Source organism: Alkalimonas mucilaginosa (genome assembly GCF_036327005.1).
GTDB lineage: Bacteria > Pseudomonadota > Gammaproteobacteria > Enterobacterales > Alteromonadaceae > Alkalimonas > Alkalimonas mucilaginosa.
The window spans coordinates 1-57,158 of the sequence record NZ_JAUGZK010000008.1 but is presented as its reverse complement, the minus strand read 5'-3'; the positions used below and the strand labels follow the sequence as shown (position 1 = coordinate 57,158).

Here is a 57,158-nt window from a genome sequence, read left to right as displayed (position 1 = left end):
GTAGCGATTGGCTAAGACGTTTTGCAACCTCTATCAGGATATCATCGCCAGCAGCATGACCGTGTTGGTCGTTGATCTGTTTAAAGTGATCGATATCCAGCAGGATCAATGCATCACGCTCTTGACCATGATGGCGGTGTTCTTTGTGTTGCCAGCGCTTGGCCATGCGTTGCTGGAATGAACGCCGGTTAAACAAGCCTGTGAGGGGATCGCGTAACGATTGAAATTCAAGTTGCTTGTTGGCTTCTTTCAGCCTGCGATTGGTATGCCGGACCTTTCGATACAATTGCCACATCAGGACCCCAGCCAGAGCTGTGGCAAAAGCAGCCAGTAAAATCAACCGGTTTTGCAGTTGCTTGTTCTCTATGGTGCGTTCCTGCAACGCATTGGTTTGTTCCAGCCGTTGTATACGGTGCGCCTGCTCGCGGGCCAGAAAGCGCTGTTGCATTTCACTGAGTATTCTATGACGGTCGCTTTGAAACAGTTCATTGCTCAGAACGCGTTGCTCGCGCAAAATTGCGGCTTCTTCAAGATGGTAGCCCGCATGTTGCAGTGCATTGGCAAACTCGCCTAAAAAGCGCTCCAGATCACTGCGTCTGGCATGTTCACGAAAGTAGTTAATGCTTTCGCGCATTTGTGTCAAACCTTGCTCAGTCCTGCCTTGTTGTACGTCAATATAAGCCAGGTTCAATAAAACCAACTGGTAGGTGTTCTCGTCGTCCAACGCCTTGGCCAGTTTTTTAGCCTGGTGCAATGGCTCTATTGCAGCATCATACTGATGCAACAGGATATAGGATGCACCTATGTTGTTCAGGCTGAGCAGGATAATATCTTGCCGGTCGATAATTTCTGCTTGCACAATGGCTTGATGATGGGTGAGGGCAGACGCTTCATGGTTACCCTGTTCTCCTTCAATATATCCTTTGAGTAGCAGATAGTCGGCCAAAAACTCCGTGGAAGCTATCTGGTCGGCATAGCTTAGTGCTTGCTGCATCAGTTCTTCAGCCAGCTCCCAGTTTTTCATATCGGCATGCAGGCGGGTTAACTGTCCCAACAAAAAGGTAGAGCGAAGCAGAGTACGATCATCATTCGTCTCCTGAACGGCTTCAAGCGCCCGGTACAAATGCTCACTGGCCAGTTCAAAATGATTATCCTGCATGTAGATTCGCCCCAGCAGGTTGTTGGCGTAATAGCGGACCCTGGGTTGTTGCGCATGGGCAAGGTAAGGCTCCAGCTCGACTATGATCCGATAAGCCTCATTCAGACGTTGCTGAACAAAACATACTTCTACCTTTGTTGCCAGTGCTTCGACCATGCTATCGGTGCTGCCGTGTATCCTGGCGTAAGTCAGTAAACGCTCTAATGCCGGCTCAACCTGCTCCGTTTGACCTGTGTGCAGGTAGTGCAGTGTGAAGCTGGCGTAGAGGCGGGTTAATGAATCCGTGGCGGTTTGATCATTGACCTGAGCATGCAATGCATCCAACTGCAGATAGGCCTCTTCGGGTGAGGTATAAAGCAGCATAAGATAAGTATCAATGCCTTGTTCTAGCCAATCTGTGGTCTGTTCTTGAGCCGACAGGACGCATACAAGCAGCAGGGACATCAGCCATGCTTTGATAGGCAATGAGCCGCAACGAAATAGCGAGGTTAGGGCTGTTCTAGGCAAAGGTGCTCTCATGCTCGTACAAAGGCACTTCAAATGTAGCAAGGTTTGATTGGAAAACCAACAGCTTCATTTTATTTCAGTTTTGTGTTTTGAGTTTGCTCTTTCAGCAGCCCATGTTAGGACTACTCATCTATTCACACCTGGCAATTGCATTGTCGCAGCGAGCCGGCATACTAAGCGATAACACTTTGATGTAAGGATATCCATCGGTATGCGCTCTTGGTTTCGTCTTGGTCCGGCAACGCTGGTTGCTGCGGCCTTTATTGGCCCTGGAACAGTGGTAACGGCATCGCTGGCTGGTGCGAATTTCGGTTATGCTTTGCTTTGGGCACTGTTTTTTTCTGTACTGGCTACGATGATTTTGCAGGAAATGGCTGCCCGGCTTGGTATTGTGACAGGACAAGGGCTGGGCGAAAACCTGCGTTTGCTGGTAGCACAGCCCGTGCTACGATTCGTGTTATTTGTGCTAGTCATTGCTGCCATTGTGATTGGTAACAGTGCCTATCAAGGTGGCAACATTAGCGGTGCCAGTTTAGGGGCCGATGCCATCTGGGGAAATACCCGCTTCATCTCGGCGATTCGCCAGTACAGTGGCCTGAATCCATGGGCTCTGATGATTGGTATTGTTGCTGCAGCCGTTCTATGGCGTGGCAATTACCGGTTGATAGAACGTTGTCTGATTGCTTTGGTGCTGCTAATGAGCCTGGCTTTTATCAGCACCATGTTTTTAACCCGTCCTGATTATGCAGCCATGCTGCGTGGTGTATTTATACCAACAATTCCGAGTGGGGCCACGCTCACCGTGATAGCACTGATTGGTACGACTGTCGTGCCTTACTCGCTGTTTCTGCATGCAGCCAGTGCAGCCAGCAAATGGCAGAATACGGCAGATAAAGCACTGGCATTGCAAGCATCAAGTGCGGATTTGCGTACGTCCATCCCGTTAGGAGGGCTAATTTCGGTCGCTGTGGTATCGACGGCTGCGACGGCATACTTTGGGCATGGTTTGGCGATAGAAAATGCCGGGGATTTGGCTGTGTCGCTGGAGCCCCTGTTTGGCCGCTCAGCCACCTACCTGATGGCACTTGGTTTGTTAGCCGCCGGGCTGTCATCGGCGGTGACGGCTCCGCTAGCTGCTGCCTTTGCGCTTAAAGGGATACTCCAGCTTTCGAACGTTCAGTTCAAAGCCACCTGGCTTGGTATCATCGGCATTGGTGTGCTGGTTTCTTCGCTGGGTTTAAGGCCAGTGTCGGTGATCTGGTTTGCTCAGGTTGCCAATGGTATTTTGTTGCCGGTGTTGGTTTTCATCCTGTTGCTGGCAGCGAACTCTTCTATACTGGGTAAGTACCGCAATGGTTTGCGTCAGAATGTACTTGCATCTGTTGTTTTGGTTTCAACTTTGGTGTTGAGCGGGCGCAGTTTGTGGGTTGCTTTTAGTGGCTAGAGACCACAAATCGTAAGGAGACTTTGTAGTGTCAGGTCATTGCCGATTATTGCTTCTTATCATGGGATTTAGCCTGGGGTCTATGCCTGTGCTCTTTGCTGCACCCAAGGTGCTTTTTGTATCCCCTTCCCATGCCGGAGATCCTTTTTTTCAGTATGTAGAGCAATATGCTCGCATTGCATCTGAAGATCTGGGGCTGGAACTCGAGGTGATTTACGGTGATGGGAATCGTTTATTGCAATTACAACAGTTGGAGTCTTACCTTAAACAGCAGCAGCCCCATTACATAGTGGTTCAGCCATACTCTGGTGGAGCCAAGGCTTTGATGGACTTGCTGGCAGGCTATCCTCAATTGAAGGTTATCACCTTTGAGCGAATTTTGCTGGCGTCGGAGGAGATGAGCATTGGTGTTCCCGGTCAGCATTATTCAAACTGGATTGCTGAAATATATTTTGACAATGCCAGCGCCAGTTTGGCTCTGAGCAAAGCTCTGTTAGAGGCTTGCCGTTCACAAGCCAAAGCGGGGCGACATGATGTGATTGGATTGAATGGGGCTCATGGTTTCGAGTCTGAAGAGCGCGGACGCATGATTGTTGAGTTAAGCCGGCATGACCCGGATTATCGTTTTCAGCAATTGGTCTACTCACAATGGCAGCGTGATCTTGCAGCCAGACAAAGCCAGCAATTGCTAAGGCGTTATCCGAAAACCAGTGTGATCTGGGCTGCATCTGATTGGATAGCGCTTGGGGTTCTGGACATGCTAAATGAGCAGGCCACAGAGTCAGCCTCGTACTGCATCGGCGGTTTTGACTGGTTGCCGGAAGGCATTGCAGCCATTCAAAATGGTCAATTGAGTGCCAGTGTCGGAGGGCATTACATGATGGGAGCCTGGGCAATGGTGGCGGTTTATGATCATTGGCAAGGTGCCCTGCCAGCAGGTAAGTTAGCTGGTAGCCCCGCTTTCGCTCTAGAGGTGATATCCAGTGACAATGTGCAGCAATACCTCCCTTTACTGCAACCTGACTATTGGCAAAACTTTGATTTTCGAAGCTTAACTTTTCGGCATCAGCCGGAACAAAGCCACTACGCTTTTCAGCTTTTAGCAAAATAAATGACAGGTGATAGCCAATGAACTGGATCCACTGGGTGGGGATGATCCCTGCTATTATTTTTCCGGCAGCAACCATGATACAAATTATCCATTTGTTGCGGGTTAAAAACGCAGCCGGGGTGTCCGCTCTTAGTTGGAGTGCCTTTGCTGTAGGCAATCTGACACTCTATGTGTACACTGAAAAATACTTGGAATGGCAGGCTTTGCTTGGGTTGCTGGGTACTGCTTTATTGCAGTTCTATTTAATCGTTTTGATCCTATATTATCAGCGCCAGGCTACCCAAACCGAGGTTTAAGTCTGCTCGTCAGGTTCTTGCACGCCCCAGCCATCGTATTTGCCGGCGAACTTTTTTGCTAAAGTTTCCAGCTCAGTTTCAAAGGCTGTGACAGCTTCGTAGCAAAGAGGGAGCAACTGGCTTATCTTCAGCTCCCACTGACTTGCGGCATCTAATGCCAGTTGCAAACTGGCCTCAGGGAACTGCAGGCTAAGGGCGGTCTGGGCCGCTTCTGCCTTGTCCTGTCGTTTAAAAAACACGTAAAAATCTAGTTCGGTTGCTTGATGTAACACAAAGCCTGACTCAACAAGCAGTTGCAACATATCGCCATTGGCATCGTCTGGAAATTGCATAATGGATGGTTCCTGATAGTTTCTGTTGCAGAGTATATCAGTTTCATTCGCGCTAGGCTTGAAGGAACTGGCATGGTAGGATCTTTGCAGAAAACTCAGGAGAAGAAATGGTATGAAATTTAGCTACCCGGTGCTGTTGCTGGCTCTGTTGTGTTGTAGCGCTCCGCTCTCTGCGTATACCTCGCAGTCTGAGAGCCTGGAAGTGATTATGAAAACCTTTTCATTTCAATACCGACAAGCAGTTGAAGCAGAATCAGCTGCACAACGGCTAGAATATGTACAGCAGATGCAGCAGGGCATGGTTGCTGCGAAACAAGCCCCAATGCGTGATGATCTGGCTGAAAAATTTGTCGAAGGCTTTAAAAAAGTGGCAGCAAAGCTGGATGCTATTGAACAGGCCATACTGGCTGGTGAGCTGGCGCAGGCTGAGCAGCAGTTGCTACAAATTGACCAGTTGCGTATTGAGTACCATCGTTTGCGCAAACGCAGTTTCTGGCAATGGTTGTTTGGCAATCGTTAAGCGCGCGGGTGTCAACCAGATAATCGATGGGTTCAATTGAGAATGCGGATGCTGACACCTTTTTTACGTGCCAAGTTTGATGTGGTGGCCTTTGATTTGGATGGGACTCTGGTTGATAGTCCGTTGAATTTAGCCGCCATTCGTCAGGAACTGGGTTGGCAAGACGGCTGTGATTTATTGCAGTCACTGGCGATGTTGCCGGATGATGCCAGCCGGCAACATGCTGCTGAGGTTATTTATCGGCATGAGATACAAGCAGCAGAAAACTCTACATTATTCCCAGGCGTGCTGGATTGCTTGCTGCAGTTACAGCAGAGTGGCATCGCTACGGCCATACTGACCCGTAATATGCGTGCAGCAACTGAGTTGATGATTGATAAGCTTGGTATTCCAATCTCGCTGGTGTTGACGCGGGAAGATTGCGCGGCCAAGCCGGATCCTGAGGGGTTGCAACGCATTGCTGCTCATTATCAGGCCGCCATGCATCGCCTGTTGTATGTCGGAGACTTTCACTTTGATTTGTCTACAGCAGCCAATGCTGGCGCTCAATCTTGCCTGTTACTTAACGCGAGTAATCAGCAGTACGCTGTGAATGCGGACTGGGTGATGCAGGATTATGCGCAATTGAGCAGAGCTTTACGCTAACTGCATCAAGCAGCCTTAATCGGTATTGCTTGCTGTTAGTGTGCAATTGTTTTGAAGCAGGTGAGGTAACAACACCGGCTCCAGGCTCTTGAGAACTTGCACCGGCAAGGCCGAGGTAAAGCGCAACTGTTCAGACTGAGCTCCGGCCGCGTATGCGGTTAAGGTGCCGAAATAATCTGGTCCCAGATAAAACACAAAGGTTGCAGTGCGGTTTAGGCTGCGCTGATCTAAGCGGTTACCCCGGCTATCAACTGTAGTGATTCTGTTATCGCCCGTACCTGTTTTTCCGCCGCTGATACCAAGCTGCTGATACATACCCTGCAAGCGTCGTGCAGTCCCGTCCCGCACAACTTCACTTAATACCCAGCGCAGCGTGGCTGCAACTTCCGGTTCCATAACCCGGCTACCCTGATTGGTAGCTTGCTCCCAACGGGTGTGGTAAGGCGTATTCTCACCCAGGGTGGCGGCTCGCAGCACCTGACTGGGATAACGCAGACCATCATTCATAATAATGGCCATTAATTCGGCCAAGGCAGCCGGCCTGTCGCCAGAGCTGCCCAAAGCGGTAGCCAGCGAGGGAACCAGATAATCAAAAGGGTAACCAAGTTGCTGCCAGCGGTAATGCAGATCCCAGAAGGCTTCTACTTCCAGCATGATACTGATGCGATTATCGCGGGCGCTGCGATGACGGGTGCGAAACAGCCATTGATACACTTCTTGTCGCTCAGCTTTGCTCGTTGCCAGCAGTTCCGCCCAGCTCAGATCAGGTCTTTCTAGCAACTGCCCTACCAGCCAAAGCTCCAAAGGGTGAAGCCGGGCATGGTACGCTTGATCCGGTAAGCTAAGCTTGCGTGCGGCAAAGCTTTGATACCAGCGTTGCAATTGTTGGCTACTTACACCGCCTGCGGACTCTCTTTCCAAAAAGCGTGTCAGTTGCTCGGGGCTGGCATCCGGATACAACCATAAATAAATGGCCGCCATGCGATCCGGGCGTTGACGGGCCGTTTGCAATAACATCTCCAAGCGTTGTTCTGATGATTTCTGGCGATGCTTGCGCCAGAATTGCTGCAGGTAACTGGCTCCTTCACGCTCGGCAAAGCTACTGAGGTAAGCTGCCCGACGGGTGTCGTCATCGCTTTCAAGCAGTCGGTCACCCTGAGTGTCTTTATGGTAAGTGCTGTAATTAATGATATCGCGCAATAAACGGACAAATGGCAGATTGATGGATTCTCTGGTTGCTTCCAGTATGGTTGGATTTCGGCTGTTGTCTTCAGCCATAAAGTTGCCAAAGCTGTGCAATCCTCCTCCGGTAAAAAAGCTTTCTGCCGGGTTGGCGCTGTATCGACGTTGCAGGGACAGTTGCAGTAAATCGGTCAGCTCCATGTCAGGTTTCAGCAGTAATTGATCGATCACCCAACGACTGATGTGGTCCTGTGGTGCTATGGTTAACAGCTGCAGTTCCTGTACCGCTTCACCAGCGTAGCGTTGATACAGCTCGGCAATAATTTCCAGGTAAGTAACCAATACCCGCAGTTTGGCGGTAGATCCCAATTCCAGTTTACTCTGACTGTTTAAATCAAAAGCTGTGGCAGAAGTGTCTGTCTGGGCCCGCAACTGATAACCGTTTTCCTGGCGTTGAAACAGCACGAAGCTGTATTCGATGTGTGCACTGTCTTGGGCGGATAGTAACCTGTGTCCAATCAGGCCATGTTGAGCCGCTACGGCTGGATCTCTTAGCTGTTGCAGGAAGTAGCCTATTTGTTGTTGTAAAGGGAGGGACACGCTACTTTCTACCCGTAAATCGAGCCTGTCGGTATCGTATGGATGCAACTGGAGCATAGGTGACAGTTGCTGGCGCAGCAGTTGGCTGGCTTTAGCATCGTGATTTTGTTGCAGTGGCAGCCAGCCCTTAGGAGTAAATTCTAGTGGTGTTGTCAGAGCCAATTGCACCAGCTCGGGTGGCAGATAATGATCAGAACCAAGGAGTTGCAGATACAGATGAACAAGCTGTTCGAGCTGAGCCCGACCTTGCACTAAGTAAAAAGATGGGCGGCGTTGCGCAATCATCAATGCCAGCACTTGTTTTAGTGCGAGAGCGGTTTCCTGATTGATATCCAGCTCTGTGAGTAACTGATTGTTGTGCTGATAGTCAGCACCAAACCAGGCCCAAAGGCCATCCGGCAAGCCATGCACCTCGCCAAAGCCAGGCGCAGCAGCCAGTGGGACGGTATTGATGTAATGCAGCAGCAACTGCTGACGGTGAGTTTCGGTAGACGGTGATATCTGATAGGCACGAACACTGGCCGAGAGCATCTGTCGGAATTTTTCGCTCATGTTGCTGGTACGGCCTGATGCGGAATGGCGGTATTTTTCCAGTTGAGTAGCCAAAGTGCTACCACCACCTGCAGCAGCATCATTGTTACCCAACCATTGCTGGGCCTGGCTCAGTGCCGCCGCTCCTAATCGCGGCCATTCTATTGCTGGGTTATGATAAGTTGATTGCGCTGATAAGATGCTCTTATTTTCGATAAAAGCCAGTAACTGCGGCAAAATCGGTGCCATCTGCTGCATAGAGTCAAACTGACGTTGCGGATAATCAAAGCGGTAAATCGTCGTCAGCTGGCAATCCTGCATATGCAAACCCGTTTGTTGTTTTTCCTGGTAAGGCGGATAGAAACCAAACCGGGTATAACGCATCAAACTGGGGGAGAACTCACTTTGCTCTGTGATCATAAAACCATGTGCAGCCAGTGAGCGTTGCCACTCCGGAGCAAGGCTGTAGCCTCGCTGTTGATTGTAAGGGCCATCAGCAGGGTAGCGAATGGCCGTGGAACCGGTTTTTATCACCTTGCTTTCCAGTTGCTGCGCATAACGATGCAGGAAATGCGCCTGATAAAAGCTGGTTTGCACCTCCTGCCATAGTAGTACTGCAAGCAGGACAATAGTCACTGGCAATAACCAGGGCCACCAGCGGCGAGTGGCACGAACTGAGAGAGTAGTGCGAGCCTCAGCCGGACCACCGAAATCTTTGCGCTTTAGCAGGGGGGCTGAACCAAACTTAGGCTCTATCCGCGGCGACATAACGTTTCTCTGCCATCAGGTTAATTTTCAGCACCCAACTGGCGGGCTCTTTGTTGGCGCTCCGGATCGCTTTTTAACTGCCAATGAGCCAGGTTCTGTTCAATTAATTGGCACAAGGCATCAATATGCTCCGGGTTATCATTCAAGGCAGGAATGTATTGGTAGTGTTCACCTCCGGCATGCAGAAAGTATTCCTTGTTTTCTTCACCAATTTCTTCAATGGTTTCCAGGCAATCAGCAGAAAAACCGGGACAAAAAACCTGAACATGTTTCACGCCCTGTGCTGGCAGGCTTTTTAAAGTCTCGTCGGTGTATGGCTTTAGCCACTCTTCCCGCCCAAAGCGTGATTGAAAGCAAGTCAGGTAATCTGCATCGGTAAGGCCTAATTGCTCGGCAATTAACCGGGATGTTTTATAGCATTCGCAGTGATAGGGATCGCCATTTAGCAGATAGCGCTTTGGTATGCCATGGTAGGAAAACAGCAGTTTTTCCGGGCGGCCATGTTGTTGCCAGAACGACTTGATCTGTTGAGCAGCCGCAGCGATGTAAGGTTGAAAGTCATGGTAATGACTGATAAAACGAAAATCCGGTAACCAACGACGTTGTGTAAAATCGCGGGCAATGGCATCAAAGGTGGACGCACTGGTAGAGCCTGAATACTGCGGGTAGAGTGGCAACACCACCAGCTTCCTTACCCCCTTGTCAAACAGATCGTTCAGCACACTTTGCATGCTGGGATTACCGTAACGCATGGCAAAGGCAACCTCCAGGTTCTGATGTCCTTGTGCGAACAACTGGTTACGAATCGCTGTGCACTGCCGCTCTGTGTGGAACAGTAATGGTGAGCCTTGCTCAGTAAAAACAGTGGCATAGGCTTTCGCTGAACGCCGGGGGCGTATACGTAAGATCACTCCATGCAGTATGAGCCACCAGAGCAGCCGTGGTACTTCAACCACTCTCGGATCTGATAAAAACTCAGCAAGGTAACGCCTGAGTGCTTTCGGGGTAGGGGCATCGGGTGTGCCCAGGTTGGTTAGCAGGACGCCTACTTTATCTTGTTGTTGGTGTTGGAAGTTTTGGCTGTTGGTATAGCGCATTGGGTTTTCTGCCTAAAAGTCGTAAGGGTTGGCTGGTCAGTACGCAGAGAATCACGATTCAGATGTCTGTTCAGGTCCGTTTCATTTGCAGGAGTACTACTCCCAGATGATTGGACTGCCTTTAGTTCTTCAGTATACGCAGTCCATTGAGGGAATGCCAAACCTGCTGCATGGAGTTGCTTGAAAACTGTACAAAAAGCGCAGCTTGCATCTATTATTTCCTGCAGGGACATGATGATAAACGAATAAAACTATGATCCAACTTGATATAGGGTTGATTTTACTATGAAATGACAGGGTGCGTACGACAGATCCTGCCAGCAGGACGAATGGTCAGCTGTTTGTACACGAATCCGTTTCACATGTATTCAGGGTCTATGGCTTACTCAGGGACTTTAATGCCATTGGGAGCTCTGATACTGGTGCAGCATGATTAAATATTTTTTCCTCATTAGTTTATTCTTTCTCAGTGTCGACTGCCATGCTGTCCAGGTGATAGCACACCCGTCCGTCGAGTTGCAGCAGCTAAGCCCGGCACAGCTTCGGGCACTATTCAGTATGCGACAAACTCAGTGGCCGGACGGCACGGCTGTGCGTGTTTATGTGCTAAGCAATGATCACTTGGTGCATCAGAATTTTTGCAAGCAGCAACTGCGAATGTTTCCTTATCAGTTGGATAATATCTGGAATCGCTTAAGCTTTTCAGGGATTGGTACCAGGCCACAGTTGGTGAGTTCAGAGGCTGAGTTGGTACAGATGATTCAACAGACACCAGGCAGCATAGGCTACCGATCGATCAGTGCAGATGAAACAGGGGTTCGTATCATTGAAATACTTTAATCCACTCCGCCAGGCTGTTGCTTCCTTTCAGCCACTTCTGTATGGCTTTATTGCCGCATTGTTTGGTGGCATGGCCTTTTCAGGTCAGGCACAGGAATGGCAATGGCATGGCTTTATGGCGCAAGGCATGATCCAGGCGGATAAAAGTAATTTTATTAATCGAAGTGGTGATCCCTCGTTTGCATTAACCGAAGTAGGGCTGAATGCATCGTTGCAGTTACAACCAAGTTTCCGCCTGGCCGGTCAAGTGGTGTATTTGGATGGTGGTAACCGATATCCGGATGGCTTAAAGCTGGATTATCTGTTTGTAGACTGGTCACTGATGAGCCAACTGGATTGGCAAATCAATGCTTATGCCGGTCGTTTTAAGAACCAGCACTGGCTGTATTCAAGTACTCGCGATGTGCCGTTAACCCGGCCAAGTATCGTATTGCCGCAATCGGTGTATTTTGATGCGTTTCGGGATATTGCGGTTAGCAGTGATGGTGTCGCACTAAAAGCTCGTGTGAACTCGGCCGTTGGGCACTGGGAGCTTAACTGGAGTTTGGGTGCCACGCCCTTGTCTGATAAGCAGACTTCATTATTGCTTGGCGAGTCAGTGCTTGGGAAATCACAGCAAAAATATGTGCATCAGGCCAGTATGTTTTGGCAACCTGAGCTTAGTAACTGGACCTTGGGTATTTCTTTACTGGATTCTGAGTTCAGCTTTCGTCGGGCCGAAGGTGATGATTTTTGGGATGCTGACTTTGTGGTGCAACGCGTTATGTTTAATGCACAATATCAGCAGGAGCGCTGGCAACTGGTATCTGAGATTTTTCAGGAGCGGATGGATACGCGAGGCTTTTTTTCGCCGGCATTTGAGGTGCAACAGTTTGGCCAGGGAGGCTATCTTCAGGGGAGCTATCAGCTAAACTCAAAGCTACGCTTTAATGCAACTATGGATTATTTTGTGGCAAATAAAGATGATCGCCAAGGGCGGCAACTGGCCGAGGCTAGTCAGGGGATGGTCCCTGAACACTTTGGCTATCAGCATAGTTTTATGCTGGCTGCCAGCAGAGAGCTGGCACCACGTGTCCGATTGCAGTTGGAGCATCACTGGGTTCATGGAACGGGACGGTTAGCTCCGGTTATTGTACCGGAGCTGGATAAAAACCGACAGCCATACTGGCAACTTTGGGCCGTACAGCTCATGTACTGGTTTTAACAGATGCGTCGTTTTATTAGTTTGCCATGGAAACTGCTGCTGGTGATGTTGCTGGTGCTTTTTATTATGGCATCTGCTTTAACCAGTTTTTCATTAATGCGGGTGCAGGATGAATTCTATCAGCAACAACAGCACAAGCGTGTGCTTGGTGAGCAGCAGTTTCGTCAGTACAACCAACTGATTGAGAATCAGTTAAGGATCTGGGTAGAGTCTTTTGCCGAGATTAGCCTGGTGTCGCAGCAGGATTCTGGCCTGGCTGATTTTAAGCGGGCGCTGGCGCAGCAAATTGAAACCTTACATCTGCATTTAAATGTTGATAATGTTTGGTTGTACTCTAATGCCGATGTGGTGCTGTATCAAAGCACAGCAGTGATTCCTGCCGCCATTGATGATTTGGTACAGCAAGCCTTTGTCCGGCAAGAGCCTCAAAGCAAAATTCTATGCGAACAGTATTGTGTAAAATCACTGGTATTTCCACTGTTGCTGGACGATGACAATATTGCCGTGATTGCGATGACCACCACCTTGGTGGATATTCTATTTTATCTGAACCGCTCTTTGCAGGCCGAGGTTGCTATCGTCAGTCATCAGCGTAGTAGCACGGCCCGGCCGTCTGATATTCAGCTATTATCCAGTTCCAATACTTCGCTGCTCAGTGATTTGTATGGTGAGCTGCCGCAGTTGCTGGATGTGGATCGTATCAGCAGCCAGGGGTTGCGCTTGCGCGCAGGCAATCGTCATTATTTTGCTCAAATGCAACTGCTGGATGATCGGCATGAGCGTCAGTTTCACTTAATTTTGATCGAAGATATTACCAGTTATGCGAGGGCAAATCAGAGCTATCAGCTACGTATTATTTTAATTGCTCTGCTGGCGTTTGTTTTACTGGCTTTATTGACCTATGCAATTACCAAGCGACTGAGTGCACGATTAATGACCCTGGCTGCTCGTTTGCCTTTGTTAGCCAATCGTGAGTTCAGTCGTTTCCGGGCAGCCAGTGAACGTAAAACGGCTTTTTTTAGTGATGAAGTGGATAATCTCAATGAGGCGACATTAAAACTAAGCTGGCAACTGGAAGCTTTAAATGAACAGGTAGAGTTGCATACGCAAGAGCTGGAAAATATTGCGATGTATGATTTACTAACCGGTTTGCCCAACCGCAATATGCTGCAATATCAGTTAAAAAAGGCACTGGCAGCTCTGGATGAAGCGCCTGGCCTGGTTGGCTTGCTATTTATGGACCTGGACCAGTTTAAAAAAGTCAATGACAGCCGGGGACATAAGCTGGGCGACCAATTGCTTATTGAAGCCGCGACCCGCTTACGGGCCTGCATTCATAGCTCCGATACGGTTTGCCGTTTTGGTGGTGATGAGTTTGTCATTATTTTATCAAAAATGGCTGATGAAGAGGAAACCGCACGAGTGGCTCAGGCTGTGTTGCAGGTCTTCAGTCAGCCCATGACTGTACTGGGTGAAGATTTTCTGATTGGCACCAGTATTGGTATCAGCTGCACCGCCGATAGTGCGACGCCGACTGAGGATTTAATCCGTCAGGCTGATTTGGCCATGTACCAGGCAAAAGCAAAAGGTGGCAATAGTTGGCATCATTACACCGCAGAAATGTATCGTGCTTTTGCCTATCGGCTGCAACTGGAAAATGAAGTAAGGGGAGCGCTGGAGCGGCAAGAGTTCAGCTTGAGTTTACAGCCTCAAATTAACGTTGCCAGTGGCAAACTGTATGGGTTTGAAGCCTTATTACGGTGGCAACACCCCGAGCGGGGGATGGTACCGCCAGATGATTTTATTGGGGTTATTGAGAACTCGCATTTAATGGTGCCTTTGGGCTATTGGGTGATGGAACGTTGCTTTGTGATTGCCCGGCAACTGGTCGAACGGGGGTATCACAACTTAAAAATTGCCATTAATTTGTCTGCTGATCAGTTAGCCGATCCGGGGTTATCCGATTTTCTGCAGCAACAGTTGAGCAAGTATCAGCTTGCCGCCAGTAATTTTGAGCTGGAATTGACCGAAAGTACGCTGGTAAAAAATGTTGCTGACACCCTGGCTAGCATGCATGCATTGAAAAGCATGGGGTTTGGTTTTGCGATTGATGACTTTGGGACCGGTTATTCATCCTTGAGTTATTTGAAACAGATGCCGGTTGATACCATTAAAATTGATAAAAGCTTTTTGTTCGGCATGCTGGATAACCATGCCGACTTCCAGATTATTACCTCAACCATTGCGATGGTGCATAAGCTGGATTTGAAAGTGGTTGCTGAGGGTGTCGAAAGCAGTGCGCAGCTTAGGGTGCTGCGCCAGCATCATTGCGATTATGCCCAGGGCTTTTACTTTTCCAAAGCTGTGCCTGAAAAAGAGTTGCTCCACTTTTTACAAGACAAGTTCCGAGACGGTTACTGGCTTGGCAGTGTCCGGGACGACGATTCGGGCGCATAGAGCTTAATCGAGGATGAAGACCTGTGGCTAACTGGCCTTCATCACCACCTGCTCAAGCGACCATGAGCCTCTGTTATGAGAGGCGCTAAAATCAAGATCTGGTCCGGCAGGGACGATTTGGGTTGGATTAATCATCGGGTGGCTGATGTAGTAATGCCGTTTAATATGGGACCAGTTCACCGTATCGGCAATACCGGGCAATTGATACAAAGAGCGCAGGTAATTGCTCAGCACCGGGTAGTCTGCGATACGGCGCTGGTTGCATTTGAAATGCCCAACATAGACCGCATCAAATCGGATCAGGGTGGTAAACAAACGCCAGTCTGCTTCTGTCAGATAATCACCGGTTAAAAAGCGTTGTTCACTTAATAACTGCTCTGCTTTATCCAGGGCTTTAAACAAGGCAGTGAACGCTTCCTGATACGCTGTTTGTGTTGTGGCAAAACCTGCTTTGTAGACCCCGTTGTTGATGTCGTGATAAACCCACTCATTGACTTTATCGATGCTGGCTTGCAGTGCTCGTGGATAAAAATCAAGCTGATTACCAGTTTGATGATTGAAAGCATTGTTGAAAATTCGCAGAATATCGGCCGATTCGTTATTGATCAGGCTGCCTTTGGTTTTGTCCCATAACACCGGCACTGTAACCCGACCGCTGTAATCTGGCTTGGCTTTGGTGTACAGCTGATGCAAATAGCTGGCTGCATATAATGGTTCCTTGTCTCCGTCGTCACCAGCAAACTCCCAGCCATGTTGCAGCATAATAGGGGATACCACAGTCACATCGATCAGAGATTGTAGCGATTTCAATTGACGAAAAATTAAAGTCCGGTGTGCCCAGGGACAAGCCAGCGAGACATACAGTTGGTAACGACTGGCATTGGCTTGCTGTGATGGCGTTATGTTACTTCGAAAACTGGCATCCTGACGTTGAAATTTACCGGCACTCTTTTTGGTATCGTACCAGTCATCCTGCCATTTGCCTTCAACTAACAATCCCATAATGTACTCCTTAATCTATCGATAGAGGGACTGTAGCAGAGTGAAAAACGAATAATAACTGCTAAAATTAGCTTCAATCATTCTGTTTTTTTGATCTTTTGGGCATCAATGCCAAAGGTTGCGCCAGCGGCCAAGTTGTAAGCCGCGCTGAAGCCATTGATGAGCAGCACGACTGGCTGGCTCTTTTGTGGTTAGCCAGCAAACAAACGTAGAGCTGAACAAAGCGGACAGGAAAATCTCTTGTTCAATCCGGGTCATGTTCTGTGCTTTCAGATCGGCCAGCTCACGCAGCCATTGCACTGTACGACTGATCCGCAGTAATGCCGCTGCCTGCAAATGAACATGACCAGGCTCCAGTTTGTAATAGAGCATCTGCCTGGTAACCTGACGGTGTGCAGCCAGGGCATTGAGCCACTGCATGATGGCGGTTTGTAATTTTTCCTGAGGGGTACAATGTTCAAAGTCAGGCCTGTGTTGGCAGGCCAGCATGGCTTGGTCGGCCAGATCAAACCATGCATCCACCAAATCATCTTTCTGCTGGAAATGATGCTGTATATCCAGCAGGGTAATATTCAGAGCCTGGGCGATATCACGAAGTCGTAAAGCCTCCCAGCTGCTTTGTTCTGCCAGTTGCATGGCTTGTTGCAAGATAGCCTGATAGGGATCATTCATGCTTGATTACCTGTGAGTATTTCGCATTTGAAACAATATTTTGCTATAAGTATGGCACAGTTAAACGGGACGGCAGCTTTGTATGGTGCAGGCTGAATGGATCTTATTGGCGTTAAGCCCGGTTTTTCTGACACTGGTCGCTTTGGAGTGTTGGTATGGGCTGCGCTTACGGTTAGATTGGTATCAATGGCGGGATACACTTGCCAATGCTGCCCTGGCGCTGATGCACCAGGCGGCTGAATTATTAACCTTGCTGTTGCTGCTGCCATTTTACTGGTGGCTGTTTCAATACCGGTTACTGGATATTCCGCTCAATGCCTGGACCTTGCTGCTGGCTTTTTTGATGCAAGACTTTCTGTATTACTGGTTTCATCGTGCTTCGCATCACATTCGCTGGTTTTGGGCATCACATATTGTGCATCACAGTTCCAGGCACTTAAATTTCAGTACCGCTTTTCGCCAAAGTCTGATGTATCCGGTATCAGGTATGTGGCTGTTTTGGTTGCCAATGATGTTGCTGGGTTTTTCTCCCTGGCTGGTACTTGCTGTAGTGGCGCTCAATCTGGCATTTCAGTTTTTTGTGCATACACAAGCGGTACAAAAACTGGGCTGGTTGGAGTGGGTGTTGAACACTCCATCCCATCATCGGGTGCATCATGCCAGCAACTCCAGATACATCGATAAGAACTTTGGCGGAGTTTTGATTCTATGGGACAAGCTGTTTGGTACTTTTGCTGCCGAAAGCAGCGAAGAGGCTTGTCGCTATGGCATTACCACAGATTTTCAATCCTACAATCCGCTGATTATTACTTTTGATGAATGGCGCTTGCTGTGGTTGGATTGGCGTCAGGCCAAAGGTTGGCGTCGAAAACTGGCGGTCTTGGTTGCAGCTCCGGCTAAAGCTGTGCCGTCGCAGGCTCAAGCAGAAGCTAATGCATCGGATAAAAAGCAAGCTATCAAAGTGGAGTGATTTAAGGAAAAGAGGTTGATGCAAGAGGAAATTTTCTAAATTTCCACTAAGCTTGAAGTAGTTACACAAATTGCAGAGGTGTTTTATGAAATGTTTCTTGCTTGTAGTGTTTTCTACTGTTTTTTTCTTAGTGGGTTGCGAACCTCAGGTACAACCACCCAGCCTCACAGATGACACCGAACCGCTGGAGATCAGTCAGGCTTCCCAGGAACCGCAAAGTACCCCGCTGCAGGAATGCCGGCTTACCATGGGGTTCGATGCTTGGGAGCCATACCAATACATTGGTGTTGGTAATGTTGTCACCGGTCTGGATGTTGAGATTGTGCATGCCATTGCTGAGACCATGGGCTGCTCGGTAACAAAGCAGCAAGCCACCTGGGTTGAATTATTAAATGCTTTACGTAATGGGGAGGTTGATTTTGTCCTGGGTGCTTCCATGACCGAGGACCGCCAGCAGTATGCTCATTTTTCTGATCCTTACCGTGAAGAGCGCTTTATCCTCTACGTACGGCGTTACGAAGGCAATCTGCCGTACCAGACCATCACCGAGTTCGTTGAAGCGGGTCATAAGCTGGGGATAGTCAATGAGTACTTTTATGGTGACGAAATTACCAGCCTTTATACCAATGATAGTTACCACAACCAGTTTGTCGGCGCTATTATCAGCGAAATGAATATGGCCCGCTTAATTGATGAAGAAATAGATGGCTTTTTAGAAGACAGTTTTGTTGGTGCATCCATATTGCGGCGTAAAGGTCTGGATCAGTTCATCGAGCCGCATGGCATCAGCCTTGGCAGCTCTGAAGTCTATGTGATGTTCAGCAAAGAGTCGGTCGACGAAGCAACAGTCCAGGCTTTTAATCAGGGGCTGGCAGAGATTAAGGCCAGTGGACGGTATCAAAAAATTATTGAGAAATATGATCATTAGCCGGATTGTTGGAAAGTAAGGTTTTGCACTTCAACAAGCGTTAGCAGAAAACTTTCCGCAACACTTGCTGAGTGAAGGCTGTTTTAAGATAGAAGCCTCTGGGTAAAGCCTTGATTGGTTGCCCGGAGGTGCCATAAGCTGAGGTGAGTGCCCTGCTATTAGCTGCTTTGGGCCTGAGTTGCAGGACCTGGCCATGTGCCCCCCGGATCTGATCGATTCCCCCCAACGTAATCAGGTCCATCAACTCTTCCCAATCCTGTTGTAATAACTGCATTTCACGCGCATCCGGCTGCCATAAAAAGCCGGTGCCAATGACGCGCTCGGCTACTGGAATACTGCGCTCAGCAAGCAATGGCAGCCAAAGCACATGACTTAGCTTTTGGCAAACCCAGGAGTCTTGCCAACGCTGCTGTGTAAGCCCGGTAAGAGGAGCCACACAAACATAGGTACTTTCTAATGGTTTTCCGTGTTGATCGATGGGCAGGGTCTTTAATTCAATGCCTAAATGAGGGAAGTCCGGCTCAGCTTTGGAAGCCGAGCTTGCACCTAAAGCCTGCTCTATAAGCTGGCCAGCCCAGCCCTTATCTTTTTTTAAGTTGGCCGGAACAGCAGCTCCCAGTTGCCTGGCTAGCTGACCAAGGGTTAAACCGGCCAGAGCCTGGCAGCGTTGCATAAGTTCATTCGTTGTTTTTGGTGGATTCATGGACACTAAAGGTAAGTCTGTCGATGAATGCAGCATAACACGAAGCAATTTTGGCCGTTGCGTAAAAAGTCAGCGATCTGTGTTATGCACAGATAATAGTGACTTCCGTCTCTTAGGTGAATCTGTAATTGCATGATATCTATTGTTATTTTTGGACTTTCTCGGTAGGTTACGTCATCTGATAGAAGTTGTTCGTGGATTAAACCATGGTTTTTCACAATGTTATACACAGATGCTGTGAAGAAGTGCACATTTCATCTTATCATCTGCACTTTCTGTGGGTAACTTTGTTGTGACGCGGCAAGAAAATAGAGATTGCCGTCTTTCAGACTTTGTGAAAGAATCTTTGGTATAGCTGCTGTAAATAAGCTCGAGGTTTATGTGATTGATGCCGAAGGTTTTCGGGCCAATGTCGGCATAGTGATCTGCAATCACCAGGGACAGGTGTTTTGGGCAAGACGATACGGACAGCACTCGTGGCAATACCCGCAAGGGGGCATTGATCAAGGGGAAACCCCTGAACAAGCCATGTACCGTGAGCTGAATGAGGAAGTAGGTTTAAAGGCAGAGGATGTTGAAATTCTAGCGGTAACTAAGCATTGGCTTCGTTATCGGCTGCCAAAACGACTGATTCGGCGAGACAGTAACCCTGTCTGCATTGGGCAAAAGCAAAAGTGGTTTTTATTGCGATTAACCTGCCCTGACGGCGATGTAGACCTGGCAAAAACCACGCACCCAGAGTTTGATGGCTGGCGCTGGGTGAGTTACTGGTATCCTGTACGCCAGGTTGTTGCTTTCAAACGCGATGTGTACCGTAAAGTTATGAAAGAGTTTGCCCCGATCGCTTTGCCGTTTCCCCGTAAAACAGGAAAACAAAAAGGGTAACTCGGATGGATAAACCATGGTCATGCTTAGCCAGTTAAGACGCATTGTTCAGGATGTGGCACAAGAGCCTGTTCTGAGCAGGGCGTTGTCGGGGCTGGTTGCGGATGTGAAGCAAGCACTCAAAACGGAGTGCTGCTCGGTTTATCTTGCGAATTACGATCAACAACATTTTATGCTGATGGCAACCGATGGTCTTAACCCTGATGCGGTTGGGAAGGTTGCCATTGGTTTTTCAGAAGGACTGATTGGTTGGGTTGGACAAAGAGAAGAACCCATTAATCTGGCTGCTGCACAGCAACATCCCCGCTTTAAAGTGACTCCTGAAGTCAGTGAGGATCGCTTTTCTGCTTTTTTAGGCTGTCCTATTATTCATCACCGCAAAGTTTTGGGGGTTTTAACCATCCAACAAGGCACGGAGCGTGTTTTTAGCGAGGATGAAGAGTCTTTTCTGGTGACACTGGGCGCACAGCTAGCCGCTGTGCTCGCCAATGCAGAGCTTCGTGAACTTGCCAGCAGTGGCACTGGCTCGAAAAGCCGTTCCAGCCAGTTGAATGGTCTGCCAGGTGCACCCGGCATTGCCATAGGTGAAGCCTTTGTGTTGCAGCCTGCCTGTGACTTTAATGCAGTTTCCTTGCAGCGTTCGGAGGAGCCAGATAAAGAGCTATCGCGTTTTTATCGGGCGGTAAAAATAACCAAAGCCGAGTTTAAGCGTTTATCTGAGCGCATGGCAGATCATCTGCCAACCGATGCTCTGGCCATTTTTGATGTGTACCAGCAGTTGCTGGATGCTGCCAGTCTCGGCAATGAAATTGAGCAGCAAATTGCCGAAGGATGGTGTGCTAAAAGTGCCCTCAAGCGGGTGGTGGAGAAGTTTGCCCGCCAGTTTGAGGATATGGAAGACGCCTACTTCAAAGAGAGGGCAACCGATATTCGTGACCTGGGTGAGCGTGTGCTTATTCATTTGCTCGATACCGAAAAGCGACAATTCAAGCTGCCCGAAAAAGTAGTACTGGTTGCTGAAAATGTCACGGCATCTATGTTGGCAGAAGTTCCCAGAGCGCAGCTGGTTGCTGTTATTTCGCTTTGTGGCTCAGTGAACTCGCATGCAGCTATTATGGCCAGAGCTTTGGGTATTCCTGCCGTCATGGGGGTAGAGGGTTTATCCCTGATGCAATGGCAAGGGCTTCGTTTGATTGTGGATGGTTACCAGGGGCAAATTTTATTGGATCCCGCTGAAGCCATTTATGCAGAATACCAACAGCTTATCAGTGAAGATGCTGAATTATCAGCGCATTACCAGGCTGAAGTTGGCCTGGCTGCTCAGTCCCTGTGTGGTCATCGCTTTTCTTTGATGATCAATGCCGGCCTTGCTGTCGACCCAGATCAAAGCAACAGCGATGTGAGCGATGGCGTTGGCCTGTATCGGACAGAGTTTCCGTTTATCGTCCGCAATCAGTTCCCAACAGAGCAGGAGCAAGTCGAGTTGTACCAAGGGATGTTGAATGCTTACCCAGGGAAGCCGGTGATCATGCGAACTCTGGATGTGGGTGGCGACAAGCCTTTGCCTTATTTTGCTATCAATGAGGAAAACCCGTTTTTAGGTTGGCGCGGCATCCGTTTGACCCTCGATCATCCTGAGATTTTTTTGGTGCAAATCCGCGCTATGTTAAAAGCCAGTATTCAATCCAATAATTTGCACATTTTGTTGCCAATGATCTCCGACTTGTCGGAGATAGATGAGTCCATACGTCTGATTAGGCAAGCTTGCTTTGAAGTGGGCGACGAACTGGCCCTGGAATTGGCCAAGCCCAAAGTCGGTGTGATGATAGAAGTGCCTTCCATCATGTATCAGTTGACCGAGTTAGCCGCTAAGGTTGATTTTTGCTCGGTGGGTACCAATGATTTAACCCAGTATCTGTTGGCGGTGGATCGGAACAATGCCCGGGTGGCCAGTTTATACGATGCCATGCATCCCGCTGTGCTTCGTGCGCTTTACCAGATGGGGCAGCAGTTGCAGGCGCTGCAGTTACCTACCAGCATTTGTGGTGAGCTGGCGGGTGAACCTGCCGGTGTGTTGCTGTTGGCCGCGATGGGATACGATTCCTTCAGTATGAACAGCAGTCAGTTGGCAAAAATTAAATGGTTGTTAAGGCGGGTAAGCCTGAAAGAACTACAGACTGTGTTGCGAGATGCACTCGATAGCGAGTCGCCCAAAGAAGTCAGAAATAAAGTACACCGCTTCCTCGAGCAGAAATCATTAACTGCTCAGCTGCGTTCCTAAGCTGCGACCTTGTGTTGAAACTGGTAGACTAGGCTTAACTTTTTTAATGGGACACACTCCTTGCTCAGTATCATTATTATTTCTGCCCTGATGGGGGCTATCGTCGGTTTGTTGGCCGGCTTGTTAGGCATCGGTGGCGGTTTGATTGTCGTACCGGTGTTGTTGGTCCTGTTGCCTGCCTTTGGTATCGTTGCCCCTGAGCATGCCATGTTGGTGGCGATTGCCACTTCGCTTGGCTCTATTGTGATTACTGCTACTTCATCCATCCGGGCCCATCATAAGTGGGGGAATGTACCCTGGCCTTTAGCCAGCCGTATTATGCTCGGCTCTGCAGTTGGTGCCTGGTGTGTTGGTTATCTTGCGCATTTGGTCGATGGTGTTGTGTTGCAACGGATTTTCGCAGTAGCGGTTACTTTAATTGCATTGCGGATGCTGGCTTCACGCTCCGTGATTGGCAAACGGGCTTTACCCGGCAACTCTGCTGTTATTGGCGCATCCGGTGTTTTGGGAGGCCTGGCCAGTTTGCTTGGTATTGGTGGCGGGGCTTTGTTTGTACCAGTACTTAATTATTATTCGGTTGATATGAAGCGAGCCATTGGCTGTGCTGCCGCCAGTGGGGTAGCCATCGCACTTTTTGGCACTCTGGGCTATGTTATTGCTGGCTGGCAGCAGTATCAACTGAGCGATGGATTCCTTGGCTTCATCTATTTACCAGCGATGTTTGGTATTATCCTGACATCTATTTTCACGGCTCCTGTCGGAGCCCGTTTAACACAGCAGCTACCAGTGATGAAAATAAAACGCTTTTTTGGTGTTTTTCTGATGCTGGTTGCGCTTCGCATGTTTTTCGCTTAAGCAGGATTTAACAGAGCTCATGTCACAGACTTTTCTGAATTACCCAAGTATCGATCCCGTTGCTATCAGTATTGGCCCAGTGGCCGTTCATTGGTATGGTTTGATGTATCTGGTGGCTTTTGTGATTGCCTGGTGGCTGGCAAACCGTCAGGCCAGGGCACCCGCCTCTGGCTGGGACAAACAGCAGGTGAGTGATCTGCTGTTTTATGGTTTTTTGGGGGTTATCTTAGGCGGCCGCATCGGTTATGTGCTGTTTTATCAATTTGATAGCTTTTTGGCCGATCCATTGTATCTGGTAAAAATATGGACTGGTGGTATGTCGTTTCATGGTGGTTTACTGGGCGTGTTGGTTGCCATGGCTTTGTTTGCCCGCAAGTACCGCAAGGACTATCTGGCACTTGGGGATTTTGTTGCCCCGTTAATCCCGCTGGGATTAGCCGCTGGTCGCATCGGTAATTTTATTAATGCCGAGCTCTGGGGACGGGTGACCGATGTTCCCTGGGGCATGGTATTTCCTGGTGCGGGTCCACTGCCGCGGCATCCATCGCAGTTGTACCATGTCGCTCTGGAAGGGATTCTGCTGTTTGTGATCATCCTGTTGGTACGTCACTTTAAGCCAGCCAGAGGCACTCTGGGAGGCGTCTTTTTGTTAGGTTATGGCGTGGCCCGCTTTATTGTCGAGTTTTTCCGTGAGCCAGATGCACATTTAGGTGTTTTGTCACTTGGGATGACCATGGGGCAGTGGCTCTGTCTGCCAATGATACTGGCTGGGCTCGGGCTTATTATCTATAGCCAGACACACAAAAACGCAGCAGCGAGGACGGCATGAAAAACTATTTAACACTGTGTCAGCGTATCCTGGACGAAGGACGCTGGGTATACAATGAGCGCACTGGTAAGCGATGCCTGACGGTGATTAACGCCGATCTGGAATACGATGTTGGCAACAATGAGTTCCCGTTGATTACAACCCGGAAAAGTTACTGGAAAGCAGCCGTTGCGGAGCTGCTGGGCTACCTACGCGGTTACAGCAATGCGGCTGATTTCAGAGCCCTTGGTACCAAAACCTGGGATGCCAATGCCAATGATAATGCTGCCTGGCTGGCGAACCCTCATCGCAAAGGCGTTGATGATATGGGGCGGGTTTATGGTGTTCAGGGCCGGGCGTGGGCCGGGCCTGAGGGGCAGGTGATCGATCAGTTAAAAAAAGTGGTGGATGATTTACGCCAAGGCAAGGACGACCGTGGCGAAATCATTACTTTTTACAATCCGGGGGAATTTGACCGTGGCTGTTTGCGTCCATGCATGCATACTCATACTTTCTCCTTACTGGAAGATACCCTCTATTTGACCAGTTATCAGCGCTCCTGCGATGTACCTTTGGGACTGAACTTTAATCAGGTACAGGTATTTGCCTTTCTTGCTCTGATGGCGCAAATTTGTGGTGTGAAGCCGGGTAAGGCGTATCATAAAATTGTCAATGCACATATCTATGAAGACCAACTAGCTTTGATGCGGGATGTGCAGTTAAAACGGGATCCTTATCCGGCACCCAAGCTTATTATCAACCCAAAAATCCAATCGTTGCAGGATCTGGAAACCTGGGTAAGCATGGACGATTTTCGTGTTGAAGGCTATCAGCATCATCCTGCGATCCAGTATCCTTTCTCGGTGTAGTGCTTGCTGCAAGCTTGGCACTGTTTTTGTATTGTTTCTGCCAGTAAAGGATCATTCCAGAGGCCGTACCGTGAAAATTTGGCTACTTCTAACACTGGCGCTTACGCTGACTGCATGCAGTCAGTCTCCTGCAAGGCAACAAAGTGCCGATACTGCGGCAAAACCACGCCTTGATCCTGTGCTGTTTTATACGGAGCGGTTGGCAGAGCAGTTGCTTAGGGACTTACCAGCACTGCCACATGGTAGCATGACCGCCGTTACCTTTACCGACAGTACGACCCTGCAACCGGATGCCACCAATGTACGGATGCGTCATTTAGGCTTGCAGCTGCAGGAAAGTATGCTGACAGTGGCCAGCCAGCTTGGCTATCAGGTCACTGAGTTTCGGGCCGGCCAGAGCCTGCAGTTGCATAGCCAACATGATAGTTTGCTAACCAGGCAACTAGCCAGCCTGGCAACAGAACAAAACATCCGCTACATCATTGCCGGAACCCTGTCACAACATGAAGATTTTACTATAGTTAATGCACGACTGGTCGATACAAAGACGAACCGGGTAGTGGCAGCTGCTGCCGATCAAATCCCAACTGCGGTATTAGGATCTGCCAAGCAGGTACAACTACGTCAGCAAATGATTTACCGGTCGTCTCATTAATTCGAAAGCGAGGGTACTATGCGCAGCGGTATTATGCACAAAGGAATCATGGGGCTGGCTATCAGCTTATTGCTAACAAGCTGTGCATCGCAGCAAAAGTGGCAGGATTACCGCGACCGCTCCTTGCAAGTGGCGCCGGCAACAGCTCCGGCACAGTCTGCGGCGGATGCCAGTTATTACCAGAGCCTGGTTAGCCAACAAGCGAGCTACAGCAGCAATCGTCGGGCTGAAGCTCGGCTAGAGCAGCGTTACCAGGGCGAGCAGCGTCGCTCGCTGAATCATTATGTCCAAGGCATGATGCATGATCTGATTGCAGTGATGAGCCCGTCTATTGCTGATTCGGTCTTTGCCGTGACCAGTTTCGTCTATCTTGATGGAGCCTATGACGATACCGATCTGCTTGGCAATCAACTGGCTGAAAGCTTTATGCATGAAGTGCATCAGTTTGGTTTGGAGCAGATAGACTTTAAAACCACCGACTTTATTCGGGTCACCCCACAAGGCGACTTTGTTTTTAGTCGTGATTTTCTGGAGCTGCGTGAAGAGCAGCCCATTGAGTATGTGCTTGGTGGAACTTTAGTCCGGCATCAATCCGGTGTTATGGTGAATGCGCGTTTGGTCGGTATTGACTCAAAGCGGGTACTGGCTTCGGCTCAGGGGTTTATTCCTCAAGCTGTGATCGCCGGCTTGCAGCCTTCTGAGCGCCAACAGCGGGTGATCCTGCAGCAGGGGGCTGAATGATGCGGGGTTTGATTTGCTTAGTGCCGCTGATACTTGCCGCTTGCAGTAACTTATCATTTTGTGGGGCTTCCCATTGTCAGACTATCGACCCAGAGCCGGTAACGTTGCCAGAGCCAACTCCCTGGTACAGGGTGCCGGCAACGGCTGAACAAAGTGAACCAGCCAGCTACCAGATGCCATACTGGGCTCAGAGTCAAAAACGATTGCAACATTACGCGGACCAACTGGCGTATCAACTGGCTCAGGCCGATGCGGTCAAAGGGCAGCGATTGGCTATCAGCAGCTTTGTCGAGCTGGATGAAACCCTAAGCCAAAGCACACCGCTTGGCAACCAGCTGTCGGAATTGCTCCGTACTTTGTTGCCACAGCATGGTGTTACTGTCGTAGAGCACAAGCTAACCAGTCGCCTGTGGGTTGGCCCGCACGGTGATTTTGCTTTATCCCGGGATGCCCGCTTACTGGCAAAACAGCTGGAGATGGATGCAATTCTAACCGGGACCCTGGTGACCACTGAGCGTGGTATGGAAATTCAGGCCAGGGTGGTACAGCTGGACACTCAGTCTATCAGCAGCAGCGCCACGGGCTTTATTCCTCATCTGGTTTTAAACCAAATTCGGCCTTAAGCCTGCTTGGACTCAAGCTGATTGCTGCGCTTTAGCCAGTGCCTGAATTTTCCCAACAATGGCACGCAAGCCATTACCACGGGTAGGGCTGATATGGCGCTCTAAATCCAATGCTTTAAAATAGTTATCAATGTCAAAAGCCAGAATGTTGGCAGGAGTTTGGTTGTGATAAGCAGCCAATACAATCGCCAGCAAGCCATTGACAATGACTGCATCGCTGTCGGCCTGAAATTGCAAGACACCATCTTTGCACTGGCTTAATAACCAAACTTTGCTTTGGCAGCCAGGGACCAACAAGGCATCGGTCTTGTAGTGTTCGTCCAGTGCAGGAATGCTTTTTCCCAGATCAATGATGTACTGATAGCGTTGCTCCCAGTCATCAAAAAAAGCAATGTCGTCTACGATATCTTGATGGCTTGGTAAGGTCATAAAACACTCTTGTAATAGTTGCATTCAGATTAAAAGAACAGGCCGGCTTCCAATTGGGCTTCTTCGCTCATCATTTCACGTGACCAGGCCGGATCAAACACCAGGTTCACCTGCACTTTTTTCACGTTGGGTACCATACTAACCCGGTGCTCTACGTCGCCAACCAGGACTGGCCCCATACCGCATGCAGGTGCGGTCAGGGTCATATCAATATGAACGCTATGGTCTGATTGCTCTACCTTAACCTGGTAGATCAGCCCCAGTGACAATAAATTGATCGGGATCTCTGGATCGTAAACAGTTTCAAGCGCCTGATAGATCTGACGTTCTTCAATTTTGTCATCTTTGGGCGTGCTGAACTCCAGCTTGAGTGGTTTGCGGCCAATCGCATCGGCATCGGTACCGTCGACCCGGTACATGTTACCGCGCCAGGTGATGGTAAAGTTACCTCCCAGATCCTGGGTAATGGTGACAAACTCTCCCTCGGGGATAAGCTGCTTATCCCCATTGGGAACCCGCCGCACGATGCAATCGCGCTCGGTAGAAACTATTTTTTGTTGCATTCATCCACCTGCAGAGCAAACAGCAGCAGCACAGCAGTGCTGCTTAGCTCACATTAAAGCTTTCGCCGCAACCACATTCTGCGACCACATTCGGATTGTTGAACTTCAACACACCGTTTAAGCCTTCTTTGACGTAATCAATTTCCGTGTTGCGCACCAGCGGCAGCGCATCAGCTGCAATGCAAAACGTCAGCTGTTCACTGACATGCAGCTCAGTATCGCCAGCTGTAGCTTGTGCGACAATATCCAGAACATAGGCATAGCCGGTGCAGCCACTGGTTTTGGTGGATAATCGCACCACATGGCCAGGAGTTTTTTCGACTTTGCTTTCAAAGTGGCGGATAGCGGCATCTGTCAGCTGCACTGCATCGCCACTAACTGTCTTGCTTGGGGTAAAGGTTTCTACCTGCATAATCTATCCTTAAGCGAGCATACGCTGGGTTTTCTTTAATGCGCGGAATAGGGCGTCCACTTCTTCCAAGGTATTGTACACCGAAAATGATGCTCTGGCGGTGCCGGGTAGGCCCAGACGCTGCATCAGCGGTTGGGCGCAGTGTGAACCAGTGCGAATGGCAATACCTTGTTTATCGAGCAGAAAGCCGACATCTGCCGGGTGACTACCTTGCAGCACAAAGCTAAAAACACCGATCTTATCGGCAGCGGTACCCACCAGTTGGATGCCTTCAAAGTCGGTTGCCAGCGTTGTTGCGTAAGCCAGCAGGGCGCGCTCGTGTGCCTGGATGGCCGATACATCAAACTGAGTTAACCAATCAATAGCCGCTGCCAGACCAATCACGCCGGCTATGTTGGGGGTACCAGCTTCCAATCGGTTGGGTAACTCGCCCCAGGTCGCGCTGTGGTAAGTTACCTGAGCAATCATTTCCCCACCGGTTTGCCATACCGGCCAGTCTTGCAGCACTTCTGCTTTGCCCCAAAGTACACCAACGCCAGTTGGGCCAAATACTTTATGACCCGAGAAAGCGTAAAAGTCACAGCCTATCTCGCGGACATTGACGCCACCATGCGCAATGCCCTGAGCACCATCGATCAGGACCAGTGCACCATGGGCTTTGGCAAGCCTGGTTAAATCCTGAATGGGATTCACGGTGCCAAGTGCGTTGGAGACATGGGGTAGGGCAACCAGCCTGGTATTGGCTGATAGCAGGGCTGCAAAGGCTTCAGTATCCAAAGCACCATTGTCGTGGATAGGCACTATTTTTAAGCTGGCACCACTACGCAGGCATGCCTGTTGCCAGGTGACCAGATTGGCATGGTGCTCCATTTCCGTCACCAGAACTTCATCGCCGGGTTTCAGGCGCTGTGCGATGCCATTGGCTACGATATTGATGGCTTCGGTAGTGCCGCTGGTCCAGATCACCTCGCAGCGATCATAGGCTTGTATAAAGCTAGCTACTTTATCCCGGCTAAGCTCAAAGCGGCGGGTGGCTTCATCAGCCAACTGGTGAGCACCACGATGCACATTGGCGTTGCACTGGCTGTAATAATCGGTAATGGCCTGTATTACCGCCATGGGCTTTTGGGTGGTGGCAGCGTTGTCCAGATAAACCAGTGGTTTGCCTTCCAGTTGCTGTTGTAAAATTGGAAACTCAGCCCGAATGGCGGCTACATCAAATGGGCGTAGGGCTGCACTCATCGAACTTCCATCTCCTTAAAGCGGGCACGTAACTGTGGTGCCAGCCAATGGGCCAGTTGCTGGTTTGGCATCTGGTTGATTAGCTCCTGAATAAAGCCAAAGTTCAGCATGATCAATGCCTGCGAGCGTGAAATACCGCGCGAGCGCAAGTAATAAAGGGCTTCTTCTTCAATTTCTGCCACGGTGGCACCATGGGCACACTGCACATCATCGGCATAAATTTCCAATTCGGGCTTGGTATTGATTTGACCACGACGCGATAGCAACAGGTTACGGTTGTTCAACTCTGCCAGTGTTTTTTGAGCATCGCGATGGATATGAATGCGGCCATTGAATACTGCATTGGCTTTATCACCAACAATACCACGTACGTTTTCATTGGTGGTGCCATTGGGCTTGGCATGCTCGATGGTAGTATGTAAATCGAAATGCTCGCCTTCAGCCAGCAAATACACCGCATTCAGCTTAGCATTGGCATGCTCGCCGTTGTGAATCACATCGACATCGGTGCGCGACAACTGACTGCCATAACCTATCAGGGTGCTGTCAAGGCGGGCCTGATCATGCAGGCAGAAATGACAACCGCCAAAGTAGATAGCCTGCTTGGTATGCATAAGCAGGCGGTAATGCTCCAGTTGTGCGTGTTCACCCAAATCAAACTCGGTAAACCCAGTGCTCAGACTGTTGCTCTGTCCCTGGGTTTGTTCAATGATGCTTGCTTTTGCCTTATTGCCAAGCTGAACCAGTACGCGCTGGTGCGATTCATGACCATCGCTGCTATGGCTGATAATGCGGATTGGTTGCTGGATGTGGCAGTCCTGTTCAATGCGAATAAAGAGGATGTTTTGAGCCAATGCATCGTTGACCAAACCAAAGAGGTGACGCTTAGGTTTGATTTGAGCGTACAGGCTGGTTACTGCTACTTGCTGCAAGGCATCGGCCTGCTCCAACTGACTTACGTGTAATCCTGCCGGCAGATTAAGTGTGGTCAAATCAGTGCGCAGTTCGCCATCGACAAACAACAGATCCAGGCTATCGATACCATCAATGGTTTCAACCTCTGGTTGGGACTGGCTCTGACCTGTAGCCAAAGCCAAATCTTCGACCGCCGATAAAGAGGTGTATTTCCATTGTTCAGTACGACGGCCAGGCCAGGTTGTATCATTCAGTGCCTGCAGCGCCTGACGGCGAACCGGGCTTAACCAGTCCGAAATGGCTTGCCCCCGGTGCAATACCTGTTGCAGCCATGCACTCATGCCTTGGCCTCCTCGCTGCTATCCAGTCCAAGGAAGGCGTAGCCTTCTTTTTCAATTTGTTTAGCCAGGCTGGCATCGCCGCTTTTTACTACCTTGCCATTGGCCAGGATATGCACAAAATCAGGTTCAATGTAATCGAGCAGGCGTTGGTAGTGGGTGATAACCACAAAGCTACGTTTGCCATCCCGCTGGCTGTTGACACCATTGGCAACCACTTGCAAGGCATCAACATCCAAACCAGAGTCGGATTCATCCAAAATACAGAGGCTGGGTTCAAGCAGAATCATCTGCATGATTTCATTGCGTTTCTTCTCACCGCCAGAAAAACCTTCATTAACACCACGCTTGAGAAAGTCCAGTGGTAACTTAACTTGCTGGCAAGCTGCTTTGGCTTTTTTCAGGAACTCGGCTGCACTCAATGGCTCTTCACCGCGCTGCTGACGCATGGTGTTCACTGACTCTTTCATAAACTCCATATTGCTGACGCCAGGGATCTCTACCGGGTACTGAAACGCCAGAAACAGGCCATGACGGGCGCGCTCTTCGATATCGAGCTCCAGCAGGTTTTCACCCTGCAACAACACCTCACCATCCAGTACCTCATAGCCTTCACGACCAGAGAGGACATAGCCCAGGGTACTCTTACCGGCGCCATTTGGCCCCATAATGGCGTGGACTTCACCGGGTTGAATGGTTAGATCCAAGCCGTTAAGAATGTTTTTTTGTTCAACACGAGCGTGCAGGTTTTTAATGGTTAGCATCTATCTATTATCCTACTGAGCCTTCGAGACTGATTTCGAGTAATTTGCCCGCTTCCACGGCGAACTCCATTGGCAATTCTTTAAAGACCTCTTTGCAGAAACCGTTGACGATCATCGACACGGCTTTCTCCGTATCCAGCCCTCGTTGTTTGCACAAAAACAGCTGATCATCGCTCACTTTTGAGGTGGTAGCTTCGTGCTCCACCTTCGCGGTTGGGTTGCGACTTTCAATGTATGGGAAAGTATGTGCACCACAGCGATCGCCAATCAATAGCGAATCACACTCGGTAAAGTTACGGGCGCCATCGGCTTTCGGGCCCATATGCACCAGGCCACGGTATGCGTTGTTGCTTTGGCCGGCGCTAATACCTTTCGAGATGATGGTGGATTTGGTGTTCTTCCCCAGGTGGATCATCTTGGTGCCGGTATCTGCCTGCTGATGACCGCGGGTCAGAGCCACCGAGTAAAACTCGCCGACGCTGTTATCGCCTTTAAGAATGCAGCTGGGGTATTTCCAGGTAACAGCCGAGCCGGTTTCCACCTGAGTCCAGGAAATTTTGGCATTCCGATGGCAAAGGCCGCGTTTGGTCACAAAGTTATAAATACCGCCTTTGCCGTCTTCATCGCCTGGGTACCAGTTTTGTACGGTGGAATATTTAATCTGTGCATCATCCATTGCTACCAACTCTACCACTGCTGCATGCAGTTGATTTTCATCGCGCTGAGGTGCTGTGCAGCCCTCCAGGTAGCTGACATAACTGCCTTCATCGGCAATAATGAGCGTGCGCTCGAACTGACCGGTATTTTGCTCGTTAATACGGAAATAGGTCGACAATTCCATGGGGCAGCGCACACCTTTGGGAATGTAGACAAAAGAGCCATCGGTAAAGACCGCACTGTTCAGCGCGGCAAAGTAATTGTCTGAGCGGGGTACCACCGAGCCTAGATACTTTTTAACCAGCTCGGGGTATTCTTTAATAGCTTCAGAAATAGGGCAGAAAATAACGCCCGCTTCTTTTAATTTTTCCCGAAAAGTGGTGACTACCGAGACGGAGTCGAACACCACATCCACGGCCACACCTGCCAGCATCTCCTGTTCGTACAATGGAATGCCCAGCTTTTCATAAACTCGCAGCAGCTCCGGGTCGACTTCGTCCAACGATTTTGGCTTGTCTTTCATGCTCTTGGGCGATGAAAAATAGGAAATAGCCTGATAATCCATTTTGGGATACTTCACATGAGCCCAATCCGGTTCTTCCATCGTCAGCCAATTGTGGTAAGCGCGCAAGCGCCATTCAAGCATCCACTCAGGCTCTTCTTTCATGGCTGAAATACGACGAATCACATCCTCATCCAGGCCCGCGGCAAAGGTTTCTGATTCAATATCAGAGACAAAACCCGCTTCGTATTTGCGGGATAACGCCTCATGGATCTGCTCGGTCATAACTTTGTCTCACTGCTGTCGTTGTTTCGTATCAATGGCATCATTGTTGTTATCGTACTGAATTGCTTGCTCTGCACGCTATTGGGCCATATGCCTGGGGGTATTGTATAATACCCGAGTAAAATGCTCAACTATTAATACGGATTACTTAAGCCAATGGTTCATAGGATGAACATAGTGCCATATCCTCAGCGGGGCTTGGCTGGCTAGAAGCTTGTTGGGTATTAAGTGGATGCTGGGCCAAAAAAGCAGGGGCATTTTACCTGTCTTAGTGCTTTTTTTATAGCGATATAGGGTTTCAAATGCATCTGAAAATCAATCCTTCCGGTTCGCCGGTATTTTCTGATAGAATTCAGCGCCATTGCCCTATAGTTAAATGGATATAACGGCCCCCTCCTAAGGGGCAGTTGCAGGTTCGATTCCTGCTGGGGCAGCCACATTATGCTTCAGGCTTAAGCCAGCCTATCATCGCGACTAATTACTCACCACCAAAGATCAGCAGCCCCTGGTGATTAAACGTGCAATTTGCACAGCGCTTCGCTACTATCAATTTACTCACTTGCTTCACGTCAACTGAACATGGACGGTAGAAAACGTAAACGCGGAGTCAGGGCGTCCAGAGAAAAGCTGGAAGCTGCTATGTTAGCAAGCGGTTTTGATACACAAGCCGAACTGGCTCAGCAAATCGCGTGCAATGAAGGCATCACGAAACCACCCCGAGATTTAGTCAGCAAAGTATTCCGGGAGCAAGCTGTCTCCCCGCATAATTTGGCGCGTATTGCCAAGGCGCTGCAGGTTCCAGCCTATACCATTTACTTGTCAAAAGAAGATAGTCGTTTCTCTGAAGTGCTCTCAGGCCAGAGTGATGAACCAGAAACAGCTCCGGCTAGGGTGCTGTATTCGAAGTCAGGCCCGTTTGCAGCCAGCCGCGTCATTCCTCAGATAGGTTTCGCCATGCTAGCTTTGGTGATCCTGATGGGGAGCCTGATTTGGTGGCAGCAGAGTAGTGCAGATCATGCTTCTTCGCATCCGACGAGCACCAGGCTCACGTCACCATTGGGTAAGGTGTTGATAGCGGTGCAGGCTCCAGCCAATCTCCACGCGTTTGCGGAGCAAATTGCCAGCCAATTATCTGAGCAGGATGCTATCAGGGCCATGGTTCTTAGCAGGCCGGAAGCGTATCAGCTGCCGGCAAATGAGGTGATCACCACCTGGCAGGCCCATGCTGTTTTACATCTCTCCCAGCACGAAGATCACTATTACGATGCCATTTCTGCGACCATGATATCGCATCAACACAGCCCGGTTATCCATCAGAGCTTGTTTCACCACGAGGCCTTTGCAGCTCAAACTGCAGCGATAGGCCATGCGATTGTGCTGCAAAGTCAGCGCTTTATTGCCGGCGAGCCTCTTGCGCCCATCTTGTCGAACTCTGCTGTTGCACTGAACTATTTCTTACAGGGGAAAAATCAGTTATTTATCAGTAATTCAGCCAGCAGCTTTTCACTTGCTGAATCTCACTTTTTGCAGGCTTTGGAGCAGGATGCAAATTTCGCTGCTGCCCATGCAGAGCTATGCCGTCTTCATGTTCGGAGCAGTTGGATTAGGGATGAAACGGCTTCGCTTGAAAAAGCTGCCACCTACTGCCAATTGGCTACAGAGCAACGACCAGACTTACTTGAGGTGATCACGGCACAAGCGGAGTTACTGGCCCGAAGCGGCCGCACCGAACAAGCCTTAATGCTGTTAAAGGAGCATGCTGACTTAACCAGCGCCGATGCCGATGCGCTTGCGGTCAAAGCCAGCGTTTATCAGGCCCGTTTTGGTGAGGATGACTCGGATCCACCAGGGGAGCTTGCCATAGCCTATGCGAAACAAGCCGTTGATTTAGTCCCCGGGCATTGGTACGCCAACAATATTTTAGGAAGTCTGTATTTTATGCAAGGAAACGCACCGCAGGCTATCGCGCAGTTTGCAAAGGCAAGTATGCAGCACGAAGTGATCCTGGCTAATCTGGGCACGCTGCAGTTGTGTTATGGTGAGCTGGAACAGGCAGAAGAAACCTATTGGGCAGTCATCAATAACTTTGACAACGACCGGCTTGGGCATGAAAACTTAGGGACTATTTACCAGATGCAAGGCAAGTATGAGCTTGCCATTAAACACAAGCAGCTCGCCATTGAGGAGCAACCGGAGGTGGCCATCCATCAGGTTTGGAGCAACTTAGCCGAGCTCTACTTTCTGCTGGGGCAGTCCGAGCCAGCAAAGCAGTATTACAACCATGCACTGACTTTGATTGAGCGGGATGAGCTGCTGGGGAATCTATCCCGAAGCGACCTGCTGTACAAAGTGTACTACCAAACCAAATTGCAAAAGCTGACGACAGAAATGGCACTACCGGACAGCCTGCCGCAGCAAGTTGCGGTGTACTTTGATGCCAGGAACGAGCTCGATATGCAAGCAAAAAGCCACCTGGCCTGGTTACTGGGCATCGTTAACCTACCGGAGGAAAAACAACAAATCAGACAAGAGCTCTCGGCTGTCTGCCCTGTTTATGACCTTTTACCCTAGCTTACCTTTAAGGGTAAAATAGTTGATTTTTAAGGCTTTTTTGTTGGCTGGAAGGAGGCGCTACTTATGGGGCCGCTGCTCCAAAAGCAAGTCCGCCAGCAGACGTTGCGCATTGCCAATGCCATACACCTCTTGCCTGCCTTGCCAGTTGTCGAGCATGGCTTGCCATAGCAATAATTCAGAAGGGCTCCATGGGTTGGCATTCAGCACATAAGTGATGAGTTCAGTTCGCAGCTCATTGGCGTGTTGTTCGAGAAATGGCATCCCAAGCTGCTTTACACAGTGCTGGATAGAATGTCGGATCAGCAGCAGATCGCTGCCCAAAAAGTCAGGGCAGTGGCTTGGCTCAGAGCAAGCCAGTTGCTGAAACACCGAGTGAAGGGGTTGATGTTGCTGCATTAAACGAAAAGCCAGCCAAAACAGTGGAAACAGTGCTTCAAAATCCGCAGCTGAGCTGGCATCACCGTCACTTAAATCGCCGCTGCTGTAGAACTTGGCGGCAGCATACTCAAGGCAGTGACTTGCCTCAGCCAGCATGGCATCTGACAGCTCTGTTGGCAAAGCAGGCTCTGTTTGTTGAAGGGCCGCTTGCCAGACGGATCCCAGGTGTGGCCAGCCGCTTTTTGACTGCGGCTCCTCTGTACTTACCTGCTTAAAACAAACTGGCAGTTTCAGCAGCTCCTGCTCTAAAACACGCAGTTGCCAGTAGGGATGATAGGATTTTACCGCACTAAGCCAGGGCTCTGGCAGTTCCGATGGTTCAGGCGATTCAAACAAAGCGTAACAGCCCTCATCCGAACCAGGCTGTGGGTTTTGTTCATCCAAACTATCGGGTAGCACAAAACGTCCCCTTTGGTGAAAGTTGCAACAAAGCGCTGCTTCTATGCAGTAACCACACATCATTTCTTTCCTTTTAAGCAGATTTTTTGTTTGGGCAGCAATGGGTAGGCATCTTTGCTGATGGCCAGCCGGTCGATGGCCTCTGTGTAGGGGGCAGCATAATCAGCCATCGCGGACAAGCGTCTGGCATACGGCAGGTTGAAGCAATGACTACTGCGGCATGTCAATAACAGCTCAGTCTTGACGCTGCCAATGCGTAAACAATTCGCCAGGCTCAAGCCTTCTGCAACTAAGGTGGCCAGCATACCGCTGTGAGGAGCGGTAGCGAGTTGTTGCTGAAGCGAAGAGGAAGGGCAGGGCCACAACATTGCCCCGGGGCCGTCAGGCAATTGCTGAGGTTCCCAAGGTGCAGTTTGCACCTGCAGATCCATCAACACCAGGTAATTGCTGTCATCATCGTTGTAATACGGATCGTCATCATGCAGGCAAAAGTAAAGTCGTGCATTGCACTGGAAAGAGGCTGCCTGGCCATGCAGCGACAGGGCTGGCAGATCTTCCATTACAGCCGCTATGTCGTTTTCGAGTTCTTGCTCCAGTGCATAAAGCTGTTTGTTGAGCCTTGCAAATGACAGACGCTCGGTTCGGGTAAGCTCATTACCATGAAGCGTCCCCATGAAATAAGGCGACAGCTCAGGCAGGCGCTGTTGCCAGCACAAGGTCGGTGAAAGTAGCAGCAGCTTGGCCATGGTCATTCCTCAAACCAATGTGCTGCCAGCTTACTGTTTTCCAGCGACAAAATAGGTCGCTTAGCGGCCAGGTCAATACAAACTCCCTCAACGGCTCGTTTGCTTGGCTTGTTCAAACTGATCCAGCTCCTTCAGGCGGTCGGCTATAAAATGGAGTCTTCTTTCTTCGTTAAAGTCAGCGGCGTAAACACGGTAACAGCGGTACTTATTTTTTGCTTCAAGCCATCGGTCAACATTTTCTTCTTTTAAGATAATTGAGTCGGCTAGTTCTGTATCTTCATTCGCAGGCAGATGTGCATACGTGCCAATGGTTGTTTTCTCTTTGTCTCCGGAGAGAAACAACACAACATCCGACTCGTTGTGATTCCAGCAACTTAAAGAAAAGCGGAGGGCAGGGTAGTCACCCCAAGTGTGTTGGCGAATCGCGACACTCTTGCCCAACATCTGTTGCAATTTAACTTGAAGTTCTTGATGGTACTCCTTAATGGCTTGCTGCTTTACCGATTGCAGCTCACTGATGGATTTCAAATTTTCCAGAACAAACTTACGCGTCTCATGATTAACGGTTGGTGGTGTCATCAAGTCCTCCAAATGTAAAATGAATTCCCGCAGCAATATGGTCCATTTATTCAGTGGTTGTGAATAGAAGTGCTCGGAAAGCAGGCTTTTTAAGTTTGAGATAAGCTTGGTGTAACTGACTCCCTGCCAAGGTGCAGCTGGGGCTATGCCATCAGGCGAAAGTACGACAAAAACTTCTTTTTTACCTGCAAAGCGGTTTTTTTCATCGAGTTGAATAAATTCCTGATAGCTATCGAAAGGGTTGTTTTGATTATGGAAAATCTTGTTTTCAAGCACCATAACCCAATCATTGCTCACTAAAAGCAGGTCAATCCTTCCACCTTTCGTGCTGACTTCTCGTTCAGGCGGAGCGGTAAGAGTAGGGTCAAGCTGATGATATTCCTCGTCAAGGCAGAGCAGCAGGGCCCGTAATGCAATATTCCCTAGTTGATGTTGCTCATGACTGTCAAGAAAAAATGCCAGAATATCTGTGGTAGGATTTTCGTAATAGCCTTTGGTGCCGATATTGAAAATATTCGTTTCCCTGGCAGTGAATGGCTGGAGTTTTTTAAACTCAGCTATTAAATCATCAAACTTTTCTTTTTTATTTTCCATGTGTTACCTTACTTTATGTAGTTGATTTAATGCCGCCAAAGTCTATTGGTTATTTGGTTGCAACCGTTCCAATGACAAGATGCCACCTTCAAGGTAACTGCAAAGCTCCGACAGAATCAACTCGGCTTCCGCCCTACTAAGGTAGGGAACTTTTATCGTTTTCGCCAAGAAAAAACGTTTCCCGCTGAGCTCATCATCCTTTCCAAATGGCATGGCTTGCAGAACAGAGTCTCTGGTTGGAATGGGGGTAAGGAACTCCACATCCCGATAGAGGGTATTGGTATCTGGTGCTTGCACAGGGCCCTTTTTAACTCGGGCCGCAGCAACCAGGCCGCACCATTTATGGCAGAAAAAGACAACATCACTTGGGGTTAGGTATTCAACCAAGCGTTTTGCATCACCAAATGCGATGACACGGCTATGCTCTATCATGGACCAAGTGGCGTACTCAGCCAAGCTTCGATGGGTATCAAAAAACACTCCTTTCAAACCGGCAGCATCGCAATGGGTATCGAAGAGGACAAATACACTATAAGGCGACAGCTCAGGCAGGCGCTGTTGCCAGCACAAGGTCGGTGAAAGTAGCAGCAGCTTGGCCATGGTAATTCCTCAAACCAATGTGCTGCCAGCTTACTGTTTTCCAGCGACAAAATAGGTCGCTTAGTGACTGGGTTTTGCTGCGGCCTATTTTGTCGCATCCCCGGCGTAAACTAAGGCTTCATTTCTGGCAGTGCCGGGTGCATGACATCCAAGTTACAGGGAGGCAGCATGAGGTCTAAGGGGCGGCGGAGTCATCGTTCATTTCTCCATGCCTGGCAGCTGTTGCTGACAGAGTTTAACAACTCAGAGGTTTGCCCTGATTGGCTTAAGCCTGTAATGCCGATCAAGCAAGGTTGCAAGCCAAGGTTATTGAAAATGCGACTCAAAAATCAGCTGTAAACAGGTGGGGTTGAGCTCCAGATTCAAGGCTTGCACCCTCAATTACGGATCAATCCGCAACTACACATTTGGTTGGATTCTGACGCCAATATCCAGGTAGCGGTTGACTTTGATGGCGTCAATTTCGATTGGCTCTATGCTTCTGATCTTTTCATCCGCCATAGTGCAAAGGGGTTCTATTGCCGTTGGTGCACTGAGCCAGAGTATTGGCAAGATCCGATAGCACTCTGGCGGCACCATGTATTGGAAGACTTTATAAATTGGGTTCGGAAACAACTCTTTGCGCACGACAGTCTGGAGCTGTGCGTATTAGAGAGAGACTGGGATAAGTTGGTGGCCAAACGAGCTGCCGGTGATAATGCGGAAACATGGCACAACTCGACAACCTGGGCGCGATTTGCCAATTTGCAGCAGATCCTTACGGAAGAGAATCCGCTAACAAGCTCCAGTACCGGTGTATTCCCGCTCTGGCATTCTAAACCGGTGCACCCAGACTTAAATTGTGTTGACTCCTGATGCAACGAATACCTCTGACGAAACAACCCAGTCACATTGAATCCAATAGGTAAGCGAATGTCTATGAAACAAAATGGTAGAGGCATGATGACTGATTCACTTTTGCATGCAAACAAAACCATCAATAACCTGGTTCGATGCGAATACAACGACAATGCAATGAGCACTGCATTGAGGTTTATAGCAGAACCAGCTAGCTCCCAGCTGACCATAGATAGCCAACATGGGAATGGCGACGGCATGACGCACTTGTTGCTTGGACTAGGACATGAGCTTGTGAGTAGCAATACGGATACATGGGTCATTACCGCTGAGCGGATGCTTTACCGTCACTCAAAAGAGTTGCTGGATTGGAAAAAACTATTCGACGTCGATTGGCTATTGATTGATGACATAAATTTTTTGTTTGGAAAACCGGATAAACTGACTCATCCTCTGGTTGAAATGCTTGCACTTAGAAACAAGGCAGGTAAAAAAACCATCTTTACAGTGGCGATCGAGGTTGGGGCGCAGCCTCAATGCCTGCCTGACAAGTATCTGGAGCTACTATACTCCGGGGAAGTCTCCAGGTTGGAGCTCCCCAGCCAGGCTGACAAATTGAAAATAGCTCGTGCAATGTGCCAGCAACTTGACTACATACCAGAAATAAAAATGCTGACAAGAATGGTCAATGATGCAGGAAACATCAGGCAGCTTGAAGGCCTGTTAAGCAGATATAACGCTCAGCAGGGGTGGAGCCTTCATGGTTTTTGATAAGCCCTGCAAGGCGACTAACAAGCACAAACTGTTTATTAGTTGCGGCCTATCTTGTCGCGATGCTGCCGTATGCTGTCGTTATGACAGATTCGGAGCCTTTGCATGCAAGCCGTTCAACCAAGTTCAACCCAAAAGTCCACTGAACAGGATGCTCAGCAGGCTCAGGCCGGTTCAGCTGCATCTGTGTTACTGCTAGGGGTAGGTAGTTTGGGCTGTTATCTGGTTGCCAAAACTCAGCAAGCGGAGCTGCCCGTACCGGTCTGCTATGCGTTGATGCACCACAAAGCTGCCTTGCTGCAAGACAGAGCCGATACGCTATGTTTTCAACTTAATGAAACTTCGGGCCCCTTACCTCAGCGGCTGACCGAAGAGGATTATCTGATGGTGCAGCGTACTTTAACAGAACAACCTTAATTGGAGGCCGCATGGTCTGGGAAATGGATGAATTGCATTATGACAGCGTCAATCACGATCTGCAGAAGTTTCAGCGTGACTTTGGCTTAGGCGCAACAAGCATTGGGCGGCCCTGTGAAGGTGACTTCAATGATTATGCCGACATGTACGATTGGCTGTCGAATACAGTGCAGCGCCGATGGCAGCTACACTTGATGGCTCTTACCAACAAAATGCAGGAAAAAGTCAAAGTACTAACCTACCAAGAGCAGCAGGGTGGGCCATACTGCGCAGCTTTTCATCTGCTTAAAGGATGCCTCAACAATGGCGAGCTTCGTTATCTGGATGAGGCCGAGCTGCGCGAACAGGTGTATTATCCTGCAATAGGCTTGGAGTGGGAGCAGTTATGGGAGCATGCGGCCAACTGGTATGCCAAAGAGCATATGCGCTACCGGCTGTGGGAGCATCATGCCATAAAGGCCGCCATGTCGTATCTTTTCGTCGCATGCGATATGGATGAGCTTCCCTACGATGCGGAGTTAAGAACTGAGCCGGCTATGACGCAGGATGACTTTATCGATTACCTGAGTGAAAGCCTGTTGGACGTACCAGTAGTCAATGGTGAAGAGCTGGCTTATCCAGTGGTGGGATTGGGCAAGCCAGTGTTCTTGGGGGAGTACTTGCCCTTGCACTTAGCCTGTGAACAAAGCCGGCTGACCTTGTACGAAGCGTATTTGTCGTGGTTGCAGCCGACAGCAAAAAACAAAGAGTAAATCTAAGAAGATCGCCGGAAAAGCCATGCAATCTAAAAAAGAAAAAATCGTTGTGATAAGCGGCGCGGGTATCAGCGCCGAGAGCGGCCTGGTCACCTTTCGGGATGCCGATGGTTTGTGGCAAAAATACGCGGTTGAAGAGCTGGCCACGCCAGAGGCTTTTGCTGCCAACCCAGAGCTGGTGCATCGCTTTTACAATGCACGGCGTAAGCAAGCCGCTGCAGCCAGCCCGAATGCGGCTCACCTTGCCATTGCCAGTTTGGAGCAGCACTATCAGGTGGTGGTGATTACGCAGAATGTGGATGATTTGCATGAACGAGCCGGCTCTACACAGGTCATTCATTTGCACGGCAAACTCTGCGAAGCTCGCAGCAGCCTCAACCCAGAACTGGTGGAGTACATCGGCGATGTTGAATTAACCGAGCACGACACCGCAGCCGATGGCTCCGCCCTTCGCCCAAACATTGTTTGGTTTGGTGAAGAGGTACCGGCCATGATAACGGCGATAGAAGAGGTGGAAAGTGCCGATAAAATTCTGGTGGTGGGCTCCTCATTGCAAGTCTATCCGGCTGCTTCCTTGCTCTCTTACGCCCACCACAAGGCGGAAAAAGTACTGATTAATCTGGAGTCACCGGATTTTATCAGTGAGTACCGCTTCCTGCAGGGCAAAACAGCCACCGAAGTCCCGAAACTGGTTGCTAGCTGGCTTGGTATGGCAGCCATAAATCCAACAAAATTCGTGTAGCCGGGAGATCCGAATGCAAGCTCATTTAGCCCTACTGCAACTTAGCGGCTTTAATGCCATAGGTGGCAAGCTGCAGCAACAAGATGCTATCGGTTATTGCACTGGTTCTGCTGTGCAGTGTCGAGTGCAGCAACAGTCAATACAGCAACAGGAGTTCTCCGATTGTATTGATTTAGCTGATAGTGAGACGCTATTATTGGTGGCAGACGGAGTATCCTCCAACCCCGCTGCAGCGAAAGCCAGTCGCGTGGTGGTTAATAATTTAATTCAGCAGTGGCAAAAAGAGCCTTTCTCGAGCAAACACCTCAGGGCTGCCCAGCTGTATCTCTCTGAATCTCTGGGCACTAAACGGCAAAGTTTTGGAGCAGCAACAACTATAGCGGCCCTGGCGCTGAGCAAATCACGCTTCGTTGCCATTAATGCCGGTAATAGCCGGGTTTGGCGGTTACGCCAGGGGCAGTTGCTGCAATTAAGCATCGATCATACTTTTCAAAACGACTCGCCTGAGCTGAAACAGCAAAGCAATCTGGCACAATGCTACCAGGCACTTACCAGTTATTTAGCCGCCGATAACGACGAAGCTGACTTTACCATCGCGTTTACCGATGGCGCTGTGGCCGCTAAAGATGAATTCTTATTAACCAGCGACGGCGTGCATGATGTGATTAGCACAGAGGAGCTAAGCGAGATGATGCAGCAAAACAGTATGAAATTCGCTTTAGAGCAGATAAGGCAGCGATTGTTAGAGCGCAGCGCACCTGATAATGCCAGTTTGCTTTGGTTACGCTTGGCTGGTTAAGCGACAAGGGAGCTCCCCAACTCACAGGTAGCTGGCTTGGCGCCGTAGCCCGCTGATGTTTATTCGTTGTGTTGATACTGCTGCATGGCCTTACTCAGCCGCTTAATCACCCGCTCGCGCAGCGATGCGGGTGCTATTACTGTAAGCGAACTGCTTTGCATCATCAGCCATAAATCCAGCTGGATGCCACTAAACACGGTAGCGGTAAGCCGGTAGCTTTCATCTTGGCATGGCTGCAGTATCATATCATGCGATAACGGAGTTTCCTGCAGCAGAGTTACCAAGTCGCCACGCACCTGCGCTTCCAGCTTAATTTGCTCGCCCTCACTAAATTGCATGGCGCCGCTGGCAAGATAATTTTGCAACTTAAAGCCTGCAGGACGAATGGCCGCTTCGTCGCACAAGGTTGCCGATTTAAAACGATGCAACACGAAACGTAGCGGATCATGGTAGGGCACACAGCTGGCAATCAGGTAACTGACAGCACCGCGCTGCACCAATGCCAGTGGATTCAGCCGATAAGACTTAGGTGCATTGTGGTGCGGCGACATATACTGCGCATCCAGTTGTTTATCGCGAAGCAGTGCTTCCTGAATACTTTCCAGTAAGACAGCATCGACCGCCGGCGGCAGCAGTGCCATCCCGGGTTCAACCACTGCCACCTTATCCAACCAGGCCGCACCAGGTGCATCCTCCTGCAGCGCGCGCAGCTTATTGTGCGCCTGCATAAAACGTGAGGTCAGTGGCTGCAACATGGAGGAGGGCACCACAAAACGCAGGCTTTGCTCCACCAACTGCAGGCTTAGTGCATCCATCAGGCTGATCCCTGGTAAATCCAGCGCGGTATTTTGCATCCAATACCAACCGTAGGGCGTGCCTTTGTCGTTGCATTGCAGTGGGAAAATACCAGAGAGCATCTGCAAATCGCGCTCCACAGTGCGCTTGGTCACGGCATAGCCACGATCGTGTAATTGTGCCGTTAATTGCCGGGCTTCTGCGCCAGGTGGCCTAGCAGGCAGTAGCTGCAACAACTCCCAAAGCCGGCTGATGGTTTGCGCACTTTTAGCTGAAGACATGCTGAACTCCTTCCAATGTATGCTTTGTTATAACGGTTAAGTTGCATGATAGCAATTGACTGCGACGCAATGTGTCGCAAATGGGCATTATCATCACCTTTTAGCTGTAACAGGAGATTGTTATGCCAGCAAAGATGTATTTAGAGACAAAAGACATGACGACCGTTGACGATTTTTGTCAACTACGTGTGCCTGCAATTTGCAATGTTTGGGCTTATAGAATTGTGCTTGAATTAAATGGGCTTAAAAAGTTACTTCCGAATCAGCATGGTTATTCTGATTATGATTTAGCACAATCACTGGGCTTAGACGCTGAACCAGAACATTACAAGTCATTGACTGAAGTTAGAAACGCGCTTAAGAAAAGCTATCGAGAGTATTTGTGTCAGTATTCAATGCAGCTACCTCCAGTCATGGAGCGCAACCTACTTGCAGTTGCGAAGATTGCCAAACTAAATAAAGTAGAGCGTGACATTTTGGCATTCTTGCTTTTATCGAATAGCACTCAGCTTTTGTTTGATGCGCTCGATTTACTAGGTCCCGTAGTGAAGTATGAGCTTGCTCCAATATTGTCAGTGATTTTAAAACACCCAATTGAAACAGTACGAGCTGCCTTGTCACAGAGCAGCGTGTTAATGCAATCCGGGCTTGTGTTTTACAGCAACTATTCTTCAGCTAATGTCCATAATCATTTTGAGTATGTTAGCAGTCATTTACCAGACTTAATGATGGCACCGTTGGATGATCCGATAGCACTGTTGAAAGAGCTAATTGCTCCAAGCAAAGCGCCATGTCTATCCGAAAAGCACTATCAGCATATAAACGAGCAGGTTACGTTATTAAAGCGTTACCTTAAGCAGACTCTGAAGCAAGGTGCTGTAGGGGTCAATGTATTGTTGTATGGGCCGCCAGGTACCGGTAAAACCCAACTATGCAAGGTGCTGGCGAGCTCCTTAAATCAGGTACTCTATGAAGTAAGTTGTTCGGATTATGATGGAACACCAGTTAGTGGTATGGCTCGGCTTAAAGCCGCGCGGGCTGCTCAGTTGTTTTTGGCCACTGGTAACCACATGCTGTTGTTTGATGAAGTCGAAGATGTGTTTCAACAAAATCCGTTTAGCCGTTCAGGGTTGTCGGAATGCAAGGGCTGGATAAACCAGTTACTGGAAAACAACAAAGTACCGACATTTTGGGTAAGCAACAATATTAGTTCGCTTGATAATGCTTACATCCGCCGTTTTGATATGGTGTTGGAGTTGACTGTGCCCCCAGCAAAGCAGCGCGCAGAAATTTTACAGCAAACAAGTGATGGGTTATTAAGCAAGGAGGAGGCTTTGGCATTAACCCGACATAGGCAGCTGTCACCTGCAGTTATTACCAGGGCCAGCAAGGTGGTGCAGATGCTTGGCAGTACCACTGGCGAGACCGCCAAAAAGCATTTTCGCCAGTTAACCGAAGCGACCCTTAAAGCGCAAGGGTGCAAAGTCGGGCCGGGTACCGGAATGGTTAGCAATACCTTGTATGATCCAACACTTACGCAAGCCGATTGCGATCTGAATGAACTGACCCAAGGTTTGCAGCAAGCTGGAGCAGGGCGTTTGTGTTTGTATGGCCCGCCAGGCACTGGCAAAACCGCCTTCGGTCACTACTTGGCCAAAACCATGGGCAAAGAATTGCTGGTAAAAAGAGGATCCGATCTGATCTCCTGTTGGGTTGGCGCCACCGAGGAAGCCATCGCCAAGGCTTTTGAAGAGGCAACCGTCAATGACAGTATCCTGCTGATGGATGAAGTTGACAGCTTCTTGCAAGAACGCAGCCGGGCCAGAAACAGCTGGGAGATCACTGGTGTGAATGAAATGCTGACTCAGATGGAAGCTTTCGAAGGCATTTTTATTGCCAGCACCAACCTGATGCACAATCTGGATAAAGCCGCATTGCGTCGTTTTGATTTAAAAGCCTGCTTTGGCTACCTCAAACCGCACCAGATTGCGTCCTTGTTCAGGCGTTACAGCAAGAAAATGGGTCTAACCCAGTGCAAAGAAGCTCTGGATAAAGCAACCAGGCTCAGCAAGCTCACACCCGGGGATTTTGCTGCCATAGCCCGACGCCAGCGTTTTGCGCCCATGCAGCATGCCCGTGAACTTACCCAAGCTCTTTTGGCAGAGTGCGAGCTGAAAGACGATGAAGTTTCACGGTCAATTGGCTTTGTTACCACGCAGTGAGCAAGTCGGCTGCTTTTGCCAACAGTAGTTATTTTCCAAGCGAAGTACCTTGCGCTATGCAGAGCGTTTCGCAGGATAAAAGCTTGCCATTGGTCTAAGCTCTATGGCAATAATAGGCACAGGCTAAAAGGACGGAGCAAAACACCATGCCAATAAAGGAGTTAAGCTACGAGGCATTAAAAACCCGACATCGGGAAGAACGTGTATTTTATCCATTGAATTTATCACTCAGGGTGCATCGGGCGCTTAGCTGGCTGCAAAAAGCAGAGCAGGCGAGAGTGGCCAAAGACCATGACACCGAGTTTATTTTTTACTGGATCAGCTTTAATGCCGCTTATGCCAACGAATTTGCGGATGGCGAGCGGATGGCCGAAGAGCAAAGCTTTCAGGCGTTTCTGGGTAAAATTGCTGATCTTGATACTGCAAATCAACTCTATGACCTCATCTGGCAGCAGTTTAGCAGCAGCATTCGTCTGCTTATGGACAACCGTTATGTGTACCGGCCGTTTTGGGACTTTCAACGAGGCCGACTTAGCGAAGGCGAGTGGCTACAAAGCTTTAAAGCCTCCAAAGCAGCCTTGAACAAAGCGCTGGCAGAGAAGAATGTACCACTGGCTCTTGGTTGCATCTTTACGCGGCTTTACACACTTCGCAATCAACTCATCCACGGTGGTGCCACGCACAACAGCAGCGTAAATCGCGAACAATTAAAAGATGCCTGCAATCTTCTGCAACACCTCATCCCACTGATCATCGCGTTGATGATGTCTGCGCATCAGCAGTTATGGGGTGAGGCGATATATCCGGTGGTTTAATTTTTAGAAATTGGGGGTGTTATGAGTATAGAGGTTTTGATTATCGAATCTCGTAGTTTTGGCGATATTTACAACAATGTGCAGGAAGGTAGGACCTTGCGAGATGTTCTGCAGATTCAGAATATTAAATCGGATTATCAAGAGGTTGCTACAAAAGAACAACTGGGAAAAGCTTTAAAACGTGCTGGAAAGGACTCGATTAAGTACATTCATTTTAGCGCTCATGGAGCTAAGGATGGTTTTGAGCTTACAAATGGAGAGTTTATTGATTGGGAGAGCTTTGATGATATCGGCTGGCCTAATTTGAAAGGAAAGTGTGTTGTTTTTTCAAGTTGTGATATAGCAAAAGGCGTTTCGGAGGTGTTTGATTATCATAAGACCTTTTGCAACGCTTTTGTTGCCCCAACCAGAAAAATTTTATGGTCTGAAGGCATTGTTGCTTTTTCTGCTTTTTATCACCGAGCAATGAAACAAGACTCAACGGTCGAGCAAGATGTTAAGGTCATGAACAGCATAACTGTGGCTGGCACATTTAAATATATCCCTGCATCACCAAGCTCGGCTACCTATGTGATTGGAGGTTAAAATTAGCTGCATCGGTATGCATCAAAAAGCATGCCGCTGCACCTCAGCTAAATTCGCCACCATGATTTGCTGGGCCTCTGGCCTGGCGTCGATTTTGGTCAAATCCAGGTTCAGTGCCTGCACGGCATAAGGCACCAGAGCGGAGCGCACTTCGATGATGCGCTTGCCCTGGTGCATGTTGTAGTCGGTTTCAATAATGGCTTTTTGGTACTCGGTTAGCCGGGTATCGGGTATCAGCTCTATCGGGACCAGGGTATTCCAGCGGCTGTCGTCTTGCTGGCGCTGCTCGGCTTTGCCTTCCACGCCGTGAAAGCCACGAAAGCGGCTTAGCACAAAATCCCGAAAATCACGGTTCTTTTCGCAGTAAGCCCGCACATGCCAGCGCAGTGGGGTGCAGACCAGACTGTGCGGCGCAATAATGCGGCTTTCTTCATCCGGTGAGGTCAGCGAGACATAGCCCATGTCGATTTTTAACCCTTCCCTGGCGGCTTGCACCAAGGTGCGCAATACCGCCGGGTCCACCTGGCGAATGGGCGGTTGCAGCAGTTCGGTATGGGCAAAACCCAAATCAAGTTGATGGAAGGTGTGGGCGAAGTCTTTGCAGCTGGCCAGTGCATGCAGGTACTCATCGGCTAGGCCAGTAGTGACTTTGGGGGTGAAAGTGGCGGAGGGTTTGTAACCGCGCAACTTGGCATCGTACACCAGATTGCCGGGGGCAATCTCACGCAGGTAACTGTTGATGTCTTTGGATGCTTGCTGGCGGGCGATGCCAAAACTGTTGATCAAATGCGTGGTGGTAAGCCGGCCTTCCCACAAAGCGACAATTTCAATCAGCCGGTAGCGCATTAGCAGCTCCCAGCGCAGCGGCCAGCCAACAGGTTGTTTTGGGTTCATCTGTCTTTGCTTCGTCATGTCATCAATGCATACAGCATAGCCGAATAGTTTATAGCAAAGCCAGCCATGCAAAATAACAAAGCCAAGATCCGCCTGAAAAGTCGACACTGCGAATCTGTACAGTATGGCAATGTCGACTAAACCTCTTAGATTAAGGAAGGTATGGCACGATGGCCTGTCTGGGAGGATGCTATGGGGTATTGGTTTATTTTGGTCGGTTTTTTGTTCACGTTGGCTGGCACACAAAGCATGGTACTTGCATTATGCGCTATATACCTGATTTGGACTGTGATCCATCAAACTGAAGAGGCTATTAAAAAAGAGAAAAGCCGGGGCAACTTAACCACACCACTGACAGAAAACATCTTTCGCTACACGTTGCAGTTCATTATTACCGTGATGGCGAGTTTTGTAATGGTCTCATGCGCTCCTTTTTTTGGCTTGTAAAGCGGTAAAAGGAAAACGCGATCTGTATGAAAAATGGATACTGTGCAAACACACAGTATGGCCTTTCAAGCACAAGGGACTATTCTTGGCATCAGGATTTTGATGTCACCAGAGCGGACAGGTGATTGCCAGGCTGGCAGCAGGATGTTTTAAGGAAAACAGTGCAGGGATGCAATTTATATTTGATAGGGAGCACACCATGAACATGGCACAACGGGATTTGGCAATGCTCGATTTAGAGCGGCAGTTTAAAGACATTTTTACCATCAGCCGTGCGGGAGGCGACAACCAGACCGAGCGGATGCGCGCCCAGGGCTTTATTCACGCCATTGAGCTGCTGCAACTGTGCACGCGCGATGAAGTGCAGCAACTGATGGAGCGGGACCATCAGCAGGTTTTCGGCTGCACCATCGCGGAGCGTGTCCCCAGCAAACAGGCGCTGCGGCAGCGTGCTCTGCAATTGGGTGATTACCACTATTTTGACGAGCCGGCTTTGTATCGGCAGCAAGATTAGAGTTAAATTAGTAAAAAAAATTACCATCTCAGTAAGTTTCTTATAGCGCAACAACCAAGGCTGGTTTATGGTGTGTGAAGTCTGGAACAAACACCTGAGTGGTCATGATGAATGTGCTGATTTCCTGGTTGGGTAAAACCGATATTGAAAAGATGAAACAGAATGAGCTGGCATCTATCGCAACTCTTGCCACGCGTCACACGGTTTCGTTTGATGAGATCCTCATTTTAGCGAATGCCTGGGAAGAAGACTGGCAGTCTTATGAAGACTGGTTAAATAAAAGACTCCACATCATGGATAGGCCAGCCACAGCCTCTATTGTTCACCAGTCAATGGACTCGCCAACCAACTATCAGGCCATTGCTGCCATCATGCAGCGACATCTAGAGCATCTGTCGACGTCAAACAACCGGATTTACATCAACCTAACCTCTGGCACACCAGCCATGACCGCGATTTCTGTGCTGTTTGGTAAAGGCATTTATGACTGTCGTTTTTTACAATCGGGGCCTGATAACAGTGTAGAAGAAGTCCACATTCCGTTCGATTTTGCTGCCACCTATGCCCGTGTAGCAAGAACCAGCATTTCTGCTAAAGTCATGGCGGGGCCTGATTTTAACGGGGCTTTCAACGATCTGGTGGCACAATCTGCATCAATGCAAGTATTGATACAGCAGGCTTCAAGGCTTGCGCTAACGGACTTACCAGCACTGATCCTCGGTGAATCCGGTACCGGTAAAGAAGTTCTGGCTACCGCTATTCATGCTGGTAGTAGCCGCAGTGCTAAGGTACTTAAAACCATCAATTGCGGCGCCTTACCGGAAAACCTGGTTGACTCAATTTTATTTGGTCATGTGAAGGGAGCATTCACAGGCGCGGACAAAGAGCATGCCGGCCTGTTTGAACAAGCCAATGGCGGTACGTTGTTTTTGGATGAGGTGGGGGAGTTAACCCCTGCGGTGCAGGTAAAGCTGTTACGCGTATTGCAGCAAGGTGAGATAACCCGGGTCGGTGACAGTAAAACCAGGCGGGTGGATGTCCGAATCCTTGCTGCTACCCATCGGCCATTAATCAGCATGGTGGCTGATGGCACTTTTCGGGAAGATCTCTTTTACCGCCTAGCGGTGGGGGTCATTGAATTGCCGCCCCTTCGACAGCGACGTGAGGATATACCCGTTTTGGTTTCGCAAATACTGGCAGAAATTAATGCTACCTTTGCCAAAATACCCGACTACCAAAGTAAAAAAATTAGCGATTCTGCAATTAATTTTATCAAAGAGCAGCCGTGGCCTGGCAATATTCGAGCTTTGTGGAACACATTAAGCCGAGCTGTGCTCTGGGCCAAAAGCGATGAGCTGTCTTTGCAGGACATCGCTGGTGTGCAGCTGCAGCTTAAAAGCAACAGCCAAGACAACCATTCATTGCCTCCTTTAGTTGCAGGTTTTGACGTTCAGCAATATATTGATGGGATTAAAGAAAAAATCATTGTCGCAGCGTTGGAGCAGACCGGTGGCAACTTATCCAAATCGGCTAAACTTTTGGGCCTGGCCAACCATCAAACGCTCAGCAACTGGATGAAGAAGCTGGAAATAAAATCCGATCATTTGCCATAACCTTCACATTGGCACCGAACTTGCCATACAGGGATATCAGGAAAATATGGAATGAAGCACGCAATGAGTTTTAAACATCTGGAAGCGTTACCCGAATTATACCAGCTGGCTGCTTTTGCCCAGGATTACGCTTGCAGCGATCCACAAAGCGCGCTGGTCAAGATGCGCTGCCTGATGGAAAAAATCGTCGGTGTTATCTATACCAAACTGCAATTGCCCGTCTACGCCAATGCCAGCATCATCGACAAACTGAACGCCGATAGTTTTACCTCCGTGGTTCCCAGTCAGATCCTCGATAAATTGCATGCCATCCGTAAAAGCGGGAACCGTGCTGCGCATGAAGGCAAGGTCAGCCAGCAGGAGGCTGTTTGGATCCTGCAGGAATGCTATTTCGTCAGCGGTTACTTTTATGTGGCTTACTGCGGTGGTGATGCGAACAAGCTGCCGGAATTTATCGCACCGGATTGCAGCAAAATGCCACAGCAATCCGATGCGCAGTTTGCCCGAGAAAATAAACAGCTGCAGGCCAAACTGGCCGATCAGGAGGCGCGATTAAAGCAAGCGCTGGAAGAACTTAAAGCCGCAGAGGCAGCTCAGCTAAAAGCACAGCAGGAAGCCGCCAGCCTGAAACAAGCGATGAACCAAGCGGCCATCCAAAAGGCAAAGGCTGGCTATGCCAGCATGTCAGGCATCGACTTTAACGAAGCGCAAACCCGCGCCCGTATTATTGATATGGACTTGCGCGCCGCAGGCTGGAATGTCTCGCTGGATGCCAGCTCGACCGAAGAAGTGCGCAAAGAGTTCGAAGTCGATGGCCAGCCTACTACTAGCGGTATTGGCTACGTCGATTACGTGCTGTTCGATGATGATGAACTGCCGCTGGCTGTGATTGAAGCCAAACGGACCCGCGAGTCGGTCGAAAAGGGCCGGCAGCAAGCCATTTTGTATGCCAACGCACTGGAAAAACGCTATGGCCGACGCCCGGTTATCTTTTACACCAATGGCTACGATATCCGTCTGCTCGACGACGCTCAGGGCTACAACAGCCGAAAAGTGTATGGCTATTACAGCAAAGACAGCCTGCAGTACCTGATTAAGCAGCGCAGCTTAAAGCAGAACCTGAATCAAACCCCGATTGATACCAAGGTAGCAGGGCGCTTGTATCAGATTGAAAGCATTACCCGGGTGTGTGAACGCTTTAGCGACAAGCACCGCAAAGCTCTGGTGGTGCAGGCCACCGGCACCGGTAAAACCCGGGTTTCCATTGCCCTGGCCAAGCGATTATTGGATGCGGGCTGGGCAAAGCGGGTGCTGTTTTTGTGTGATCGCAAAGAGCTGCGCAAACAAGCCGCCAATGCCTTTAACGAGCACACCAAAGAGCCCTTGTACGTGGTGGGCAAAAGCAAAAAAGATGCGGCAGCCAGCGCCAGGGTATTTATTGCCACTTACCCTGGCATGATGAGCATTTTCCAAAAATACGATGTTGGTTATTTTGACCTGATCGTCGCGGATGAATCCCATCGCTCCATTTACAATATTTACGGTGATATTTTTAAGTATTTTGATGCACTGGAAGTAGGTTTAACCGCAACGCCAGTGGAAATGGTGTCGCGCTCTACCTGTGAGTTGTTTGGCTGTGATTACAAAATGCCCACGGCCAACTACCCGCTGGAGCAAGCCATTGAAGAGCGTAACCTGGTGCCTTACAAAATCGTCAGCTTTACCACCAGATTTTTGCGCGACGGTATCAAAAAAGATGGGCTGACCGATGAGCAAATCGCTCAGCTGGAAGATCAGGGCATCGATCCTAACACACTGGATTTTGACGCCGGCCAGATAGATGAAGCGGTTAAAAACAAAGACACCAACCGGGTGATCCTGCGGAATCTGATGGAAAAGGGTCTGCGCGATGCTGACGGCCAGCTACCCGGCAAATCCATTGTCTTTGCCCGCAATATCAAACACGCAGAGCTGCTGGCCTCTTTGTTCGGGGAAATGTACCCCCAGCTGGGTGATAATTTCTGCCGGGTGATCCACTCCAAATACGAGCGGGCAGAGGAGCTGATCGATGATTTTAAATCCACGGCAGAGCAGAGTGTTCGGATAGCCATCTCCGTTGATATGCTCGATACCGGCATCGATGTGCCGGAGGTGGTGAATCTGGTCTTTGCCAAGCCGATTAAATCCAAAGTGAAGTTCTGGCAGATGATTGGCCGTGGCACCCGGCTGTGTCCGGATCTGTATGGCTCCGGGCAGCATAAAACCCACTTTTTAATTTTTGATCACTGGGAAAACTTTGAGTACTTCGAGCTGGACCCAGAGCCGGAAGACGTTAAGCAAAGCAAATCCTTAACGCAAAAACTGTTCGAAGCCAGGCTGACGCTTGCCGAAGCCGCCTTGAAAAAAGCCGATTTAGCCAGCTTTAACCAGGTGATAGCTCTGATCCACGCCGATATTTGTGCGCTGGATATGAACACCATCGCCGTGCGTGATCAGTGGCAGGATGTCGAAACCTGCAAAGATGAAAAGCGCCTGAACCAGTTTGCCCCGGCAGTTAAAACCATGCTGTGGCAAAGCATGGCGCCCTTAATGCAGTGGCGCAACATCATGGGGCAAAGCGAAGCCTACCGTTTCGATACCGAGATAGCGACTTTGCAAACGCTGCTGTTTACCGATGTTACACAAATTGATTTAGCCCGCCAGGCGCTTCTGGGTAAAGTCAGCAGGTTGCAAATGCACTTAAATGATGTGCGTGCGAAAGCCAGCGACATTGCTGCCATCCAGCAAGACAGTTACTGGCAGAACCTGAGCTTTGCAGCTTTAGAGCACAGCCGCAAGGCACTGCGTGGTATCATTCACCTGCGAGATAAAGACATCGTTCCACCCATGCCCGATGTGGTGCTGGATGTTAAAGAAGACAGTGCCGATTACAAGATAAAAGAGCGGGCGGCCAATATCGTCTCCATTGATTATCAGATTTTCCGTCAGGAAGTTGAAAAAACCTTAGCACCGCTGTTTGATACCGATGCGGTGTTAAAGAAAATCCGGGCCGGTGAGCCTGTCAGCGAAGACGATTTAGCCCGGCTTAATTCCCTGGTACACACGCAAAATCCCAACGTTGATTTAAATACCTTAAAAGAGTTCTTTCCCGAGTCCACGGCCAGCCTGGATAAAATTTTACGTACCATCGTTGGGATGGACAAAGAGGCGATAGAGCAGGCTTTTACCGATTTTGTCCAGCAAACGCACACCCACATGAACGCCAGGCAACAGCGCTTTATTGGCATGCTGAAAAACCATGTGGTTCGCTACGGCGCTGTAGCGATTGAGCAGCTGTACGAGGCACCTTTTACCAGCATTCACGATATGGGGCTGGATGGTGTATTCAGCCAGCAACAGGCCGATGTGATCCAGCAATTTATTCGCCAGTTCGAGGTGCCGCTGGGCAACAAAGCACCACGTATTGAAAAGACACTCAACCCTTAAAACTTTGCACGCAACACGAAACGCTTAAAACCGATAAAGCAGTACAGGAAACCAAATGATTACAGGTCAGCTAAAAAGCAAAATCGACAAACTGTGGGAAGAATTCTGGACCGGCGGCATTACCAACCCGCTGACGGTGATTGAGCAAATCACTTTCTTAATGTATGCCCGTTTGCTGGATATGAACGAGCAAAAAGATGAGAAATTGGCATCCCGCACCGGCAAAGCCTTTCACCGCCGTTTTAACGACAAGCAGCAGCACCTGCGTTGGCAGCACTTTCGCCACTTGGGTGCCGACACCCTGTACAAGCTGGTGAAAGATGAGCTGTTTCCGTTTTTTGCCGAAAGCTCGGCCCAGTCGGTAAAAGATGGCAACGAAGGCTCGCTGTTTGCTGAATTTATGAAAGATGCCCAACTGATGATCCAAAAGCAGTCGCTGCTGGTGAAAGCGGTGGAAATGGTCAACGACTTGCCGCTGGAAAACAGCGACACCAAGGGCGATTTGTACGAGTACCTGCTTAGCAAGCTGACCACTGCCGGCATTAACGGCCAGTTTCGCACGCCGCGGCATATTATTCGTGCCATGGTCGAAATGCTCGACCCTGGCATTACTAGCCGTATTTGTGACCCGTCCACCGGCACCGGCGGTTTTTTGGTGAGCAGCTACGAGTACCTGCTGCAAAAGTACACCTCCAAAGAGGGGGTAGAGCAAGAGCCGTTATTCGACGAGCAGGGCAAGCCGCTGCTGGACGCCAGCGGCAAGCAGCAGGTGAATACGCTGTACTCGGGGGATTTAATTTCACCCGAGCAGCGTAGCCATATCGATACCGATATGTTCCATGGTTTTGACTTTGACGCCACCATGCTGCGCGTCGCAGCCATGAACCTGGTGATGCACGGTATTAAACAGCCGGATATTCATTACCAGGACACGCTAAGCCAAAGCTTTAAAGAGCGCTTCCCGCGCGAGGCCAAAGATGGCTTCGACATTATCCTCGCCAACCCGCCATTTAAAGGCAGCCTGGACGAAGAAGACGTTTGCCCGGATATTTTGCGCAAAGTAAAAACCAAAAAAACCGAGCTGTTGTTCGTGGCGCTTATTGAAAACATGCTGAAGATTGGCGGCCAAAGTGCCACCATCGTACCCGATGGTGTGCTGTTTGGCTCATCTAAGGCCCACCAGCAACTGCGCCAGTTACTGGTAGAGCAAAACCAGTTAGAAGCGGTTATTTCCTTGCCAAGCGGCGTATTTAAGCCGTATGCCGGGGTATCTACCGCCATTTTAATTTTCACCAAAGGCGGCAGTACCGACCATGTCTGGTTTTACGATGTACAAGCCGACGGCTTTAGCCTGGACGATAAGCGCACGCCAATTAAAGACAACGACCTGCCAGCGTTAGTGGCCGGGTATAAAGCGCGGGATAAAGCCATTGCCGACACCGAACAAAACGATCGTACGCAAAAAGCCTTTTGGGTGAGTAAAGCCGACATTGCCGGTAATAAATACGACCTATCCATTAATCGCTACAAGCAAGTGGTGTATGCCGAACAGCAGTATGAAGATCCGAAAGTGATCTTAAATAAGCTGGTTGCGCTGGAAAACGATATTCTGGCGGATTTAAAAGCGCTGGAGGCGATGCTGTGAGTTGGCCGAAGGTGAAGTTAGGTAGTGTTTGTAAATTGATTAATGGTGATCGAGGCCAGAACTATCCATCAAAAGATGCTCTCTTTTCAGAGGGAATACCATTCATTAACGCAGGAAATTTACAGGATGACCTCTCAATTAAGTGCTCAGGGGCGAACTTCATTTCTCAAGAGAGATTTAACCTTCTGAGTAATGGCAAAGTTTCGCCTGGCGATATCTTGTTTTGTCTAAGGGGTTCGTTAGGTAAATTTGCGATTGTTGATAATCAAATTTCTCAAGGCGCTATCGCTTCCTCCTTGGTAATTTTGCGACCAGATAGCAAGTTGGATCGTAATTTTCTTAAAAATTACCTTCGTAGTACTTTATGCAAAAGGGAAATTGAACGTTTTGAAAATGGTGCAGCACAACCAAATCTTTCGGCTAAAGATCTTAAAGAATTTGAAATTCCACTCCCACCACTAGCCGAGCAAAAACGCATTGCCGCGATATTGGACAAAGCCGACGCCATCCGCCGCAAACGCCAGCAAGCCATCCAACTTGCCGATGACTTTCTTCGTGCTGTGTTTTTGGAGATGTTTGGTGATCTTGTAAAGACTGACGGGTATGAGAAATCTCGCAAATACAAAATAAAAGATCTGGTTGATTACATTGATTACAGGGGCAAAACACCTGAAAAGTCGGATTCAGGTATCCCTCTGATAACTGCGAAAAATGTGAAAAAGGGTTATATCGACCACGATCCCAGAGAGTTTATCCCTGAAGATAACTACGAGGCTTGGATGACTAGAGGTCATCCTCTCGAAAACGATGTGCTTTTT

The 57,158-nt window shown here is 49.3% G+C and carries 54 protein-coding genes and 1 tRNA gene (1 of these 55 running past the window's edge); 35 read left to right on the top strand and 20 right to left on the bottom strand.

The genetic code is table 11. The annotated features are described in order from the left end of the window. On the bottom strand, positions 1–1,603 hold the 5' portion of the coding sequence (locus tag QWF21_RS11730; protein ID WP_330088242.1) for a tetratricopeptide repeat-containing diguanylate cyclase. Its footprint begins 413 nt before the window's first position; only the first 1,603 of its 2,016 coding nucleotides appear in the window; the start codon lies at positions 1,601–1,603; its stop codon lies off the left edge, out of view. Between the two features lie 274 nt (positions 1,604–1,877). On the opposite strand from QWF21_RS11730, the gene QWF21_RS11725 reads away from it, so the two are divergent. From QWF21_RS11725 to QWF21_RS11715, 3 genes are read left to right on the top strand one after another with little or no spacing between them, the layout of a single operon-like run. Beyond that, a complete protein-coding gene (locus QWF21_RS11725) occupies positions 1,878–3,110 on the top strand; it encodes an Nramp family divalent metal transporter (RefSeq protein WP_330088241.1) in 1,233 nt (410 codons plus the stop codon). 28 nt (positions 3,111–3,138) lie between these two features. Beyond that, on the top strand, positions 3,139–4,221 hold the full coding sequence (locus QWF21_RS11720; protein WP_330088240.1) for an ABC transporter substrate-binding protein: 1,083 nt from the start codon (positions 3,139–3,141) through the stop codon (positions 4,219–4,221). Positions 4,222–4,238: 17 nt separating this feature from the next. Further along, positions 4,239–4,517: a hypothetical protein gene (locus tag QWF21_RS11715; protein ID WP_330088239.1), complete on the top strand. Its 279-nt coding sequence runs from the start codon at positions 4,239–4,241 to the stop codon at positions 4,515–4,517. On the opposite strand, the gene QWF21_RS11710 is transcribed toward QWF21_RS11715, so the two are convergent. Beyond that, positions 4,514–4,849 carry a ribonuclease E inhibitor RraB gene (locus QWF21_RS11710; protein ID WP_330088238.1) on the bottom strand — a complete coding sequence of 112 codons (336 nt, stop codon included), beginning with the start codon at positions 4,847–4,849 and terminating at the stop codon, positions 4,514–4,516. The genes QWF21_RS11715 and QWF21_RS11710 overlap by 4 nt on opposite strands. Positions 4,850–4,961: 112 nt before the next feature. On the opposite strand from QWF21_RS11710, the gene QWF21_RS11705 reads away from it, so the two are divergent. Together QWF21_RS11705 and QWF21_RS11700 are read left to right on the top strand one after the other, a co-directional pair. Further along, complete coding sequence (locus tag QWF21_RS11705) at positions 4,962–5,369, top strand: cytochrome b562 (RefSeq protein ID WP_330088237.1); 408 nt, start codon at positions 4,962–4,964, stop codon at positions 5,367–5,369. A 48-nt stretch (positions 5,370–5,417) separates the two neighbouring features. Further along, positions 5,418–6,014 carry an HAD family hydrolase gene (locus tag QWF21_RS11700; RefSeq protein WP_330088236.1) on the top strand — a complete coding sequence of 199 codons (597 nt, stop codon included), beginning with the start codon at positions 5,418–5,420 and terminating at the stop codon, positions 6,012–6,014. Positions 6,015–6,029: 15 nt separating this feature from the next. On the opposite strand, the gene QWF21_RS11695 is transcribed toward QWF21_RS11700, so the two are convergent. After that, complete coding sequence (locus tag QWF21_RS11695; protein ID WP_330088235.1) at positions 6,030–9,095, bottom strand: transglycosylase domain-containing protein; 3,066 nt, start codon at positions 9,093–9,095, stop codon at positions 6,030–6,032. A gap of 20 nt (positions 9,096–9,115) precedes the next feature. Beyond that, positions 9,116–10,192, bottom strand: a complete 1,077-nt coding sequence (gene hemH, locus QWF21_RS11690; RefSeq protein ID WP_330088234.1) for a ferrochelatase — start codon at positions 10,190–10,192, stop codon at positions 9,116–9,118. A 429-nt stretch (positions 10,193–10,621) separates the two neighbouring features. Here hemH and QWF21_RS11685 point away from each other — a divergent pair, with 429 nt between their 5' ends. The 3 genes from QWF21_RS11685 to QWF21_RS11675 are packed head-to-tail and all read left to right on the top strand — an operon-like array spanning position 10,622 to position 14,693. Next, entirely contained in the window at positions 10,622–11,032 is a 411-nt protein-coding gene (locus tag QWF21_RS11685) for a hypothetical protein (protein ID WP_330088233.1), read from the top strand. After that, positions 11,019–12,236, top strand: coding sequence for a hypothetical protein (locus QWF21_RS11680; RefSeq protein WP_330088232.1), 1,218 nt, complete (start codon positions 11,019–11,021; stop codon positions 12,234–12,236). The genes QWF21_RS11685 and QWF21_RS11680 overlap by 14 nt, the downstream gene beginning before the upstream one ends. Positions 12,237–12,239: 3 nt before the next feature. Then, the gene (locus QWF21_RS11675) at positions 12,240–14,693 is read left to right on the top strand and encodes a putative bifunctional diguanylate cyclase/phosphodiesterase (RefSeq protein WP_330088231.1); all 2,454 of its coding nucleotides are present in this window, start codon (positions 12,240–12,242) and stop codon (positions 14,691–14,693) included. A 27-nt stretch (positions 14,694–14,720) separates the two neighbouring features. Here the strand turns inward: QWF21_RS11675 and QWF21_RS11670 are convergent, their stop codons facing one another. Next, positions 14,721–15,695 carry a glutathione S-transferase family protein gene (locus QWF21_RS11670; protein ID WP_330088230.1) on the bottom strand — a complete coding sequence of 325 codons (975 nt, stop codon included), beginning with the start codon at positions 15,693–15,695 and terminating at the stop codon, positions 14,721–14,723. 105 nt (positions 15,696–15,800) lie between these two features. Next, entirely contained in the window at positions 15,801–16,367 is a 567-nt protein-coding gene (locus tag QWF21_RS11665; RefSeq protein ID WP_330088229.1) for a TetR/AcrR family transcriptional regulator, read from the bottom strand. A gap of 85 nt (positions 16,368–16,452) precedes the next feature. Here QWF21_RS11665 and QWF21_RS11660 point away from each other — a divergent pair, with 85 nt between their 5' ends. Beyond that, complete coding sequence (locus QWF21_RS11660) at positions 16,453–17,337, top strand: sterol desaturase family protein (RefSeq protein ID WP_330088313.1); 885 nt, start codon at positions 16,453–16,455, stop codon at positions 17,335–17,337. An 85-nt stretch (positions 17,338–17,422) separates the two neighbouring features. Beyond that, positions 17,423–18,265 (top strand): substrate-binding periplasmic protein, encoded by an 843-nt coding sequence (locus QWF21_RS11655; protein WP_330088228.1) that lies wholly within the window; start codon positions 17,423–17,425, stop codon positions 18,263–18,265. 40 nt (positions 18,266–18,305) lie between these two features. Here QWF21_RS11655 and mutH read toward each other — a convergent pair whose 3' ends face one another. Beyond that, the gene (gene mutH, locus QWF21_RS11650; protein WP_330088227.1) at positions 18,306–18,968 is read right to left on the bottom strand and encodes a DNA mismatch repair endonuclease MutH; all 663 of its coding nucleotides are present in this window, start codon (positions 18,966–18,968) and stop codon (positions 18,306–18,308) included. 381 nt (positions 18,969–19,349) lie between these two features. On the opposite strand from mutH, the gene rppH reads away from it, so the two are divergent. From rppH to QWF21_RS11610, 8 genes are all read left to right on the top strand, one after another. Next, a complete protein-coding gene (rppH, locus tag QWF21_RS11645) occupies positions 19,350–19,853 on the top strand; it encodes an RNA pyrophosphohydrolase (RefSeq protein WP_330088226.1) in 504 nt (167 codons plus the stop codon). Between the two features lie 22 nt (positions 19,854–19,875). Then, positions 19,876–22,134 carry a phosphoenolpyruvate--protein phosphotransferase gene (gene ptsP / locus QWF21_RS11640; protein WP_330088312.1) on the top strand — a complete coding sequence of 753 codons (2,259 nt, stop codon included), beginning with the start codon at positions 19,876–19,878 and terminating at the stop codon, positions 22,132–22,134. A 60-nt stretch (positions 22,135–22,194) separates the two neighbouring features. Further along, positions 22,195–22,989, top strand: a complete 795-nt coding sequence (locus tag QWF21_RS11635; RefSeq protein WP_330088225.1) for a sulfite exporter TauE/SafE family protein — start codon at positions 22,195–22,197, stop codon at positions 22,987–22,989. Between the two features lie 19 nt (positions 22,990–23,008). After that, positions 23,009–23,818 carry a prolipoprotein diacylglyceryl transferase gene (gene lgt / locus QWF21_RS11630; RefSeq protein WP_330088224.1) on the top strand — a complete coding sequence of 270 codons (810 nt, stop codon included), beginning with the start codon at positions 23,009–23,011 and terminating at the stop codon, positions 23,816–23,818. Then, entirely contained in the window at positions 23,815–24,666 is an 852-nt protein-coding gene (locus QWF21_RS11625) for a thymidylate synthase (protein WP_330088223.1), read from the top strand. The genes lgt and QWF21_RS11625 overlap by 4 nt, the downstream gene beginning before the upstream one ends. A gap of 70 nt (positions 24,667–24,736) precedes the next feature. After that, on the top strand, positions 24,737–25,321 hold the full coding sequence (locus QWF21_RS11620) for a FlgO family outer membrane protein (protein ID WP_330088222.1): 585 nt from the start codon (positions 24,737–24,739) through the stop codon (positions 25,319–25,321). 33 nt (positions 25,322–25,354) lie between these two features. Beyond that, positions 25,355–26,062: a FlgO family outer membrane protein gene (locus QWF21_RS11615; protein WP_330088221.1), complete on the top strand. Its 708-nt coding sequence runs from the start codon at positions 25,355–25,357 to the stop codon at positions 26,060–26,062. Then, positions 26,059–26,685, top strand: a complete 627-nt coding sequence (locus QWF21_RS11610) for a FlgO family outer membrane protein (RefSeq protein WP_330088220.1) — start codon at positions 26,059–26,061, stop codon at positions 26,683–26,685. Before QWF21_RS11615 ends, QWF21_RS11610 begins: the two co-directional genes overlap by 4 nt. Positions 26,686–26,697: 12 nt before the next feature. On the opposite strand, the gene QWF21_RS11605 is transcribed toward QWF21_RS11610, so the two are convergent. Genes QWF21_RS11605 through sufB form a run of 7 tightly spaced genes read right to left on the bottom strand, consistent with a single transcriptional unit; the run spans position 26,698 to position 32,792 of the window. After that, positions 26,698–27,114 (bottom strand): SufE family protein, encoded by a 417-nt coding sequence (locus QWF21_RS11605; protein ID WP_330088219.1) that lies wholly within the window; start codon positions 27,112–27,114, stop codon positions 26,698–26,700. A gap of 29 nt (positions 27,115–27,143) precedes the next feature. Beyond that, on the bottom strand, positions 27,144–27,677 hold the full coding sequence (gene sufT, locus QWF21_RS11600) for a putative Fe-S cluster assembly protein SufT (protein ID WP_330088218.1): 534 nt from the start codon (positions 27,675–27,677) through the stop codon (positions 27,144–27,146). Between the two features lie 43 nt (positions 27,678–27,720). Further along, positions 27,721–28,089 carry a HesB/IscA family protein gene (locus QWF21_RS11595; protein ID WP_330088217.1) on the bottom strand — a complete coding sequence of 123 codons (369 nt, stop codon included), beginning with the start codon at positions 28,087–28,089 and terminating at the stop codon, positions 27,721–27,723. 9 nt (positions 28,090–28,098) lie between these two features. Further along, complete coding sequence (locus tag QWF21_RS11590) at positions 28,099–29,331, bottom strand: aminotransferase class V-fold PLP-dependent enzyme (protein ID WP_330088216.1); 1,233 nt, start codon at positions 29,329–29,331, stop codon at positions 28,099–28,101. Beyond that, the gene (sufD, locus tag QWF21_RS11585) at positions 29,328–30,587 is read right to left on the bottom strand and encodes a Fe-S cluster assembly protein SufD (protein ID WP_330088215.1); all 1,260 of its coding nucleotides are present in this window, start codon (positions 30,585–30,587) and stop codon (positions 29,328–29,330) included. The genes QWF21_RS11590 and sufD overlap by 4 nt, the downstream gene beginning before the upstream one ends. Continuing rightward, entirely contained in the window at positions 30,584–31,348 is a 765-nt protein-coding gene (sufC, locus tag QWF21_RS11580; protein ID WP_330088214.1) for a Fe-S cluster assembly ATPase SufC, read from the bottom strand. The genes sufD and sufC overlap by 4 nt, the downstream gene beginning before the upstream one ends. 7 nt (positions 31,349–31,355) lie before the next feature. Continuing rightward, a complete protein-coding gene (gene sufB, locus QWF21_RS11575) occupies positions 31,356–32,792 on the bottom strand; it encodes a Fe-S cluster assembly protein SufB (RefSeq protein ID WP_330088213.1) in 1,437 nt (478 codons plus the stop codon). 362 nt (positions 32,793–33,154) lie between these two features. Between sufB and QWF21_RS11570 the strand changes: the two genes are divergently transcribed. Together QWF21_RS11570 and QWF21_RS11565 are read left to right on the top strand one after the other, a co-directional pair. Continuing rightward, positions 33,155–33,229: transfer RNA gene (locus tag QWF21_RS11570), tRNA-Arg, on the top strand. A 202-nt stretch (positions 33,230–33,431) separates the two neighbouring features. Continuing rightward, positions 33,432–35,363 carry a tetratricopeptide repeat protein gene (locus tag QWF21_RS11565; RefSeq protein WP_330088212.1) on the top strand — a complete coding sequence of 644 codons (1,932 nt, stop codon included), beginning with the start codon at positions 33,432–33,434 and terminating at the stop codon, positions 35,361–35,363. Positions 35,364–35,423: 60 nt separating this feature from the next. Here QWF21_RS11565 and QWF21_RS11560 read toward each other — a convergent pair whose 3' ends face one another. From QWF21_RS11560 to QWF21_RS11545, 4 genes are all read right to left on the bottom strand, one after another. Beyond that, a complete protein-coding gene (locus tag QWF21_RS11560; RefSeq protein ID WP_330088211.1) occupies positions 35,424–36,203 on the bottom strand; it encodes a hypothetical protein in 780 nt (259 codons plus the stop codon). Between the two features lie 59 nt (positions 36,204–36,262). Beyond that, positions 36,263–36,949, bottom strand: coding sequence for a hypothetical protein (locus QWF21_RS11555; protein ID WP_330088210.1), 687 nt, complete (start codon positions 36,947–36,949; stop codon positions 36,263–36,265). Positions 36,950–37,036: 87 nt separating this feature from the next. Continuing rightward, positions 37,037–38,122, bottom strand: a complete 1,086-nt coding sequence (locus QWF21_RS11550) for a PDDEXK-like family protein (RefSeq protein WP_330088209.1) — start codon at positions 38,120–38,122, stop codon at positions 37,037–37,039. Positions 38,123–38,164: 42 nt separating this feature from the next. Continuing rightward, positions 38,165–38,722, bottom strand: coding sequence for a hypothetical protein (locus QWF21_RS11545; RefSeq protein ID WP_330088208.1), 558 nt, complete (start codon positions 38,720–38,722; stop codon positions 38,165–38,167). 369 nt (positions 38,723–39,091) lie between these two features. On the opposite strand from QWF21_RS11545, the gene QWF21_RS11540 reads away from it, so the two are divergent. The 6 genes from QWF21_RS11540 (at position 39,092) to QWF21_RS11515 (ending at position 43,043) form a co-directional block, all read left to right on the top strand. After that, entirely contained in the window at positions 39,092–39,577 is a 486-nt protein-coding gene (locus QWF21_RS11540) for a hypothetical protein (protein WP_330088207.1), read from the top strand. A gap of 57 nt (positions 39,578–39,634) precedes the next feature. Continuing rightward, a complete protein-coding gene (locus tag QWF21_RS11535; protein WP_330088206.1) occupies positions 39,635–40,330 on the top strand; it encodes a DnaA ATPase domain-containing protein in 696 nt (231 codons plus the stop codon). A gap of 105 nt (positions 40,331–40,435) precedes the next feature. Beyond that, positions 40,436–40,747 carry a hypothetical protein gene (locus tag QWF21_RS11530; RefSeq protein ID WP_330088205.1) on the top strand — a complete coding sequence of 104 codons (312 nt, stop codon included), beginning with the start codon at positions 40,436–40,438 and terminating at the stop codon, positions 40,745–40,747. Positions 40,748–40,758: 11 nt separating this feature from the next. Beyond that, the gene (locus QWF21_RS11525; RefSeq protein WP_330088204.1) at positions 40,759–41,499 is read left to right on the top strand and encodes a hypothetical protein; all 741 of its coding nucleotides are present in this window, start codon (positions 40,759–40,761) and stop codon (positions 41,497–41,499) included. Positions 41,500–41,524: 25 nt separating this feature from the next. After that, on the top strand, positions 41,525–42,244 hold the full coding sequence (locus tag QWF21_RS11520; protein ID WP_330088203.1) for a Sir2 family NAD-dependent protein deacetylase: 720 nt from the start codon (positions 41,525–41,527) through the stop codon (positions 42,242–42,244). A 13-nt stretch (positions 42,245–42,257) separates the two neighbouring features. Further along, positions 42,258–43,043 (top strand): PP2C family protein-serine/threonine phosphatase, encoded by a 786-nt coding sequence (locus QWF21_RS11515; protein WP_330088202.1) that lies wholly within the window; start codon positions 42,258–42,260, stop codon positions 43,041–43,043. A gap of 59 nt (positions 43,044–43,102) precedes the next feature. Here the strand turns inward: QWF21_RS11515 and QWF21_RS11510 are convergent, their stop codons facing one another. After that, positions 43,103–44,119, bottom strand: a complete 1,017-nt coding sequence (locus QWF21_RS11510; RefSeq protein WP_330088201.1) for a helix-turn-helix transcriptional regulator — start codon at positions 44,117–44,119, stop codon at positions 43,103–43,105. 635 nt (positions 44,120–44,754) lie between these two features. On the opposite strand from QWF21_RS11510, the gene QWF21_RS11505 reads away from it, so the two are divergent. The 3 genes from QWF21_RS11505 (at position 44,755) to QWF21_RS11495 (ending at position 47,741) form a co-directional block, all read left to right on the top strand. Beyond that, positions 44,755–46,341: an AAA family ATPase gene (locus QWF21_RS11505; protein WP_330088200.1), complete on the top strand. Its 1,587-nt coding sequence runs from the start codon at positions 44,755–44,757 to the stop codon at positions 46,339–46,341. Positions 46,342–46,487: 146 nt separating this feature from the next. Then, positions 46,488–47,156: a hypothetical protein gene (locus tag QWF21_RS11500; protein WP_330088199.1), complete on the top strand. Its 669-nt coding sequence runs from the start codon at positions 46,488–46,490 to the stop codon at positions 47,154–47,156. Positions 47,157–47,177: 21 nt separating this feature from the next. Continuing rightward, complete coding sequence (locus QWF21_RS11495) at positions 47,178–47,741, top strand: hypothetical protein (RefSeq protein WP_330088198.1); 564 nt, start codon at positions 47,178–47,180, stop codon at positions 47,739–47,741. A 21-nt stretch (positions 47,742–47,762) separates the two neighbouring features. Here the strand turns inward: QWF21_RS11495 and QWF21_RS11490 are convergent, their stop codons facing one another. Beyond that, a complete protein-coding gene (locus tag QWF21_RS11490; protein ID WP_330088197.1) occupies positions 47,763–48,635 on the bottom strand; it encodes a helix-turn-helix transcriptional regulator in 873 nt (290 codons plus the stop codon). Positions 48,636–48,827: 192 nt separating this feature from the next. Here QWF21_RS11490 and QWF21_RS11485 point away from each other — a divergent pair, with 192 nt between their 5' ends. The 6 genes from QWF21_RS11485 to QWF21_RS11460 form a co-directional block, all read left to right on the top strand. Next, entirely contained in the window at positions 48,828–49,082 is a 255-nt protein-coding gene (locus QWF21_RS11485; RefSeq protein WP_330088196.1) for a hypothetical protein, read from the top strand. A 199-nt stretch (positions 49,083–49,281) separates the two neighbouring features. After that, a complete protein-coding gene (locus QWF21_RS11480) occupies positions 49,282–49,596 on the top strand; it encodes a hypothetical protein (RefSeq protein WP_330088195.1) in 315 nt (104 codons plus the stop codon). A gap of 104 nt (positions 49,597–49,700) precedes the next feature. Then, positions 49,701–51,209 carry a sigma-54 interaction domain-containing protein gene (locus tag QWF21_RS11475; RefSeq protein WP_330088194.1) on the top strand — a complete coding sequence of 503 codons (1,509 nt, stop codon included), beginning with the start codon at positions 49,701–49,703 and terminating at the stop codon, positions 51,207–51,209. Positions 51,210–51,272: 63 nt separating this feature from the next. Next, positions 51,273–54,695 carry a DEAD/DEAH box helicase family protein gene (locus QWF21_RS11470; RefSeq protein ID WP_330088193.1) on the top strand — a complete coding sequence of 1,141 codons (3,423 nt, stop codon included), beginning with the start codon at positions 51,273–51,275 and terminating at the stop codon, positions 54,693–54,695. Positions 54,696–54,750: 55 nt separating this feature from the next. Beyond that, on the top strand, positions 54,751–56,340 hold the full coding sequence (locus tag QWF21_RS11465) for a type I restriction-modification system subunit M (protein WP_330088192.1): 1,590 nt from the start codon (positions 54,751–54,753) through the stop codon (positions 56,338–56,340). Continuing rightward, the coding region (locus QWF21_RS11460; RefSeq protein WP_330088191.1) for a restriction endonuclease subunit S at positions 56,337–57,158 on the top strand (822 nt) is incomplete at its 3' end. The genes QWF21_RS11465 and QWF21_RS11460, both read left to right, overlap by 4 nt.

What these genes read in the sequence shown, in the direction of transcription:
- QWF21_RS11610 (WP_330088220.1), top strand. Translation starts at nt 26,059, where the DNA reads ATGATGCGGGGTTTGATTTGCTTAGTGCCGCTGATACTTGCCGCTTGC.
- QWF21_RS11595 (WP_330088217.1), bottom strand. Translation starts at nt 28,089, where the DNA reads ATGCAGGTAGAAACCTTTACCCCAAGCAAGACAGTTAGTGGCGATGCA.
- QWF21_RS11475 (WP_330088194.1), top strand. Translation starts at nt 49,701, where the DNA reads ATGATGAATGTGCTGATTTCCTGGTTGGGTAAAACCGATATTGAAAAG.
- QWF21_RS11705 (WP_330088237.1), top strand. Translation starts at nt 4,962, where the DNA reads ATGAAATTTAGCTACCCGGTGCTGTTGCTGGCTCTGTTGTGTTGTAGC.
- QWF21_RS11520 (WP_330088203.1), top strand. Translation starts at nt 41,525, where the DNA reads ATGCAATCTAAAAAAGAAAAAATCGTTGTGATAAGCGGCGCGGGTATC.
- QWF21_RS11530 (WP_330088205.1), top strand. Translation starts at nt 40,436, where the DNA reads ATGCAAGCCGTTCAACCAAGTTCAACCCAAAAGTCCACTGAACAGGAT.
- mutH (WP_330088227.1), bottom strand. Translation starts at nt 18,968, where the DNA reads ATGAATCCACCAAAAACAACGAATGAACTTATGCAACGCTGCCAGGCT.
- QWF21_RS11655 (WP_330088228.1), top strand. Translation starts at nt 17,423, where the DNA reads ATGAAATGTTTCTTGCTTGTAGTGTTTTCTACTGTTTTTTTCTTAGTG.
- QWF21_RS11485 (WP_330088196.1), top strand. Translation starts at nt 48,828, where the DNA reads ATGGGGTATTGGTTTATTTTGGTCGGTTTTTTGTTCACGTTGGCTGGC.
- QWF21_RS11535 (WP_330088206.1), top strand. Translation starts at nt 39,635, where the DNA reads ATGTCTATGAAACAAAATGGTAGAGGCATGATGACTGATTCACTTTTG.
- QWF21_RS11480 (WP_330088195.1), top strand. Translation starts at nt 49,282, where the DNA reads ATGAACATGGCACAACGGGATTTGGCAATGCTCGATTTAGAGCGGCAG.
- QWF21_RS11490 (WP_330088197.1), bottom strand. Translation starts at nt 48,635, where the DNA reads ATGAACCCAAAACAACCTGTTGGCTGGCCGCTGCGCTGGGAGCTGCTA.
- QWF21_RS11710 (WP_330088238.1), bottom strand. Translation starts at nt 4,849, where the DNA reads ATGCAATTTCCAGACGATGCCAATGGCGATATGTTGCAACTGCTTGTT.
- QWF21_RS11500 (WP_330088199.1), top strand. Translation starts at nt 46,488, where the DNA reads ATGCCAATAAAGGAGTTAAGCTACGAGGCATTAAAAACCCGACATCGG.
- QWF21_RS11525 (WP_330088204.1), top strand. Translation starts at nt 40,759, where the DNA reads ATGGTCTGGGAAATGGATGAATTGCATTATGACAGCGTCAATCACGAT.
- QWF21_RS11670 (WP_330088230.1), bottom strand. Translation starts at nt 15,695, where the DNA reads ATGGGATTGTTAGTTGAAGGCAAATGGCAGGATGACTGGTACGATACC.
- QWF21_RS11590 (WP_330088216.1), bottom strand. Translation starts at nt 29,331, where the DNA reads ATGAGTGCAGCCCTACGCCCATTTGATGTAGCCGCCATTCGGGCTGAG.
- QWF21_RS11700 (WP_330088236.1), top strand. Translation starts at nt 5,418, where the DNA reads ATGCTGACACCTTTTTTACGTGCCAAGTTTGATGTGGTGGCCTTTGAT.
- QWF21_RS11605 (WP_330088219.1), bottom strand. Translation starts at nt 27,114, where the DNA reads ATGACCTTACCAAGCCATCAAGATATCGTAGACGACATTGCTTTTTTT.
- QWF21_RS11465 (WP_330088192.1), top strand. Translation starts at nt 54,751, where the DNA reads ATGATTACAGGTCAGCTAAAAAGCAAAATCGACAAACTGTGGGAAGAA.
- QWF21_RS11695 (WP_330088235.1), bottom strand. Translation starts at nt 9,095, where the DNA reads ATGTCGCCGCGGATAGAGCCTAAGTTTGGTTCAGCCCCCCTGCTAAAG.
- QWF21_RS11615 (WP_330088221.1), top strand. Translation starts at nt 25,355, where the DNA reads ATGCACAAAGGAATCATGGGGCTGGCTATCAGCTTATTGCTAACAAGC.
- QWF21_RS11625 (WP_330088223.1), top strand. Translation starts at nt 23,815, where the DNA reads ATGAAAAACTATTTAACACTGTGTCAGCGTATCCTGGACGAAGGACGC.
- sufD (WP_330088215.1), bottom strand. Translation starts at nt 30,587, where the DNA reads ATGAGTGCATGGCTGCAACAGGTATTGCACCGGGGGCAAGCCATTTCG.
- QWF21_RS11565 (WP_330088212.1), top strand. Translation starts at nt 33,432, where the DNA reads ATGTTAGCAAGCGGTTTTGATACACAAGCCGAACTGGCTCAGCAAATC.
- lgt (WP_330088224.1), top strand. Translation starts at nt 23,009, where the DNA reads ATGTCACAGACTTTTCTGAATTACCCAAGTATCGATCCCGTTGCTATC.
- sufB (WP_330088213.1), bottom strand. Translation starts at nt 32,792, where the DNA reads ATGACCGAGCAGATCCATGAGGCGTTATCCCGCAAATACGAAGCGGGT.
- QWF21_RS11725 (WP_330088241.1), top strand. Translation starts at nt 1,878, where the DNA reads ATGCGCTCTTGGTTTCGTCTTGGTCCGGCAACGCTGGTTGCTGCGGCC.
- sufC (WP_330088214.1), bottom strand. Translation starts at nt 31,348, where the DNA reads ATGCTAACCATTAAAAACCTGCACGCTCGTGTTGAACAAAAAAACATT.
- QWF21_RS11675 (WP_330088231.1), top strand. Translation starts at nt 12,240, where the DNA reads ATGCGTCGTTTTATTAGTTTGCCATGGAAACTGCTGCTGGTGATGTTG.
- QWF21_RS11550 (WP_330088209.1), bottom strand. Translation starts at nt 38,122, where the DNA reads ATGGAAAATAAAAAAGAAAAGTTTGATGATTTAATAGCTGAGTTTAAA.
- QWF21_RS11510 (WP_330088201.1), bottom strand. Translation starts at nt 44,119, where the DNA reads ATGTCTTCAGCTAAAAGTGCGCAAACCATCAGCCGGCTTTGGGAGTTG.
- QWF21_RS11685 (WP_330088233.1), top strand. Translation starts at nt 10,622, where the DNA reads ATGATTAAATATTTTTTCCTCATTAGTTTATTCTTTCTCAGTGTCGAC.
- QWF21_RS11495 (WP_330088198.1), top strand. Translation starts at nt 47,178, where the DNA reads ATGAGTATAGAGGTTTTGATTATCGAATCTCGTAGTTTTGGCGATATT.
- hemH (WP_330088234.1), bottom strand. Translation starts at nt 10,192, where the DNA reads ATGCGCTATACCAACAGCCAAAACTTCCAACACCAACAACAAGATAAA.
- QWF21_RS11545 (WP_330088208.1), bottom strand. Translation starts at nt 38,722, where the DNA reads ATGGCCAAGCTGCTGCTACTTTCACCGACCTTGTGCTGGCAACAGCGC.
- QWF21_RS11555 (WP_330088210.1), bottom strand. Translation starts at nt 36,949, where the DNA reads ATGGCCAAGCTGCTGCTACTTTCACCGACCTTGTGCTGGCAACAGCGC.
- ptsP (WP_330088312.1), top strand. Translation starts at nt 19,876, where the DNA reads ATGCTTAGCCAGTTAAGACGCATTGTTCAGGATGTGGCACAAGAGCCT.
- QWF21_RS11470 (WP_330088193.1), top strand. Translation starts at nt 51,273, where the DNA reads ATGAGTTTTAAACATCTGGAAGCGTTACCCGAATTATACCAGCTGGCT.
- QWF21_RS11715 (WP_330088239.1), top strand. Translation starts at nt 4,239, where the DNA reads ATGAACTGGATCCACTGGGTGGGGATGATCCCTGCTATTATTTTTCCG.
- sufT (WP_330088218.1), bottom strand. Translation starts at nt 27,677, where the DNA reads ATGCAACAAAAAATAGTTTCTACCGAGCGCGATTGCATCGTGCGGCGG.
- QWF21_RS11665 (WP_330088229.1), bottom strand. Translation starts at nt 16,367, where the DNA reads ATGAATGATCCCTATCAGGCTATCTTGCAACAAGCCATGCAACTGGCA.
- QWF21_RS11515 (WP_330088202.1), top strand. Translation starts at nt 42,258, where the DNA reads ATGCAAGCTCATTTAGCCCTACTGCAACTTAGCGGCTTTAATGCCATA.
- QWF21_RS11505 (WP_330088200.1), top strand. Translation starts at nt 44,755, where the DNA reads ATGCAATCCGGGCTTGTGTTTTACAGCAACTATTCTTCAGCTAATGTC.